Origin of the sequence: Acidovorax sp. SUPP2539, from assembly GCF_030158975.1 — a bacterium.
Lineage (GTDB): Bacteria > Pseudomonadota > Gammaproteobacteria > Burkholderiales > Burkholderiaceae_C > Paracidovorax.
Genome location: NZ_BQXJ01000012.1, coordinates 1 through 55,700 on the forward strand (window position 1 = coordinate 1; position 55,700 = coordinate 55,700).

The following is a 55,700-nucleotide window of genomic DNA, read 5'->3' on the forward strand; positions in this document are numbered from 1 at the left end:
CTGGGCGAGCCAGGTGCAGCAGAACCTGCACGACCCGGGCTTCGATCTGCTGCAGCCGCAGGGCGGTGCGCCAGGCCGCGCGGGCGGTCCGGTGCAGCAGTGGCCGGGCAACCGCATCGGCTGGAGCCACGGCGGGGCGGGCGCCGGTGCGGGAACCGGTGCGCAGGGGGGCACCCTGCAGTACCGCTACGACGCCTTCGGCAACCGGGTGCAGGCGCAGCACGCCGATGGGCGCACGCTGCGGCTGGAGTACGACGCGCTGCACCAGTTGACGGCGGTGTTCGAGCAGGCGCTGGGCGAGCCGGGCTGGACGCCGGTGGCGCGCTACCGCTACGACGCGTTCGGGCGGCGTCTGGGCAAGACCGTGGTCCGCGAAGGACATCAGGAGAGCACCCACTACGGCTGGGACGGCGACCGGCTGGTGCACACGCAGGATGGGCAAGGCATCCGGCACACGGTGTACGAGCCGGCCAGCTTCGTGCCGCTGCTGCAGCTGCAGCGCAGGCAGGGGGCCAAGGATGCGGTGCAGATGCTGATGGGCCTGGGTGCAGAGCCGGGCGAAGACACCACGGATGCGGCGAACAGCTTCGCGGCCATGCCGCGGGCGCAGCGGGAGATGGTGCAGGCGGCGCTGAACACCGTGCTGGACCCCGCCAGCGGCGCGCAGGCACTGGCCCTGGTGCAAAAGCACATGCCGCAGGATCTGGCGCAGGCCATGGCGGGCAGCGTGGGCCAGTTGCAGGCCGAGCGACAGGCCCAGGCAGCGGGCAACCCGCTCACCATCCGGCACTACCTGTGCGACCACCTGGGCACACCGATCGGGCTGGTGGACGGCAATGGCGAGAAGGCCGGCGAGATCACCTGGGCGGCCAGCTACGGTGCCTGGGGAGATGTGCAGGAGGAATACAACCCGAACCGGATCGAGCAGAGCATCCGGCTGCAGGGCCAGCAGATCGATGCCGAGACCGGGCTGCATTACAACCGCTTCAGGTACTACGACCCTCACCTGGGGCAGTACATCACGCAGGATCCCATTGGATTGTCTGGCGGCGTGCATCCCAGTACCTATCCGGTCAATCCCGTTCAGTACATTGATCCGCTGGGTCTGTTCGAGTGGACCAATATCGAGATGCCGTCCCTTCCATCGTTCGATGGCAAAGGGGATACGGCAGTTTGCAGCTACTACGATGACATGGCGAAGAGCAAGCCCCAATGCAGTTATTACCCGGCCGGGGCATTGATATGCCGGGGCGAAAATATGAGTGTGAACGCGGTGGTCAAAACGGCCCTCGTCGCAGAGTCTGCCATCCAGGGAAAGTCGCTCAAGCAGTCCGAGGTTTTGACGAGCATCCGGGGGAAACTGGTCGCCTCGGACAAGGCGGCGCAGGCCGCGGGCAAGGTCGATCAAAACGGCTGTACGCAAGGCAATGAAATCGATGCGTACCACGACAAGGCCTTCACCGAATCCGGAGTCAGCAAAAACTTCTATGGCGGTAATTTGTGGCCCCAGGGTACATGGCCGAATCCTGTGCCCCTGGACCCCTCGGCATGGAAATACGACCCCAGGAGAATTTGGAATTGATGAAGAACCCGCGTCCCGAAGCATTGCAAGCCCCTTCGAAATGGATGGCTTACGCGTGTTGGATTCCATTTGCCGTTCTGGGCTTGGGCATCCTCGTGTTCTTTCTGTCGATGGTCGCATCGGCCTTTCAGGAACTGCTGCCCAAATGGGTGGCCGCCCATGATTATTTGCCCAAGGCAATGGCCTATCTGCTGCTGGGCGCCCACGTCCTTCTGACTTCGGGCTTGGTTTTTCTCGTCTTCATCCTGTTTTTCATCAAAAACAAACAGCCGCGGCACGGGTTTTATGTGGGGATGTTTTTTCTCCTTTATTTTCCCTTGCGGGTGTTTTTCATCTTTATGGTGATGCCGCTTTTCCCGCTGTGGTTGGCCCTGGAGTGCGGAGAAATCTGGGTACTGAAAAAGATCTATCGCAAATTCCCGCAGCGGTCGGCACCCCCCTGACGAGAATCGGCCGTCGCAGCGACGCTTGCCGCTGTGATCGGCCGAGTCGGCGGCGCCCTCACTGCGGCAGGATGCCCGGCAGCAGCGGCCGGTCCAGCCGCTGGCGCCACCATTTGAGCGCCTCGCCCATGTGCTCGGGCTTCCAGGCGAGCCAGAAAGTCTCGTCGGGGCGGGGTTCCTCCACCGGCAGCTCCACCAGCACCCCCGTTTCCAGCTCCACCCGGATGCACGCGCGCGGCAGGAAGCCGTGGCCCAGGCCCGCCGCCTGGCAGGCGATCTTGGCCTGCATCGACGGCACGGTGATGCGGCGCTGGCCCGACTGCAGGCCCACGGTGCGGTCGGTGAGCGACCGCGCGCCGTCGCCCACCACCACGGCGGTGTGGTCCAGCAGGTCGCTGCGGGTGATCGGGCGCTGCAGCTGCGCCAGCGGGTGCGTGGCCGTCACGCAGAACACGAACGCCAGGCTGCCCACGGCCACCGCCTTGTAGCCGCCGCCGGCCGGGCCTTCGCCCGCCGCCACGACGATGTCGGCGCGGCCGTCGCGCAGCGCCTCCCAGGTGCCCGTGAGCGCCTCGCAGCCGATGCGCAGGCGCGTGCCGCAGTGCAGGTCCTCGAAGGCGCAGATGTCCTGGTTGAACGCGCTGGTGGGGATGAGCGAGTCGTGCACCAGCCGCAGCTCCGATTCGAACCCCGTGGCGATCTGCCGCATGCGCGATTCGAGCTGGTGCGCGGCCGTGAGCAGCCAGCGGCCTTCCTTGAGCATCTCGTGCCCGGCGGGCGTGAGCGCCACGCGCGGGCCGTTGCGGGTGAAGAGGGCGATGCCGAGCTGCTCCTCCAGCTTGCCGATGGCATAGGAGATGGTGGACGGCACCTTGTGCAGGCGCTCGGAGGCGCCGGCGAACGAGCCGTGGCGGGCGATGGCGTCCACCAGTTCGATGGCTTCGAGGGTGAGTTTCAGCATGGGGGCAGGCTGGGGGATTGAATCATCGAAATTATCGATGATGGATGGCAAAACCTTTCAACCTGCGCCCCATCACGGCGCGGGATACTTTCTTCACCGCAGCACTGAAGCCCAATGAAATCGAGGCGATTTCAGCGACAGGCCCCCAGTGTGAATTTCATCGAAGAAACCGAAAGGAAACGCACCATGCTCGACATCCGCAAAGCCCACCAGCGCGGCAACGCCAACCACGGCTGGCTGCATTCGCACCACACCTTCTCGTTTGGCCATTACCGCGATGCCAACCAGCAAGGCTTCTCGGACCTGCTGGTCATCAACGACGACCGCGTGGCGCCGGGCAAGGGCTTCGGCACGCATCCCCATCGCGACATGGAAATCTTTTCCTATGTGCTGGAAGGCGCGCTGGAGCACCAGGATTCGATGGGCACCGGCTCGGTCATCCGCCCCGGCGACGTGCAGATGATGAGCGCCGGCACCGGCGTGCGCCACAGCGAGTTCAACCACTCGGCCGACGAGCCCGTGCACTTCCTGCAGATCTGGATCGTGCCCGGCGTGACCGGCGCCACGCCCCGCTACCAGCAGGTGCACTTCAGCGAGGCCGAAAAGCGCGGCCGGCTGCGGCTGATCATCTCGCCCGAAGGGGCCGACGGCTCGCTGGCCGTGCACCAGGATGCCCGGGTGCATGCCGGCCTGTTCGATGGCGACGAGGCCGCCGAGCTGGACGTGGGCCCCGGCCGCAACGTGTATGTGCACGTGGCCCGCGGCAGCCTGGAGGTGAACGGCGAGCGCCTGTCCGAAGGCGACGGCGCCCGCATCCGTGACGCTGGTGCCCTGCGCTTTGCCAGGGGCGAAGGCGCCGAGGTGCTGGTGTTCGACCTGCGCCCCAACGAGCTGCCCGCCATGCCGCACTGACCGGTGAGGGGCGGCGGCACCGCCGCCCCGTCTGCCTTCTTTTTTTGTCTTTCGATTCCCCGTTTTTGTTTTCTCTCCTCCATTCACTCGATCCATCCAGGAGTTTTGCCATGACCGCCACCCGCATCAACGCCGCTGCCAAGCCCGTCGCCACCGCCACACCCGGCGCCACACTGCTGAACCCGCAGGACCACACGCTGGTGATGATCGACTTCCAGTCGCAGATGGCCTTCGCCACGCATTCGATCGATGCGATCACGCTGCGCTCCAACGCCGGCCTGGTGGCCAGCGCGGCGGCGGGCTTCGGCGTGTCCACGATCCTGACCACCGTGGCGGAAAAGAGCTTCAGCGGCCCGATGTTCGAGGAGGTGACCGCGCCGTTCCCCGGCCAGGCGCTGCTGGACCGCACGTCGATGAACACCTGGGAAGACGAGGCCGTGATCCGCCGCATCAACGAAATCGGCAAGCCGCGCATCGTGCTGGCGGGCCTGTGGACCAGCGTGTGCATCGTGGGCCCGGCGCTGTCGGCGCTCGACCAGGGCTTCGAGGTGTACGTGATCGCCGATGCAAGCGGCGACATCTCCACCGAGGCCCACCACCGCGCCATGGAGCGCATGGTGCAGGCGGGTGCGCGGCCCATCACGGCGCTGCAGTATCTGCTGGAGCTGCAACGCGACTGGGCGCGCACGGACACGTACGACATGACGACCGGCATCGCCAGAAAGTTCGGTGGCGGCTATGGGTTGGGCATCACCTATGCCAAGGCCATGTTCAACGCCCACGAGGGTTGAAAAGAGCGCACCCTTCGCATTGCCTATCCCCCAAGGAGCCTGCCCATGACCCCGCCCACCACCCCCGACCTGATCCTGCACAACGGCCGCTTCACCACGCTGGACCGCGCCAACCCCACGGCCAGTGCCGTGGCCATCGCGCAGGGGCGCTTCACCCACGTCGGCATGGACCGTGACGTGCTGGCGATGGCCGGGCCGGGCACGCGGCGGATCGACTTGAACGGCCGCAGCGCGCTGCCGGGCCTGATCGACAACCACCTGCACATCATCCGCGGCGGGCTCCACTTCAACATGGAGCTGCGCTGGGACGGCGTGAAGAGCCTGGCCGATGCCATGGGCATGCTGCGGCGCCAGGTGGCGGTCACGCCCGCGCCGCAGTGGGTGCGCGTGGTGGGCGGGTTCACCGAACACCAGTTCGCGGAGAAGCGACTGCCCACCATCGCCGAGCTGAACGCCGTGGCGCCGGACACGCCGGTGTTCATCCTGCACCTGTACGACCGCGCGCTGCTGAACGCCGCCGCGCTGCGCGCCGTGGGCTACACGCGCGACACGCCCGCGCCGCCCGGCGGTGAGATCGTGCGCGATGCGGCCGGCAACCCCACCGGGCTGCTGCTGGCCAAGCCCAATGCGGCCATCCTCTACGCCACGCTGGCCAAGGGCCCCAAGCTGCCGCACGCATACCAGGTGAACTCCACGCGCCACTTCATGCGCGAGCTGAACCGCCTGGGCGTGACGGGCGCCATCGATGCGGGCGGCGGCTTCCAAAGCTACCCCGACGACTACCAGGTGATCCAGGAACTGGCCGATGCCGATCAGCTCACCATCCGCCTGGCCTACAACCTGTTCACGCAAAAGCCGAAGCAGGAAAAGGAAGACTTCCTGAACTGGACGGCCACGTCGCAATACAAGCAGGGCACGGACTACTTTCGCCACAACGGCGCGGGCGAGATGCTGGTGTTCTCGGCGGCGGACTTCGAGGACTTCCGCCAGCCGCGCCCCGACATGGCGCCCGAGATGGAGGACGACCTCGAAGGCGTGGTGCGCATCCTGGCGCAGAACCGCTGGCCCTGGCGCATGCATGCCACCTACGACGAGACCATCGAGCGCGCGCTCGACGTGTTCGAGAAGGTCGATCGCGACACGCCGCTGGCCGGCCTGAACTGGTTCTTCGACCATGCCGAGACCATCTCGGAAAAGTCCATCGACCGCATCGCCGCTTTGGGCGGCGGCGTGGCCGTGCAGCACCGCATGGCCTACCAGGGCGAGTATTTCGTCGAGCGCTACGGCGCCGGCGCGGCCGAGGCCACGCCGCCCGTCAAGCGCATGCTGGACAAGGGCGTCAAGGTCTCGGCCGGCACAGACGCCACGCGCGTGGCCAGCTACAACCCGTGGGTGTCGCTGTCGTGGCTTATCACGGGCAAGACCGTGGGCGGCCTGCAGATCACGCCGCAGCGCAACTGCCTGGACCGCGAAGCGGCGCTGCGGCTGTGGACCGAGAACGTCACCTGGTTCAGCAACGAAGAAGGCAAGAAGGGCCGCATCCAGGCCGGCCAGCTGGCCGACCTGACCGTGCCCGACCGCGACTTCTTCGCCTGCCCCGAATCCGACATCGCCGACACCACGGCGCTGCTCACGGTGGTGGGCGGCAAGGTGGTGTACGGCGCCGGTGATTTCGCCCGATTCGACGACGCGGCACCGCCGCCCGCCATGCCCGACTGGTCGCCCGTGCGCACCTTCGGCGGCTATGCCGGCTGGGGCACGCAGGAGGGCGCGCCGCTGCAGGCCGTGGTGCGCCGCGCCGCCGCCGCGTGCGCCTGCGCCAACGATTGCAACGTGCACGGCCACCAGCACGCCACGGCCTGGAGCAGCCGGCTGCCGATTGCCGACCTGAAGGGCTTTTGGGGCGCCCTGGGCTGCGCCTGCTGGGCGGTGTGACCGTGGCGAACGGAATGGACGCGCTGCGCGGCGCCTTCACCGCGCCCTGGATGCAGTCGCTCGCGCTGCTGTGCCTGTGCGCGGCCTACCTGCAGGGCGGCATCGGCAAGGCGCGAGACTTCGCCGGCGCCGTGGCCGAGATGCGCCGTTTCGGCCTGGCGCCCGCCGCGCCCGTCGCGGTGGCCACCATCGCGCTGCAGCTGGGCGCCTCGCTGCTCATCGTCTCGGGCTGGCACCGCTGGCTGGGCGCGCTGGCGCTGGCCGGATTCACCGTGCTGGCGGCGTTCCTGGCCGACCGCTTCTGGCAGGTGGCACCGCCCGAGCGACAGCGCGCCGCCAACGCATTCTTCGAACATTGGGGCCTGGTGGGCGGCATGCTGCTCGTCGCCTGGCACGACCTGGGAGGCCTCCATGGCACATGACGATCACCCACACGATTCACCGTCCGCCGCAGCCACCGCCGCGTCCGCACCTTCGGGCAGCTTCGCGCCGCTGCGCCTGCCGCTGTTCGCGGTGCTGTGGTCCGCCACGGTGCTGGGCAACATCGGCAGCTTCATGCGCGACGTGGCCAGTTCGTGGATGGTGACCGAGCTGTCGTCCAGCCCCACCGCCGTGGCGCTGGTGCAGACGGCGGCCACGCTGCCGATCTTCCTGCTGGCGATTCCGGCCGGCGTGCTGTCGGACATCCTGGACCGCCGGCGCTTTCTGATCGCCGTGCAGGTGCTGCTGGCCTGCGTGAGCGGCACGCTGCTGGTGATGGCGCGCACGAACACGCTCAGCGTGGAATCGCTCATCGCGCTCACCTTCGTGGGCGGCATCGGCGCGGCGCTCATGGGGCCCACATGGCAGTCCATCGTGCCCGAACTGGTACCCCGCAGCGAGCTGAAAAGCGCCGTGGCGCTCAACTCGCTGGGCATCAACATCGCCCGCGCCATCGGCCCCGCGGCCGGCGGCCTGCTGCTTGCCAGCTTCGGCGCGGCCGCGGCCTATGGCCTGGATGTGGCGAGCTACGGCTTCGTGATCGCCGCGCTGCTGTGGTGGAAGCGCCCCAAGGCCGAGCCCACCGGGCTGAACGAGCAGTTCTTCGGCGCCTTCCGCGCCGGCTTGCGCTACGCGCGCGCCAGCCGCGAACTGCACGTGGTGCTGCTGCGCGCGGCGGTGTTCTTTCTGTTCGCCAGCTCCGTCTGGGCGCTGCTGCCACTGGTGGCGCGGCGCATGCTGGGCGGCACGGCGGGCTTCTACGGCGTGATGCTGGGCGCGGTCGGTGCCGGGGCCATCCTCGGCGCGGTGCTGCTGCCGCGCCTGCGCAAGCGCCTGGATGCCGACGGGCTGGTGCTGCTGGCCTCGCTGCTCACCGCGGGCGTGATGGCCGTGCTCACCCTGGCGCCGCCGCGCGAGGCCGCCGTGGCGCTCATGCTGGTGCTGGGCCTGGGCTGGATCATCGCGCTCACCACGCTCAACGGCGTGGCCCAGGCCGTGTTGCCCAACTGGGTGCGCGGCCGGGGCCTGGCGATCTACCTCATGGTGTTCAACGGCGCCATGGCCGCCGGCAGCCTGGGCTGGGGCCTGGTGGCGGGGCAGGCGGGCCTGCCGGCCACGCTGCTGGCCGGCGCGGGCGGCCTGGTGCTGGCGGCGTGGCTCTTTCACCGCGTGAAGCTGCCCACCGGCGAGGCCGACCTGCAGCCGTCCAACCACTGGCCCGAGCCGCTGCTGGCCGAGCCCGTGGCGCACGACCGCGGCCCGGTGATGGTGCAGATCGAGTACCGCGTGCGCACGCCCGACCTGCCCGCGTTCCTGCAGGCCATGCAGCACGTGGCGCGCGAGCGCCGCCGCGACGGCGCCTATGCCTGGGGCGTGGCGGAACACTCCGCCGAGCCCGGCCGCGTGATCGAGTGGTTCCTGGTCGAGTCGTGGGCCGAGCACCTGCGCCAGCACGGCCGCGTCTCCAAGGCCGACGCGGACCTGCAGGCCGAGGCGCTGCGCTACCACGTGGGGCCGGAGCGGCCGGCAGTGCACCACTATCTGGCGCTGGATGCGCAGAGCGTGGCGGCGGGTGCGGCGTGATGCCGGCGGGGCGGTGGCTGCCGGTACGGGCGTGGCGGGCCGGACGCCGCCACGCCGGATTTCAGGTCGAAAAGGGCTCCAGCACAATATCCACTAGGGGATTTTGCTATTAAATAAATAGCATTCTTTTGCCGGTGCTGCAGGGCCGATGGCGCCGGGCTGGAGCGGCGTCTGCGTCAGGCCACCCGCGCTTCGATGCGCGCGGCACGTGTCATGGTCAACGCTATTCGAGAACGGATGCAAATTTCGGGAAATGAAGAGTGGCTGACACGACCGCTCGACAAAGCAAGAGCAGAAGATTGCCGAACCCAGCAAACCAAGCGTGGGTTTCTCTCCACGACCCAGCAGTGGTTGCCCAGACCCGCAGCATTCCAATCCCTCAGCCGTCGCCGGCAGATCCGCTTTCGGCAGGTCGTGCCGGCCGGTCTCAGTGCGCAGGGAACGCCAGCAGGTACTCCCAGCTCATGCTGGTGGTGCGTGGGTCATTGGCCACCGGCACGCGGCGGATCGCCAGCAACTGATTGATGCCCGCCGTGGGCGTGACCGTCGCAGTGCCGTCTTCAGCCGTCGTGACGGGCGCCCCCTTCTCGCCCAGCGACAGCCGGATGCCGGCGATGGGTTTTCCATCGAACAGCACGCGCACACGCATGGGTTGGCCTGCATCGGGCGTGTCCGCCTCCAGGGCCACGATCTCGAACTGTTGCCCCAGTTCCTTCTTTGCGATCACGCCCCACTGGATGATGGTCTTGTGGTACTTGAGCGCATGCACACCACTGGTGGCGCCGGGGTTCTCGGTCATGGGCTTGTTCACCATCTGGCCACCCTCGACCTTGCTGAAGAAACCGTTGTCGAAGTGGGCCGCCAGCAACGCGGCCTGGCGCTCGGGCTTCACGCGCACCCCATCGGGCCGCAGTTCCACCGCCACGTCGATCTTGCGGCCTCGGCGATCGAAGGCCTGCAGGCTCTTCAGCTTGTGAGCGGGGTAGGTCTCCAGCTGGCCTTCGTGCCCGCCGAACTGCACGAGGTAGCCGCCGCTGGCATCAGGCTCCAGCCAGACGTTGTGGGCCTGCACGGAGCCCAGGCCCAGGGCCAGCGCTGTGATGGCCAGCAGGCGCAGGAGTGGTGTCGGGGTGGTGGTTTTCATGGCGTTCTCCTGGATTGCCTGAGCTTCCTGGATCGGGTGGTCACAGGTCAGAATTGCAGCTTGGTGCCGAGCTTGAAGGTCCGCGGCGCACCGGGTGCGAAGACCTGCGTGCCTCCGATGACCGAGGCCGAGGTGGCATAGGCCTTGTCGCTCACATTGGCGATGGCGGCGTAGATCTCATAGCGGTTGGCGACTCGGTACGCAGCGCTCAGGTCCACCGTGGCATAGCCGCCATAGCCCACGCTGTTGTCGGCGTTCACCGCATAGGCGCCCACCCGGCGCCAGGTGGCAGTGGTGGACCAGTCCGCGGCAGGCCGCCAGGTGGCGCTCACCGTGGCCATGTAGCGCGGCACGCCGGCCACTTGCTTGCCGATGAGGGCCGCATTGCCGTTCTCGGTGATGCGCGAATGTGCGCTGCCCCAGGTGAGGGCCAGGTCCACGTCGCGGTGTGCTGCCCACAGGGCGCTGGCCTCCACGCCGCTGCGCCGCGTGGCGCCATTGTTCTCGTACACGCCGGGGGCCACGGTGCGGATTTCGTCGGAGGAGGTGAGGCGGAAGGCCGCTACATCCAGCACCAGGCCCTGCACGGGCTTGAACTGCGCACCCACCTCGGTCTGGCGAAAGACGTTGGGGTCGAGCGTGGCGGCGCCCAGTGCGTACTTGGCGAAGGTGCTGGGCAAGGCAAAGCCCTCGGCCCAGCTGGCGCGCAGCTGCACGCCCGGCGCGACGTCGGAGCGCACGCCCAGCTTGGGGCTGGCATGGGACATCCTGGCCAGCGGGCCGCAGGGGTCGGTACCCGTCTCGGCACCGTTGCGCTCGCAATTGCCGGTGAAACGGTCCCAGCGCAGGCCGGCCGAGGGTTTGAACAGAGGGTGGATGGGCGCTTCGATCTCTCCGAAGGCCGAGACACTGTTCAGCTTCGAGGTGCGGTTGTTGATGGCAGGGGCCAGGCGCGCACGGTTGTCCAGCCCGTCGAAGTACAGGTAGTCGGTGGCTTCGCGGAAAGTCTCCAGCCCGGCCACCCAGTTCAGCGGGGTTCCTGCCACCGGGGTGCGGCCGTTCAGGCTGGTGCCTGCACCATGGACATTGCGGTCGTAAGTCTCCTCGCGCTGGCGCCAGGTGGTGGCATTGACCGGGCGGCTGAACCAGCGCGTGAAGTCCTGCTGCGTGGTGTAGGCAAACGTCAGCAGCTTCACGTCGGGCGAGAGTGCGTAGTTCACGTCCGCGCGCAGCGTGGCGAAGTGCTTGTTGGCGCCATCGTTCATGGCGCGCGGGTCCTTGCCATAGGGGTTCTGCGCGAACTGCGCGGCCGTGACGTAGCCGGGCGAATCGCCATCGGCCTCGTGCCAGCGGCCCGACAGCGCTACGTCCAGGTCGGCGCTGATGCGCTTGCTCCAGCGGCCTGCCAATGTGCTGCGGTGATCGTCCGACTGTGCCCGGAAGCCATCGGTGCGGTGGTGCTGCGCCGCCAGGTTCAGGTATTCCCCCTCACCCAGTTTGAGACCCCATGCGCCTTGCAGATCCACCGTGCTGTGGGAGCCGAGACTCGCATCCACCTCCCGGTACTCGCCACGCTTGCGCGTCTCTATCGCCATCAGCCCGGCGCGATTAAAGTTGCCGTACAGCGCCGATACGGGGCCCTTGTAGAGCGTGAAGCGCTCGATCTCCAGCGGCACGATGACATTGAGGTCCACATACCCATCGGCGTGCGACATGGCTTCGTTCAACGGAATACCGTCGAGCACGACGCCCACGTCGCCGCCATGCCCACCACCGCCAAAGCCGCGCATCACGATGGTGTCGGCCACGCCCGAGAGCTGGTAGTTCTGCACGTTCATTCCGGGCACATGGCGCAGCAGCTCTGTCGGCTGGCTCACATGCTTGTCGGCGATCTCTTCGCTGTCGAAGCTCGTGCTGGAATAGGCGGAGGCAGCCCCCTGAAGCGCCTGACCTTTGATCTCGATGGAGTCCAGGGTGGGCGAGGCTTGCTGAGCCGCGGCACACTGGGCTCCTAGGGCCAGCGCCATGGCGGCGTACAGGGGGCGACCATGCAGATTGCTGGCCTGGTGCAGGAAGGGACCTCGTGTCATGGGTTTTGCGGTATGAAATGAAGACGTAGGACCGGTGGGCCACGCAGGGTCCATCCCGATCATGGGTCTCGTGCAGTTGCGTCATATGCCCGCGCAGGATGTCGCGGATGGCGCCATGGCGTTGCAGCGCAGTTCCAAGGCTCGCCGAGTATGAAGAACTGCCGTTTGATCTTCAATACGCCGGATGGCGTATCGCAGCTCCCAGCCGAGGCCCGGGTTCATCCAGGCGCCCAGCGGTGGGGCGGCCGCAACGGCACCCGGCTGGCGCGGCGCGCGGGACGCCGATTGAGGACCTCCTTCGTGGAGGCGAAGGCATCGTGCCCGTTGTTGTGGTCGATGCAGCCGCGATGCGCAGCGACAAGGCCAGTTGCCGCTTACGCCTTCACATCAACCACCGGTTCGAAGCCCCCAAAGATCATGCGTTTGCCGTCAAAGGGTATGGGCAGGTTGCCGGGAACAGAGGGGTCCATGCGCGGGTCTTCCATCATCTTCTTCATCCCTGCGTCGCGCGTGGCCTTGTCTGGCCATTCAATCCAGGAAAAAGCCACCGTCTCCTCTGCCGTGGCCTGCACCGCTCTGCGGAAATCGGTGACCTTGCCGTCCGGGACATCGTCGCCCCAGCACTCGATCACACGGATCGCCCCCAACTCGATGAATATGGGGTCGAGCGTACGGGCATGCTCGATGAACTTTTGCTTGTTGGCGGTAGGGACTGCGATCACGAAACCATCGATGTACGACATGTCATCACTCCTGTTGGATTGATCGTTGGCGCGCTCGTTGGGGCATGCCCCGTATTCCATCCGCTGGCGGCAGGAGAACCAATTCGATCGTCAGGACGGACCGGGGGCAACGGGTCATGAGAGGCGCATGAACCGCGCAAAAGCCTATCGCTTCCGACAGCGCGGCCCTCTCAGGATAGACCCTCGGGGCGCGGACCGCTGCCGCTGCAAGATTCTTCAATCATGCCGTGGGCTGGCCGGCCTGCACACGGACCATGAATGAAGGTGCGCCGTGGTCCGGGCGAGTGGCGCCGTGCGCATCAAGCCTCGGACACCGCCGCCACTTCCACCACGCAGTCGTAGAACGTGGGCGCCGCACCGATGTCGGACAGGGCCTGGCTGGTCAGCTCGTTCACGTTGGTGCCGTTCACGCCGAACTTGCGCCACCAGATGCCCAGGCCGTTGACCACGCCGGGGCGGGCGCGGCCGTTCACGGCGGCGTGGCATTCGTAGCTGCCGCGGTCGTTGAACACGCGCACCCGCGTACCGTCGGCGATGCCGCGCGGGGCGGCATCGTCGGGGTGGATCTCCAGCACCGGCTGCGTCTCGATGTTGCGCAGGCTCTGCACGTTCACGAAGGTGGAGTTGAGGAAGTTGCGCGCGGGCGGCGAGATCATGGCCAGCGGGTAGCGGCCGCCGGGCTGCGGCAGCTCGTGGTTGGGCACGTGCACCGGCACGGGCGGCAGGCCCTGGGCCGCCAGCCGCTCGCTGTAGAACTCGCACTTGCCCGACGGCGTGTGAAAGCCGCCTTCGACGAACGGCGCATCGGGCAGGGGCAGGGGCGCGAAGCCCACTTCCAGCAGTTGCCCGAAGTCGATGCGATCGCCGTAGGCCTGGCGGCACAGGGCCTCGTCGCTGTCGGCAAAGCAGGGCTCGGTGTAGCCCATGCGCTCGGCCAGGTCGCGGAAGATGCGGGCGTTGGAGCGCGACTCGCCCAGCGGCGCGATGGCCGGGCGGTTGAGCAGCACGTCGGTGTGGCCGTAGGAGACGTGCACGTCCCAGTGCTCCAGCTGCGTGGTGGCGGGCAGCAGGTAGTCGGCGTAGTCGGCCGTGTCGGTGCGAAAGTGCTCCAGCACCACGGTGAACAGGTCGTCGCGGGCGAAGCCCCGGGCCACCTGCGCGGAGTCGGGCGCCACGGCCACGGGGTTGCTGTTGTAGACCACGACGGCCTCGATCTTCGGGCCGAACTCCGGCGAGGCTTCGCGCAGCAGGTCGTCGCCGATGGTCACCATGTTGATGGTGCGCGGCACCGGGCCCGTGTGTAGGTCGGGGCGCTGCAACTGGGCGCGCTGCACGGGAAAGTGGCCGGAGCTCGACAGCAGCAGGCCGCCAGCGCGGTGGCGCCAGGCGCCGGTGAGCGCAGGCAGGCAGGCCACGGCGCGCGTGGCGTTGCCGCCGCCGCGCACGCGCTGCATGCCGTAGTTCAGGCGGATGGCGGCGGGCCGCGTGGTGCCGTAGTCGCGCGCCAGCTGGCGGATCTGTTCCACCGGCAGGCCGCAGACCTCGGCCGCGCGCTCGGGCGGCCACTGCAGCGCGTTCTCGCGCAGCGCGTCCCAGCCCACGGTGTACTGCGCGATGTAGTCGTGGTCGAGCCAGTCGTTGGCGATCAGTTCGTGCATGAGCGACAGGGCCAGGGCCGCATCGGTGCCGGGGCGCAGCTGCAGGTGTTCGTGGCACTTCTCGGCGGTCTCGCTCTTGCGCGGGTCGATGCACACCAGCCGGGCGCCGTCGCGCTTGGCCTGCTGCGCGTAGCGCCAGAAGTGCAGGTTGCTGCCGATGGAGTTGCTGCCCCAGATGACGATGAGGCGCGATTCGGCGAAGAACTCCACCTTCATGCCCAGCTTGCCGCCCAGCGTGTAGTTCAGGCCCTCGCCGCCGGCGGTGGAGCAGATGGTGCGGCCCAGCTGCGATGCGCCCAGCCGGTTGAAAAAGCGCCGGTCCATGCTTTCGCCCTGCACCAGGCCCATGGTGCCGGCATAGCTGTAGGGCAGGACGGCCTGCGGGGCGTGGGCGGCGATGCGCGTCAAACGCGCGGCGATATCGGTGAGCGCCTCGTCCCATGTCACCGCCTCGAACTGCGCCCCCGGGCCCTTGGGGCCGACGCGCCGCAGCGGCTGCAGCAGGCGGTCGGGGTGGTTCGTGCGCTCGGCATAGCGCGACACCTTGGCGCACAGCACGCCGCCGGTGTGGCCGTGCGCCGGGTTGCCCTGCACGCGGGTGGCCACGCCGTTGTCCACGGTGGTGAGCAGGGCGCAGGCGTCGGGGCAGTCGTGGGGGCAGGCCCCGCGCACTTGCCGGACCGGCTCGGAAAGGGGGGAGATTTCAGTCGTGGACATAGGGGTTTTCCTGTCGATACACTCACCGACCAGCAGCGATGGCGGGGTGGCGACCCTGCGGAACGTCGACGTTTTTGATCGAAGAGGGGATTTCACCATGAAGCATATTGCGTTGGGGCGCAGACGGTTTTCCATCGGCCTGGGGGCCGCCGCGCTCGGCGGTTTCGGGCTGGCACGGGCGCAATCGGAGGCGCCCATCGTGCTGGGACAGTCCGCCCCGTTCAGCGGGCCCGCCGCGCAACTGGGGGTGCAACTGCACCAGGGGGCCCAGCTTTACTTCGAGCAGTGGAATGCCCAGGCGGGCTCCGGCCGGCGCACGGTGGAGCTGCGCACGCTGGATGACGGCTACGAGCCCGACCGCTGCGCCGCCAACACGCGCAAGTTCATTACCGACGATGTGTTCGCGCTGTTCGGCTACGTGGGCACGCCCACCAGCCTGGCGGCGATGCCGCTGCTCACGCAGGCCAAGCTGCCGTTCTTCGCGCCGTTCACCGGGGCCGAGGCCTTGCGCCAGCCCTTGAACAAATTGGTGTTCCACGTGCGGGCCTCCTACAACGACGAGACCGCCGCCATCGTGAACAAGCTCACCCACCTGGGCCTGAGCAAGATCGGCGTTTTCTACCAAAACGATGCCTATGGCAAGGCGGGCCTGGATGGTATGGTGCTGGCACTGGGCGCCCACAAACTCGCCCCGGTGGCGCAGGCCACGGTCGAGCGCAATTCGGTGGACGTGGCCGCGGCGGTACGCACCCTGGTGGCGGCCCGGCCCGAGGCGGTCGTGCAGGTCAGCACCTATGCCGCCAGCGCTGCCTTCGTGCGCGCCGCGCGCAAGGCGGGCTACGGCGGCACGTTCTACAACCTGTCGTTCGTGGGCACGCAGGCGCTGATGGACGAACTCAAGGCCGATGGCGCGGGCGTGGTGGTCTCGCAGGTGATGCCCTCGCCCTACCAGTCCGCCCGGCAGCTCACGCGGGAGTTCCAGGACGCGATCAAGAAGGGCGGCAACAAGGTCCAGGCCAATTACTCCAGCCTGGAGGGCTACCTGGCCGCGCGCGTGTTCACCGAGGGGTTGCGCCAGGCCGGCGGCCGGCCCACGCGCGAATCGCTGATCTCGGCGCTGGAAGGGTTCGGCACGCAGCAGATCGCGGGCTTCCAGGTGGCGTTCGGCCCCGGCAACCACATGGGGTCGCACTTCGTGGAGATGTCGATGCTCACGGGCGACGGCCGCGTGCGCGTCTGACCCGGCGGGTAGCTTTCCTTTCCTACAGCTGGCGCGTCGCCGCCAGCCCCTGCATGAAGGCCTCGCAGCGGGCGAGCTGGTCCAGCGAGACGTATTCGTCGGGCTGGTGCGCCTGCTGGATGCTGCCCGGCCCGCACACCACGGTGGGAATCCCGGCGTTCTTGAACAGCCCCGCCTCGGTGCCGAAGGCCACCAGCGTGGTGCCCTGTTCCCCGGCCAGGCGCTGCGCGAGCCGCGTGACGGCATCGTCCCGGTTGCCCAGGAAGCTCGGGATCTCGCAGATCGTCTCGAAGGTGATGCCGGTGCTGGGCGCCACTTTCTGCATCGCGGGTTCCAGCGACCGGGCATAGGCGATCACCTCGGCCTGCATGCCGGCGGCGTCCGCCGTGGGCAGGTCGCGGAATTCATAGCGGAACTCGGCATCGCGCGGCACCACGTTGTCGGCGATGCCACCATGGAACTGGCCCACGCTGGCGGTGGAGAAGGGCACGTCGAAGCCTTCGAAGCGCGGTTCGTGCTGCTCGAAGCCCTCGGCCATGTCGCGCACGCGACCCACCACGCGCGCGGCCATCTCGATGGCATTCACCGAATGCGGCGTGAGCGAGGAGTGCGCCTCCTTGCCGCGCACGCAGCACTTGTAGCGGTACACGCCCTTGTGCGCGATGGCCGGCACCATGCTGGTGGGCTCGCCCACGATGCAGGCCAGCGGGCGGATGCCGGCGTCCTTCATGTCGGCGATGAGCTCCTTCACGCCGAAGCAGCCCACCTCCTCGTCGTAGCTGAAGGCGTAGTGGATGGCGAAAGGGGCATCGCTGTTCAGGAACGCTTCGGCCTGCGCGAGCGCGATGGCGATGAAAGCTTTCATGTCGGCGCTGCCCCGGCCGTACAGGCGCCCGTCCTGCACGGTGGCGCCCAGCGGGTCGAAGGTCCAGTCCTGGCCGTCCCACGGCACGGTGTCGGTGTGCCCGGACAGGATGATGCCGGCGGGCTTGCCCTCGCCCAGCGTGGCGAACAGATTGGCCTTGGTCTTGCTTGCGTTGTGGGTCACCCGGCACTTCACCCCCAGGCGGGCCAGCGCCTGCTGCACGAAGTCGATGAGCGCCAGGTTCGGGTTCTGGCTGACCGTGTTCATGCGGACCAGGGTCTGGGCGAGGGAAAGGGCGTGGTCGGAGATCATGGGTGGAGTTTCCAATCCCCGGTTGTCGGGCTGCATGCACCGGGGCTAGACTGTGAGATCGCAAGGCAAGGAACAGACAGACATTATGAAACTCATCGATTCCATCGTGACCGAGGCGGCTTCGATCGCCTCCGTGCGCCGCGACATCCACGCGCATCCCGAACTGTGCTTCGAAGAAGTCCGCACCGCCGACGTGGTGGCCGGCAAGCTCACCGAATGGGGCATTCCCATCCACCGCGGCCTGGGCAAGACGGGCGTGGTCGGCATCGTGCACGGGCGCGACGGCGGCGCCTCGGGCCGGGCCATCGGCCTGCGCGCCGACATCGACGCGCTGCCCATCACCGAATTCAACACCTTCGCCCACGCCAGCACCCACCCCGGCAAGATGCACGCCTGCGGCCACGACGGCCACACGGCCATGCTGCTGGCCGCGGCGCAGCACTTCGCCAAGCACCGCGATTTCGACGGCACGGTTTACCTGATCTTCCAGCCGGCCGAGGAAGGCGGCGGCGGTGCCCGCGTGATGATCGAGGACGGGCTGTTCGAGCAATTTCCCATGCAGGCCGTGTTCGGCATGCACAACTGGCCCGGCATGAAGGCCGGCCAGTTCGCCGTGAGCCCCGGCCCGGTGATGGCCTCCAGCAACGAGTTCAAGATCGTCATCCGCGGCAAGGGCAGCCACGCGGCCATGCCGCACATGGGCACCGATCCCGTGCCGATCGCCTGCCTGATGGTGCAGGCCTTCCAGAACATCATCAGCCGCAACAAGAAGCCGGTGGATGCGGGCGTGATCTCGGTCACCATGATCCACACCGGCGAGGCCACCAACGTGGTGCCCGACAGCTGCGAACTGCAGGGCACGGTGCGCACCTTCAGCGTCGAAGTGCTGGACATGATCGAGCGCCGCATGAAGCAGGTGGCCGAACACACCTGCGCCGCGCACGAGGCCACGTGCGAGTTCGAGTTCGTGCGCAACTACCCGCCCACCATCAACTCGCCGGCCGAAGCGGATTTCGCGCGCCAGGTCATGGCCGGCATCGTGGGCGAGGCCAACGTGGTGCGGCAGGAACCCACCATGGGCGCGGAAGACTTCGCCTTCATGCTGCAGGCCAAGCCCGGCGCCTACTGCTTCATCGCCAACGGCGACGGCGACCACCGCGCCATGGGCCATGGCGGCGGCCCCTGCACGCTGCACAACCCGAGCTACGACTTCAATGACGACCTGATCCCGCTCGGCGCCACCTACTGGGTACAACTGGCACAAGGCTGGCTGGCCCGGCCGGCCGGCTGATCCGCTGGGCCTCCCGCCCCCTTCGGCGCCATGGGCGCCGGGGTGGCGTCCCCCCTTCCACTTCTGCGCACCTGTGCCCGGCGCACCTGGGCCCTGCCGCTTGCGGCGGGGCGTTCGCGCTGCTTTTTCAGCCCCCTCGGCCCTTGAACGGAGATCTTCATGATCGGTATCGTCCCGGCGTTTTCCCCCAGCTACGCGCGCGCCCGCACCCAGTTCCTGGAGGCCGCGGCGGCCGCCGGATTGCTGGTGGAGTCGCACACGCACCCGCTCAAGGGGCGCGACGGCGAGACGCTGGCGATGGACGTGGTGCGCGACGGCCCGCACCACGCGCAGCACCTGCTCATCGTGAGCAGCGCCTGCCATGGGGTCGAAGGCTACTGCGGCAGCGGCGTGCAGGTGTTCGCGCTGCACGACGAGGCCTGGCGCGCCAAGGCCCGCGAGCAAGGCGTGGCCGTGCTCTACGTGCACGGGCTCAATCCGTATGGCTTCTCGCACATCCGCCGGGCCACGCACGAGAACGTGGACCTGAACCGCAATTTCCACGACTTCACTCAGCCGTTGCCTGTGAACGCGGCCTACCGCGAGATCCAGCCGCTGCTGCTGCCCGACCAGTGGCCGCCCACGGCCGAGAACCGCGAGGCGGTGTTCCGCTTCATCGCCGAGCGCGGCGAGGCCGCGTGGCAGGCTGCCATCAGCCGCGGCCAGCATGAGTTTCCGGGTGGGCTGTTCTTCGGCGGCACGGCCCCGACCTGGAGCAACCGCACCTTGCGCCAGGTGCTGCGCGAGCAGGGCGAGCACGCCCGTCGCATCGCCTGGATCGATCTGCACACGGGCCTGGGGCCGAGCGGCCACGGCGAGCGCATCTATGCCGGCCGGGACGACGCCGCCTCGGTGCAGCGCGCGCGCGACTGGTGGGCCGGCGGCGGCGCCACGCCGGTCACCTCGATCTACGACGGTTCGTCCACTTCGGCCTTTCTCACGGGCTTGATGTGGAACAGCGTGTATGAAGAATGTCCACAGGCCGAAATTACCGGCATCGCGATGGAATACGGCACCGTGCCGGTGCTGGAGGTCATGCAGGCCCTGCGCGCCGAGCACTGGCTGAACCTGCATCCGGAGGCTCCGGCTGAGCTGGCAACCCAGATCAGGGCTCAAATGCTGGCCGCCTTCTACACCGACACCGATGCCTGGAAAGGCCAGGTGGTGAGCCAGGCGCGGCAGTCGATGTTCCAGGCCGTGGACGGGCTTTGCGGCCCGGCATAGCGCCGCAGCGACAGATTCTTGGCATCCATGGCGACACGGGGGGGCTGGCATTTCCCGTGAATAACGCGAACAATGGCCTTCGCGCGCAATCCGCAGCGCCGCGTGGGCCCGCCCTGCTGCAGGCCCGTTAGAACAATCAAATGCAGAGGGGATCGCCATGGAGGTTCGACAAGGACGGAACACGCTCGCACGCCGCCTGATGCTCATCAACGGGGCCATCCTGTTGCTGCTCGGTGCGGTGGCGGTCGCGATCTGGATCATGATGGGGCAGATCAGCGAGGATGCGGAGGTGGTGCGTTCCAGGAACGTGCCGCAGCTGCAGCGGATCGCGGCGCTGGAGCTGAACGTGACGCGCGTGTCGCTGCAACTGCGGCACTCGATCCTGGCGCGCACGCCGGAGGAGCGCAACGCCACCTTGGCCGACATCGCCGAAAAGCGCCAGCTGCTGCAAAAGACGCTCGACGAGTTCGGCGCCAACATGGTCAACGACGAAGGACGGCGCGCCTATGAGCCCCTGCCTGCGCTCATGCGTGCGTTCTGGGCCACCGGCGAGCAGAACCTCGCGCTCATCCAGGCCGATCGCAAGGAAGACGCCTTCGCCTTTCTGGTGGACCAGACCATCCCCGCCCGCAACCGCCTGCTGGCGCCCTTGGGCCTGGAAAAGGACCGCCAGGGCGAGCGCCTGTCTTCCCGCATCAACGACGTGAAGGAATACGCTGCCACGGGCCGTGCGGTGGCGACGGCCGCGGTGCTGGCCGTGGTGGCCTGCCTGGCCGGCCTGAGCATCTACCTGCGCACGGTGGTGCGGCAACTCGGCGCCGACCCGTCGGAGCTCAAGCGTGTCGCGGACGCGGTGGCGGCGGGCGATCTGGCCTCGCGCATTCCCGTGCGGCCAGGGGACACGAACAGCATCATGGCGGCCATGGCCAGCATGAGTGCGCAGCTGGGCACGGTCGTGCGGACCGTGCGGACCAGCGCCGAAAGCGTGTCCGGCGCCAGCAGCGAGATCGACGCCGGCAACCACGACCTGTCCTCGCGCACGGAGCGGCAGGCCTCGGCCCTGGAGCAGACCGCGGCGTCGGCGGAGCAACTGGGCAGCACGGTGCGGCAGAACGCTGACAGCGCGCGCCGGGCCAACGAGCTGGCACAGACCGCCTCCTCGGTGGCCGAGCAGGGTGGCGCGGTGGTGGCCGAGGTGGTGGACACCATGCGCGGCATCCAGGACAGCAGCGGCAAGATCGGCGAGATCATCGGCGTGATCGATGGCATTGCCTTCCAGACCAACATCCTCGCCCTCAACGCCGCGGTGGAAGCGGCCCGCGCGGGCGAGCAGGGCCGGGGCTTCGCGGTCGTCGCATCGGAGGTGCGCAGCCTCGCGCAGCGCAGCGCCGAGGCCGCCAAGGAGATCAAGGGCCTCATCACCGCCAGCGTGGACCGGGTGGAGCGCGGCAGCGCGCTGGTGGACAAGGCGGGCCACACCATGGCCGAGGTGGTGGCCGCGATCCGCCGTGCCACGGACCTCATGGGCGAGATCAGCGCGGCCAGCGCCGAGCAAAGCAGCGGCGTGGACCAGATCAGCGAAGCCATCACGCACGTGGACCAAGCCACGCAGCAGAATGCGGCCCTGGTCGAGGAGATGGCCGCGGCGGCCAGCAGCCTGAACGCCCAGGCCAGCGAACTGGTGCGCGCGACCGCGGTGTTCCACCTGGGCGGCGAGGGCGCACTGCCCGCCGCGGCGCCACCACCGGTACCCCGGGCTGCGCCGGTGTCTGCACCACGGTTTGCGGCTTCCACTGCGGCCAAGCCGGCGGTCAAGCGCTTGTCGCCGGCCGTGGGCCCAAAGGGCGGGCCGCAGGCGCCGGACTCTCCGCCTGCATCGCCAACCGATGCCCCACCAGCCACTTCGCCAGCGCCCAAGCCCGCGCAAACCACCTCGGCATCGGCGGCGGCGAACCGCGCCGCGCCGCCGGCCTCCCGGTCCGGCTCCGAGAGCGACTGGGAAACCTTTTGACGGGATGCGGCGCTGATGCGATGGGGGTCACGGCACTCCGGGCGTTCCAGGGCGCAGGTGGAACAGAGGCCCTAAGATGGCAGTTCGACCACCAACGGAGACCCTTTCCATGTCCGATCTGAACGCGGCGTTCGAAGCCGCCGTCGCCCAGTCCAAGAACCTCAGCGAGCGCCCCGACAACCCGACGCTGCTCAAGATCTATGCGCTCTACAAGCAGGCCACGGCCGGCGACAACGCCGAGAAGAAGCCGAGCTTTTCCGATGTGGTCGGCCGCGCCAAATGGGACGCCTGGGAAAAGCTCAAGGGCACCGAGGGCGATGCCGCCCGCCAGCAGTACATCGACCTCATCGAATCGCTGAGCTGACGCCGCGCTGGGCGCCAGTGTTTCCATGCGGGGCCGTGCAGTGCGCGGCCCCGCATTTTTGTTGCGGTGGCCGATGCGGCTCAGGCCGCACTGGGCGACGGCCGGCCCAGCAGCTTGTCGAACTGCGCATCGATCTCGGCGGCGATGCGGTCCTTGAAGGCGCTGAACAGGAAACCCAGTTCCGCCTGCAGTTCGAAGCGGTCGGCATGCACCTGCAGCGTGCCTTCGATGCCCGGGCGCTGAAAGCGCAGCGTGTCCTGCGCCGCGCCTTCTTCGTAGGCGCATTCCATGTCGAACTTGGCCTGGGCTTTCTGGGCCCACAGGCCGGCGATCTTGCGGGCCTCGGGCAGGCCGAGCCGGTGGGGGCGTTGGATGTGGATGTCAGGCAAGGGGCTTCTCCGGGGATGGCGTGGGCAGCAGGGCGCGCATGGCGGCCTGGCGTTGTTCGTGCGGCAGGGCCGCGAGGCGTTTCACCGCATCATAAAAGCGCGGCCAGTCGCGGCCTTCGCGCTCGAACAGCGCCTCGAAGGCCGGCACCCATTCGTCGTAGGCGGCCTGCGCGCCGAACGTGGCGTTGTTGGCCTCTGCCACCCATCGGTCGTAGCCCGCCAGCTGCGCGGGGGTGGCGCCGCCCTCGGCGATCCAGCGGGCGCGCAGCGCGGCGTAATCGGCGCGAAACGCCTGCATGGCCTTCTGTTTCAAGGTTGCCATCTCCGCGCTGGCAGCGGCGTTTTCGGCCGCAGCGACCGCCGCAGCGGCGGAGGCCGGGGCCGGGGCTTCCGAAGCACGGGGCGCATGGGCCGCGTAGACGGCGGCCAACCGCTCGCGGGCGTTCCGTGTGAGCGCGCGGAACGCGTTGCGGCGGCCATCGCCGCGCGCGTAGTCGGCCCGCGCCTGCGGCGTGGCGCGCTCGGCCAGCCAGCGCGCCACGCCCAGGCGCTCCACGGCGGTGGCGAACGATTCATTGAACAGCGTGTCGCCATGGGCGTACACGACCTGGTGCGCCAGCTCGTGAAAGAGCAGCCGCACGAACTCGCCCTCGGGCCAGCCGATGAAGGTGTTGAGCAGCGGGTCGCCGCCCGCCCAGTTCATGTAGCCCAGGGTGGAATACGCCGGCACGCCGTACACGCCCACCTCCAGGCCCTCGGTGGCCAGCCGAGCCGCCTCGGCGCGCGCATCGGCCTCGTTGAAATAGCCGCGGTAGCCGATGCACCCCGTGATCGGAAAGCACCAGCGGTGCAGCGTGAGCGAATCGGGCGGCGCGGCCACCACGTTCCACACGGCCGCGCGGCGGCCCAGGTCGGCATAGCGGCGGTAGCTGGCGTTGTCGGGCAGCGCCAGCTCGGTCACGGCGAAGCGCCGGGCCTCCTGTGCCAGCTGCAGGCGATCGCGCAGCGGCTGCGAGGTGTCGCCCCGCGCGAGCCACGTGTCGATGGGTTCGGCCGCGTGCATGAGCTGCAGGTGCCCGCGCACCGACTGCCAGTAGTACGCCAGCGACTGCCCCGTGCTGGCGCAGCCGGAGAGCAGGAGCGAGGCGGCCAGCAGCAGCAGGGGGCGGGGCGACCGCAGGGGTGACGGGGGAGCGGGGGGCAGTGGCATTCGGCGATGGGTCGACAGTCGGTGGGCCAAGGATAGCGAAAGCCATTGTTCGCCGCCGGGTGCCCCCGCGTTCGGGGCGCGGGCAGAATCCCGGCATGCCCGCCCCTCTTTCCGCTCCCGTTTCCGCCCACCCGTCTCCCAGCCCGGACAGTGGCCTGTTCACCGACGAGGCCGGATGCGCCCGCTGCCAATGGTGCAGCGCCACGCCGCTGTACCGCCACTACCACGACCATGAATGGGGCTTTCCGGTCGCGGACGACCGGCGCCTGTATGAAAAGCTGTGCCTGGAAGGCTTTCAGGCGGGCCTGAGCTGGCTCACCATCCTGAACAAGCGCGAAGCCTTCCGCGCCGGGTTTGCCCATTTCGACGCCGAGCAGGTGGCGCGCTTCGGTGCGGCCGACGTGCAGCGGCTGCTGGGCGATGCCGGCATCGTGCGCCACCGCGGCAAGATCGAGTCGGCCATCCAGAACGCGCAGCGCGTGCTGGAACTGCGCCGCGAGTTCGGCTCGCTGGCGCACTACGTGTGGCGTTTCGCCCCGGCCGCCGCCGAGGGGCGCCCCGGCCGCATCACGCTGGAGTCGGTGCGCGCCATGCCCACCACGCCGGCTTCGGTGGCGATGTCCAAGGACTTGAAAAAACGGGGTTTCAGCTTCGTCGGCCCCACCACGGTCTATGCCTTCATGCAGGCCATGGGGCTGGTCAACGACCACTTCGAAGGCTGCAGCGTGCGCGCGGCGGCCCAGGCGGCGCGTGCGGCGTTCGTGGTGCCCGGTCCGGGCTGATCGCCGGGCCGCGGGCTACACCACCGTGTCGGAGCGGATCACGATGCGGTCGAAGCCCAGGTGCTGCATGCATTCGCGCAGGATGAGCAGCGTGGCGGCGAAGGCGGAGCCCTCGGGCAGGCCCTCCTGGGCGGGCGGGCGGCCCAGGGCCACCGAGACCAGGCGGTTGAAGGTGCGCTCCACGGCATCGAGCGGCAGGGTCATCTCGGGCTGGGCTTCGATGCCGGCCGCCAGCGCCACCTGGCGGATGCCGGCATCGGCCGTGTAGAGCGTGGTGTCCGGCGGCAGCACCGCGTGCACGGGCATCACGGCCTCTTCCACCACCTGGATGGCGTGCTCCAGTTCGCCCTCGGCCGGGGGATCGTGGCGAAAGCAGGCGGCGGCCGTGGCGTAGTAGCCCACTTCCAGGGTGCGCAGCAGCCGGGCCTGGGCCTGGGTGCCGCTGGCGATGGACGAGTGGCCCGCTCCGATGCGCAGCGCCGTGATGGGGCTTCCGGCCAGCGGGCCCGCCTGCAACGCCTGGTACAGGGCGCCGGCGTCGTTCGGTGAAAGGTGGGTGGACATGGTGCGGTCCCGGCAGGTGGAAAGGGTGGATCGATTGTGCCCTTTGCCGCAGGCCATGGGGCCCTGGCGGGTCAGTGGCCTGGATCGGCGGGCCGCCTGGGATGGCCGATGGCAGCCCCCGCCCCGGCGGCTCGCAGGAGGCGCCGGAAGGTGGGGCATTCCATGTGGCTGGGGGCCTTGCAGCGCGCGGCGTGCTGCAGCCCGTCGCGCATGGCGGTGAGCTGGCGGATGGTGGTGTCCAGGTCGTCGGCCTGGGCCAGGAGCCGGTCGCGGTCGATGCGCGGCTGGCCGTCGGGGCCGAACATCTGCCCGATGGCGTCGAGCGAGAAGCCGGCCGCCCGCCCGAGCGCGACGAGCGCGAGCCGCTCCACCACGCCCGCATCGAACAGCCGCCGCAGGCCGTGGCGCCCGACGGAGGCGATCAGGCCTTTTTCTTCGTAGAAGCGCAGCGTCGATGCCGGCAGGCCCGAACGGCGTGCCACCTCGGCGATGTCCAGGATCTCCATGGGCTTGACCTCAAGTCGGCTTGAAGTCGCACAGTCTAGCTTTCACTCCCTTTCCAGGCACCCAGGAGGCCGCCATGAACCCACCCCTTTCGATCGATTCCCCGCAAGCCGCGCTCTGGAACGGCGCCGCCGGCCACGCCTGGGTCCAGGCGCAGCCCCTGCTCGACCGCATGTTCGCGCCCTTCGAGGCCCTGCTCGCCGAGGCGGCCGACGCCCCTGGCGCGGGGCCCGGCATGCAGGTGCTCGACATCGGCTGCGGCACCGGGGCCACCACGCTGGCCATCGCGCGCCGGCTGGGCGACCAAGGGCGCTGCACCGGGATCGACCTTTCCGCGCCCATGGTCGCTGCGGCGCGCCAGCGCGGCCTGCGCGAGGGGCTGACGGCGCCCCGCGCGGACTTCGTCTGTGCCGATGCGCAGACCCATGCGTTCGCGCCGGCTTCCGTGGATCGGCTGGTGTCGCGCTTCGGGGTCATGTTCTTCGGCGACCCGGTGGCGGCGTTCGCGAACCTGCGCCGCGCGGCGCGCCCCGGCGCCAGCCTGTGCGCCGTCGCGTGGCGCAGCGCGGCGGAGAACCCCTTCATGACGGCCGCCGAGCGCGCCACCGCCCCGCTGCTGCCGGGCCTGCCCGTGCGCCAGCCGGATGCGCCGGGCCAGTTCGCGTTCGCGGACCGCGAGCGGGTGGCGGGCATCCTGCGGGCCAGTGGCTGGGCCGGCATCGAGATCGAGCCCCTGGATGTCGTCTGCACGCTGCGGCGCGACGAACTGGTGCCTTATTTCACCGGCCTCGGCCCGGTCGGCCTGGCCCTGCGCAGCGCCGACGGGCCGACCCGCACCCGGGTCGTCGCGGCCGCGCGAGCGGCTTTCGAGCCCTTTGTGCAGGGCGAGGCGGTACGCTTCGGCGCGGCCTGCTGGCGGATCGCCGCGCAGGCCACGGCGGGTGGTTCCCGGGGCTGAGCATCCCGGGCCGAAGAGGCGGGGTGCGATGATAAAATGAGATTCATTCGTATTTTCGAGCGGTGGCTTCCAGCCGCTTCCACCCCCCATGCCTGCCGCTGCCTGCCAGGACGTCGAAACCCTCTACCGCGACCACCGGGCGTGGCTGCACGCGTGGCTGGCGCGCCAGCTGGGCAATGCCTTCGAGGCGTCGGACCTGACCCAGGACACCTTTGTCAACCTGATGGCGAGCCGGCAGGCGGAGCGATTGCAGGAACCCCGCGCGTACCTCACCACGCTGGCCAAGCGCCTGCTCTACAACCGCTGGCGCCGGCGCGACCTGGAGCGGGCCTGGCTGGAGGCGCTGGCCGCACTGCCCCCCGAGGTGTCGCCCTCGCCGGAAGACTATGCGCTGGTGCGCGAGGCCATCGAGGCCGTCGACCAATGGCTGTCCGGCCTCGCGCCCAAGGTGCGCCAGGCCTTTTTGCTGCGGCGGCTCGACGGCATGAAGCACACGGAGATCGCGCAGGAGATGAACGTCTCTCTGGCCACGGTGGAGCGCTACCTCAAGCAGGCCCTGCTGCACCTGTGCAACCTGCCAACCGGCCCGGGCCACCGATGAAAACCGGGCTGCACGCACCGGCCCTGGAGCAGGCCGCCGACTGGCATGTGCGCCTGGACTCGGACCAGGCCAGCGACGAGACCCGGCGCGCCTTCGCCCACTGGTTGCAGCAGGCGCCCGACCACCGCCAGGCCTGGTCGGCCCTGCAGTCCCGCCTGCAAGGGCTGGATGCGGAGCTGCTGCAGATCCGCCAGGCCGATGCCCCCGCCGGCGGCGCCAGCCGGCGCGCGCTGCTGGCGCCGGTACCGCGCGCCGCACAGCGCCGCCGCCTGCTGGCCGGCGGCACTGGCGGGGCGCTGGCCGTGGCGCTGGCCGCCTGGCTGCTCGACCGCCAGGCGCCCCTGGCCACCCTGGCCGCCGACCTGCGCACGGGCACCGGCCAGCGGCGAGTCCACCGCCTGCCCGACGGGAGCGAACTCACCCTGGATGCGCGCTCCGCCGTGGACATCGCCTATGGAGACCGCGAGCGCCTCGTGGTGCTGCGCGAGGGCGCGGTGTCGGTGCGTGTGGCGGCGGCTGGCACCGACCGGCCCTTCGTGGTGCGCAGCGCGCAGGGCACGGCCCGCGCTCTGGGCACCCGCTTCATGGTGCGGCAGGGCGACGGCAGCAGCCTGGTCCACGTGATCGAGCACAGCGTGCGGCTGGCGCTGCCTTCGGGTCCCGAAATGACGCTGCGCGCGGGCGACAGCGCCCGGCTGGTGGGCAGTGCCATCGAGCCCGTGGTGGCACCGCCCCTGGCGCCGGCGGCCTGGGCCGATGGCGTGATCCAGGTGAAGAACGCGCCCCTGGGCGAGGTGCTGGCCGCGTTGCGGCCCTACAGCGCGGCGGTGATGCGCGTCAGTCCGGCGGCGGCGCAACTGCGGATCTTCGGCGTGTTCGCGCTGGACCGGCCGGAGGCGACCCTGCAGACCCTGGTGGACACCCATCCCATCGCGGTGCGGCGCTGGGGCCCCTGGCTGGTCCAGGTGGACCTTCGGCCCCAGGTCTGAGGGGGCTGCAGCGGGGGGGCAGCCCATGCCGGAATGGGGGATGGATGGGATTGATGAGGGGTTTTGGCGCGCTCGCGTGTCAATGGGAATGCAGCGCTGCCCAACCCTCCGCATCCACCTCCCCCTCATCGAGCAATCCATGGCCTTCCTCTCCCGCGCCGCCGTCTGGCGCCATCTCCCCCGCCCGCCGGGCGCCCTGCTGCCCATCGCCCTCGCGCTTTCGTTGGGCCATGCCCTGCCTGCCCAGGCGCAAGCCCAGGCGGCGCCCCCTGCGGCCGGCGCGGCCGTCCAGGCGTGGGACCTGGCCCCGGGCGCCCTGGACGACACCCTCACCCTGATCGCGCGCCAGGGCGGACGCAGCATCAGTGCCGACCCGGCGCTGCTGGCCGGCAAGCGGGCACCAGCCATCCGGGGCCGCTTCACCGCCGAGCAGGCCGCGCAGCAGGCCCTGGCCGGCAGCGCCCTGGTGCTGGGCCGCACCGCCGGCGGCGCCCTCACGGTGCTGCCAGGCAGCGCGCCTGCCGCATCGGCCATCCCCGCCCGGGGCGCGGCCGCCGGAGCCACGCTGGCCGAGGTGCGCGTGGTGGCCGACGCCGAAACCGACGGGCCGTCGGAGGGCACTGGCAGCTATGTGCCGCGCGGCCCCAGCAGCGCCGCCACCGGCCTGGCCCTGAGCGTGCGCGAGACCCCGCAGTCGGTCAGCGTCATCACCCGGCAGCGCATGGACGACGAGCACCTCACGACCATCAACGACGTGCTGGCGCGCACCCCCGGCATTGCCACCGCGGCGCTGGGCACGGAACGCTCCAACGCCAACGCGCGCGGCTACCCCATCACGAACTACCAGCTCGACGGCATCAGCACCCACACGGAATTCCTGGGGCTGGACGCCTTGCCCGCCCAGGGCATCGCCGACATGGCGCTGTACGACCGGATCGAGGTGCTGCGCGGCGCCTCGGGGCTGACCACCGGCGCGGGCGACCCTTCGGGCATCGTGAACATGGTGCGCAAGAAGCCCACGGCCGAGTTCCAGGGCCTGGCCGAACTCGGTGGCGGATCGTGGGGCCAGCGGCGCGGCGTCATCGACCTGTCGTCGCCGCTCAATGCCGAGGGCAGCGTGCGCGCGCGCATGGTGGCGGTGCACCAGGAGGGCGACAGCTACATCGACTTCTACAGCCGCAAGAAGGACGTGTTGTACGGCGTGGTCGAAGCCGACCTGACCCGCACCCTGAAGCTCACCGCCGGCATCGACCACCAGGAAAGCGCCTCGCGCGGATCGACGGCCTATCTGGGCTTTCCGCTCATCAATGCCGCGGGGCAGCAGAACGATTTTCCCGTGTCGTTCAGCAGCGCCAGCCGCAGCAACCGCTTCGACACGAACTCCGACAACGCCTTCGCCTCGCTGGAACAGGTGTTCGGCAACGGCTGGAAGCTCAAGCTCTCGGTGGACAAGCTGCGCTCGCGCCAGCGCGAGGACGCCACCTACCTGGCCGTGAGCAGCAGCCTGTTCGATCCGGTCACCGGCGATGGCCTGAGGCTGGCCAGCGAGCGGCGCGACTACCGGCTGGACAACGAGACCGTCGACCTCAAGCTCAGCGGCCCGTTCGAGCTGTTCGGCCGCCAGCACGAAGCGCTGGTGGGCATCGACCACACCGACTTCCGCAGCCTGACCACCGGCAGTTTCGACACCACCGGGCTGCGCGACCTGCCGATCAACATACATCGCTGGAACAACAGCGGCAGCCCCGTCTTCGGGCCCGACTTCGTCACCTTCGACAGCACCCGCCGGCAGAAAAGCCTGTATGCCGCCGGCCGCTTCGAACTGGCCCCGCAATGGAAGCTCATCGTGGGCGGCAAGCTGATGAATTTCGGCAGCGACTACATCACCGACACCACCGAGGGCTACCACACGACCTCGCCGGTCTCCGAGCGCCGCGTCTTCACGCCCTACGGCGGCATCGTGTTCGACCTGAGCCCGGCGCACACGCTGTACGCCAGCTTCGCGACCATCTACGCGCCGCAGAACGCCCAGGACCGCAACGGCACGCAGCTGGACCCGACCCAGGGCGACACCTACGAGGCGGGCGTGAAGAGCGCCTGGCTCGGCGGCCGGGTGACCACCAGCGCCTCGGCCTACTGGATCCGCCAGGACAACGTCGCCGAGGCCGACAGCGGCTACTTCGTGCCCGGCACCACCAACACCGCCTCCCGCGCGATGAAGGGCGTGAAGACGCAGGGCATGGACCTGGAGGTCAACGGCACCCTGGCGCCTGGCTGGAACCTCTCGGCCTCGTACAACTTCAGCCAGTCCAGGAACGCAGCCGGCACCCGCGTGAACACCACCTTCCCACGGCAAATGGCGCGGGTCTGGACCACGTGGCGCGCGCCGGGCGACTGGAGCCGCCTGACCCTGGGCGGCGGCGTGGACTGGAACAGCGGCATCCACTACGACATCGACGCCTGGCAGATCGACCGCACGGTGACCGCGCGCCAGAAGGCCTACGCCGTGGCCAGCCTCATGGCCCGCTACGAGGTGAACGATCGCCTGTCGGTCGCGCTGAACGTGCAGAACGTGTTCGACCGCAAGTACATCGCCGCGATGTCGGGCTGGTGGTACTCGGGCATGTACGGCGCGCCGCGCAGTGCGCAGGTGACGGCGCGCTACCGGTTCTGAGCCGGCGGGCCGAGCGCGGCGCCGCCGCGTCGGGGCGCCACCATCGCACCATGAAAAAAGCCCTCCGGAGAGGGCTTTGGCGTTGCGCTGGGCGCGAAGGGGGCTTTTCAGCCGCCCTTCTTGGAGCGCTTGCCGGGGTTCTTCTTGCTGCGGGTGGCGACGCCACGCTCCAGGCTCACGCGCTGGCCGCGGCCGGGGGTGGCCAGGGTCACGCCGGGCAGTGGCTGGGGACGGGGGGTGCGCTTGCGGTCGGCTTCGGTAACGATCTTGTTGCCCATTTGGGAGGCTCCTGGAGAGAAAAGTGAAAAACACGCTATTAGGCCACATCGTGCAGCCGTGCCCGGTGCGGGCCGTTTCCGCCCCTGCCGGGGCGCTGGGAAGTGCAGGGGGCCGCGCTCAGTCCGGCAGCACGGCGGTGGCCTCGATCTCGATGCGCGCGCGCGCTTCCATGAGGCCGGCGACCTGCACGCAGGCCATGGCCGGAAAGTGCCGGCCCAGCACCTCGCGGTAGGCCGTGCCCAGCTCTTTCAGGCGCGCGTTGTATTCCTCGCGGTCCACCACGTACCAGGTCATGCGCACCAGGTGCTCGGGGCCGGCGCCGCCGGCCTCCAGCACGGCGCGCACGTTCAGGAAGGTCTGGCGGGCCTGGACGATGAAGTCGTCGCTCTCGAACTCCTGGCGGGCGTTCCAGCCGATCTGGCCGCCCACGAAGAGCAGCGTGCCGCGGGCGGCCACGCCGTTGGCGTAGCCCTTGGGGGGCGCCCAGTCGGGCGGTTGCAGTCGGGTGTGAAGGGTCATGTCTTGGGGGCGGGAATGGGTGCGGATGCGGCCGCAGCGGCCGCGCTGTCGCGGGCCAGCGCGGCGGCCTGGCGCAGCTTGAAGCGCTGCAGCTTGCCGGTCTCGGTGCGCGGCAGGGTGGTGGCGAACTCCACGATGCGCGGGTATTTGAAGGGGGCGATGCTGGCCTTCACGTGGTCCTGCAGCGCCTTGGCCAGGGCGTCGTCGCCGGCATGGCCGGGGCGCAGCACGCAGATGGCCTTGACGACCATGCCGCGCTCGTCGTCGGGCACCCCGATCACGGCGCACTCGGCCACGGCGGGGTGGCGCAGCAGCGCATCTTCGACCTCCGGGCCGCCCACGTTGTAGCCGGCCGTAATGATCATGTCGTCGTCGCGCGCCTGGTAGAAGAAGTAGCCGTCGGCGTCCTGCACGAAGGCGTCGCCCGGGTGGTTCCAGCCGTTCTTCACGTAGTTGGCCTGGCGCGCATCGTCCAGGTAGCGGCAGCCCGTGGGGCCGATCACGGCGAGCTTGCCGACCGTGCCGCGGGGCAGCTCGCGCCCGCGCCCGTCCACCACCTTGGCCTGGTAGCCCGGCACCACGCGGCCGATGGCGCCGCGGCGCACCTCGCTGCCGGCCGACGAGATGAAGATGTGGAACATCTCGGTGGCGCCGATGCCGTCGGTCATCTCGATGCCGGTGGCGTCCTTCCACAGCTGGCGCGTGGCGTCCGGCAGGGCCTCGCCCGCACTCACGCAGGTGCGCAGCGCGGGCAGGCCCAGGGCCTTGGCGAAGGGCGCCATCTGCCGGTAGAAGGTGGGCGCGGTGTAGCAGACGGTGGCGCCCACCTCGCGCATCAGCCGCACCATCACCTCGGGGGTGTAGGGCACGTCGGGAAAGTACACGCTCGCGCAGGCGGCCATGGGAAAGAGCAGCAGCCCGCCCAGCCCGAAGGTGAAGGCCAGCGGCGGCGAGCCGACCACGATGTCCTCGGGCGTGGAGCGCAGCACGTGGTGCGGCCACGCGCCGCAGGCGGCCAGCACGTCGCGGTGGCTGTGCACGGGCGCTTTCGGGTGCCCCGTAGTGCCGGAGGTGAAGGCCATGAGCGCGATGTCGTCCGCCGCGGTGGGGCAGGCGGGCAGCGGCGCGCAGCCGTCCGCGCGCACCAGCAGGTCGTCGGCCGCCGGCGCGGTGTGGAAGGGCACGATGGCGCGCAGCACCGGGTGCTGTGCCTGCGCGGCCTGCAGCTCGTCCAGCAGCCGGCCGTCGCACAGCGCGGCGGCGGGCTGGGCGCGCTCGATCACGTCGGACAGCTCCCGCGCGCGCAGCAGCGGCATGGTGGCCACCGCCACCAGCCCGGCATGCACCACGGCCAGCCAGGCGAGCGCCATCTCGGGCGTGTTGCCGCCGCGCAGCAGCACGCGGTTGCCGGGCACCAGGCCCAGGCCGTCCACCAGCACGCGGGCGATGCGTGCGACCTCGTCCTGCGCCTGCGCGTAGGTCCAGGTGCGCGTGGGCGAGCGCAGCAGCGGCCGCCCGCCGTGGCCTGCCTGCGCGGCGCGATCGAACAGCACCTGCACGAGGTTGGCCTGCGCCGGCACCTGCAGCGAGGGCAGGTCGTAGTGCAGCGCGGGCCACTGCTCGCGCGGCGGCAGGCGGTCGTGGACGAAGGTGTCGGGCTGTGCGCTGGGGGTCATGCCTGCTGCTCCTGCAAGACGGCTTTGCCGATGATGAGTTGCTGTACCTCGGTGGCGCCTTCGTAGATGCGCAGCGCGCGGATGTCGCGGTACAGCGATTCGATCTTGGCGCCCACCTCGACGCCGCGCCCGCCGTGCATCTGCAGGGCCATGTCGATCACGCGCTGGGCGTTCTCGGTGGCGGTCATCTTGGCCATCGCAGCGGCGACGCTGCGATGGCGAGCCTCGGTGGCGTTGCCCGCCCGCCCAGATAGCAAGCTCTCGTCGCGCATCCAGGCCGCCCGGTACGTGAGCAACGCCGCGCCGTCGACCAGCGCCGCCATCTCGCCCAGCTTGGCCTGCGTGAGCTGGAAGTCGCCCAGCGTCTGGCCGAACATGCGGCGCGTGCGCGCATGGTGCACCGCCTCGGCGAGTGCGCGCCGCGCCAGCCCCAACGCGGCGCCCGCCACCGAGGCGCGAAAGATGTCCAGCGTGCGCATGGCCAGCTTGAAGCCGCCGTGCAGCTCGCCCAGCAGCGCATCGGCCGGCACGGTGCAGCCGTCGAACGCCAGCGTGGCCAGCGGGTGCGGCGCCATCACATGGATGGGGCGCGAATCGTCCAGGCCCGGCGTGGGCGCATCGACGATGAAGGCGCTGATGCCGCGCGTGCCGCCGGCCGGGTCGGTCTTGGCGAAGACGCAGTAGAAGTCGGCGATGCCGCCGTTGCTGATCCACGTCTTGGTGCCGTTCAGCGCATAGGCACCTATGGACTCGCCCGCGGTATCGGAGCCGTTCGGGCCCGATGCCGGCGGATTGTTTGTCTGTATTGCTATTGTTTTCATAGCGCCGACGTCGGAGCCGGCCTCGGGCTCGCTGAGCGCGAAGGCGGCGATCTTCTCGCCGCGTGCCACGGCGGGCAGGTAGCGCGCCTGCTGCGCGGCGCTGCCGGCCAGCGTGATCGCGCCGCTGCCCAGGCCCTGCATGGCGAAGGCGAAGTCGGCCAGGGGCGAGTGGTAGGCCAGGGTCTCGCGCAGCAGCACCAGCGCGCGGGAATCGAGTTCGGCCAGCGCGCCGCCGTGCGCGGCGGGCACGCAGTAGCGCAGCCAGCCGCCGTCGCCCAGGCGGCGCACCCACTCGCGGCAGGCGGCGCGGTCGTCGGATTCGTCCACCGCCTGCGCGGCGGCCCAGGGCACGAGGCCATCCATCAATGCCCGGTGGGCTTCGCCGAAGAACGGCAGGGCGAGGTGCGCCGTGGGCGGGGCGGTGGGCGCGGGGGGCGTGGCGGCGTGCATGGCCTCAATCCCCCGCGAACACGGGTTTCTGCCTGGCCGCGAACGCCTCGTAGGCGCGGCGGAAGTCCTGCGTCTGCATGCAGATGGCCTGCGCCTGGGCCTCGGCCTCGATGGCCTGGTCGATGGTCATGCTCCACTCCTGGCCCAGCATGGTCTTGGTCATGCCGTGCGCGAAGGTGGGGCCCTCGGCCAGCGAGCGGGCCGCGGCCTGCACGTGGGCGAGCAGGTCGGCCGATTCGTGCAGGCCGTTGAAGAAGCCCCAGGCCAGCCCTTCCTGCGCCGTCATCGCGCGGCCGGTGAACAGCAGCTCGGAGGCGCGGCCCTGCCCGATCATGCGCGGCAGCAGCGCGCAGGCGCCCATGTCGGCGCCGGCCAGGCCCACGCGGGTGAACAGGAACGCGGTGCGTGCGGCGGGCGTGCCGTAGCGCAGGTCGCAGGCCAGCGCCACCATGGCGCCGGCGCCGGCACAGATGCCGTCGATGGCGCCCAGCACCGGCTGCGGGCAGGCGCGGATGGCCTTCACCAGGTCGCCCGTCATGCGCGTGAACTCCAGCAGTTCGGGCATGGTCATGCCGGTGAGCGGGCCGATGATTTCGTGCACGTCGCCGCCCGAACAGAAGTTGCCGCCCGCGCCGGTCACCACCACGGCCTTCACGTCGGTCGCCGTGCGCAGCGCGCCGAAGAAGTCGCGCAGTTCGGCATAGCTCTGGAATGTCAGCGGGTTCTTGCGCTCGGGCCGGTCCAGCGTGATGGTGCCCACGCCGCGGTCGAACTGCCAGGCGAAGTGCCGTGCCGCGTAGGGGGCCCGGGGCTCGAACTGCGGGCGCATGGGGTTGCCCGCGGAGATGTAGTGCTTCATGCGTTGGTTTCCTGGAGGGTGGGGGTGGCTGCCTGGGCGTGGGCCTTCACCTTGCCGAGCAGCCGGTGCAGGCTGGCGATGTCGCGCTCGCCGAGCGGGCCGAAGGCCTCGACGATCCACTGCGCGTGCGCGTGGGCCATCGCGTCGAACTGTTCGCGCCCGCGCGGCGTGAGCCGCACGAGGAACACGCGGCGGTCGCCCGCCACGTCCACGCGTTCCACCAGCCCTTCGGCGACGAGCTGGTCGGTGATGCCGGTCACGTTGCCGCTGGTGACCATCATGCGGCGCGAGAGGTCCTTCATCTTCAGGCCCTCCGGCGCGCGTTCGAGCTGCGCCATCAGGTCAAAGCGCGGCAGCGTGGTGCCGAACTGGTCGCGCAGGCGGGTGCGCACCTGCTTTTCCACCAGTTGCGTGCAGGTGAGCAGGCGCAGCCACAGGCGCAGGGCCTCGGGGTGCTCGCTGGGGGCGGCGCCGTGCAGGCGGGCTTCGAGGTCCATGGTTTCAGTCCAGGGCATCGTTTGCTATTGTTTTAATAGCGGTATGCCCTAGTATCGATTGCGCTGGGGCCTGTTTTTGCTTGGAGGCCTCGCGCAGCAGCTGGTCGCGGCCCGGGCCGTAGGGGCGCGGCCAGTGCACGTGGCGGCTGGCCGTCTCGCCCAGTTGCGCGGCGGCGTGCAGCGTCCAGGCCGGGTCGGCCAGGTGCGGGCGGGCGAGGGCGCAGAGGTCGGCGCGGCCGGCGGCGATGATGCTGTTGGCATGGTCCGCCTCGCTGATGGCGCCCACGGCCATGGTGGCGATCTCCACCTCGTTGCGGATGCGGTCGGCGAACGGCGTCTGGTACATGCGCCCGTACACCGGCCGGGCGGCGCGCGTGGTCTGGCCGGAAGAGACGTCGATCAGGTCGCAGCCCGCGGCCTTGAACCACCGCGCCATCGCCACGGCGTCGTCCGGCGTGGTGCCGCCGGGCGCCCAGTCGTGGGCCGAGATGCGCACGCTCATCGGGCGCTCGGCGGGCCACACGGCGCGCACCGCCGCGAATACTTCGAGCGGGTAGCGGCAGCGGTTTTCCAGGCGGCCGCCGTATTCGTCGGTGCGCTGGTTGGTGAGCGGGCTGATGAAGCTGGCCAGCAGGTAGCCGTGCGCGCAGTGCAGCTCCAGCCAGTCGAAGCCGCAGGCCGCGGCACGCCGGGCGCTGGCCACGAAGGCGGCGGTGAGCGCGTCCATGTCGGCGCGCGTCAGCGCGGCGGGCGTCTGGTTCTGCGGGCCGTAGGGCAGGGCGCTGGCGGCGCGCAGCGGCCAATTGCCGTGCGGATCGCCCTCGGGCAGGGGCTCGTCCGTGCCCTCCCAGCCCACGCGCGTGGAGCCCTTGGGGCCGCTGTGGCCCAGTTGCAGGCCGATCTTCGCGCGGCTGCTGCCGTGCACGAAATCGACGATGCGCGTGAAGGCGGCCTGCTGCGCATCGTTCCACAGCCCGGTGCAGGCGGGGGTGATGCGGCCGTCGGGCGTGGGGGCGGTCATCTCCACCATCACCAGCGCCGCGCCGCCGAGGGCGCGGGCGCCCAGGTGCACCAGGTGGAAGTCCTGCGGCACGCCCTCGACCGCGCTGTAGGTGGCCATGGGCGAGACGACGATGCGGTTATCGAGCGTGAGGCCGCGCAGCGTGAAGGGCGTGAGCATGGGCGGCACCGCGGCGCCGCTGTCGCCGGGCACGCCGGCGGGTGCCGGGGCCGGCGCCGCGCCGACCGTGGGACGCGCCTGGGCCAGCCAGGCCTCGTAGCCCTCCAGCCAGCGCGCGTCGCGCAGGCGCAGGTTCTCGTGGCTGATGCGCTGGCTGCGCGTGAGCAGCGAATAGGCGAACTGCTCCACCGGCAGCCGGCTGTAGCGCGCCACGTTCTCGAACCACTCGGTGGAGTTGCGCGCGGCGTTCTGGATCTTGAGCACCTCGACGCTGCGGCGCGCCTGGTAGTCGTGCAGCGCCTGCTCCAGGGTCGCGCCGGTGGCCAGCGTCTGGGCCAGGTCGATGGCGTCTTCCAGCGCGAGCTTGGTGCCGCTGCCGATCGAGAAATGCGCCGTGTGCGCGGCATCGCCCATCAGCACGATGGGCACGGCCTTGCCGCCGATGGTTTCCCGATGCACCCAGGTGCGGCAGATCACGCGCGGAAAGCGGATCCAGTTGGCCGAGCCGCGCAGGTGCGTGGCGTTGCTGATGAGCGCGTGCCCGCCCAGGTAGGGCGCGAAAAGCCGTTCGCAGAAGGCGATGGCCTCGGGCTGCTCCATGCGGTCCAGCCCGTGGGCCTGCCACACGGCCTCGGGCGTCTCGACGATGAAGGTGGAGGTGTCGGCATCGAACTGGTAGGCATGCGCCTGGAACCAGCCGTGCTCGGTCTCTTCGAACGCGAAGGTGAAGGCCTCGAACTTCTGGTGCGTGCCCAGCCACACGAAGCGGCACTGGCGCAGGTCGATGTCGGGCTGGAAGACCTCGGCATAGCGCGTGCGGATGCGGCTGTTCAGGCCGTCGCTGGCGATCACCAGGTCGGCTCGGTAGCGCGCGGCGAGCGCCTGGTCGTCGGCCACGTCGGTCTCGAACACCAGCTCCACGCCCAGCGCCAGGCAGCGCTCCTGCAGGATGTTGAGCAGCCGCTTGCGCCCGATGCCGCAAAAGCCGTGGCCGCTGGAGCGCACGCTGCGCCCGCGCAGGAACACCGCCACGTCGTCCCAGTGGTTGAACGCATCGCCGATCTGCGCGGCGGTTTCGGGATCGGCCGCCTGCAGGTTGGCCAGCGTCTGGTCCGACAGCACCACGCCCCAGCCGAAGGTGTCGAACGGCCGGTTGCGCTCCACCACCACGACGCGGTGCGCCGGGTCCTGCCGCTTCATCAGCAGGGCGAAATAAAGGCCGGCGGGACCACCGCCGATGCACAGGATGTTCATGTGAAAACAGTTTAGGCTTAAACGAATTACTGTCAATGGGGCCTGTGCCGATCGGTCGCGCCCGTGTCGGACAACGGCCATTGACGAGGCGTTGGGGCGGTTCAAGAATCGACGGCCATGAAACCGCTGCTGCACGCCCTGCAAGCCCGGCTGGAATCCCTGCCGGTGGACCTCTCGCTCGAACTGCCCGGCGGGCAGCGGCTGGGCCGTGCGCAGGCCCCGGTGGCGCTGCAGTTCCGCGACCGCCGCTCGCTGGCGGCGCTGCTCTCGGGCGAGGTGGGCGACCTGGGCGCGGCCATCGTCGAGGGGCGCGTGCGCTTCGAAGGCCGCATGCGCGACCTGGTGGCGGCCGCCGCCGCCCTGCTGCACGGCGACCCGGCGCGCGAACAGGCCGGGTGGTGGACGCGCATGATGGCCCGCGCCCGCTCGCGCGCGGTGCACACCATCACGCGCGATGCGCAGCAGGTGCGGTTTCACTACGACCTGTCCGACGACTTCTACGCCCTGTGGCTGGACCCGCGCCGTGTGTATTCGTGCGCCTACTACCGCGACGGCGCCATGGACCTGGCCCAGGCGCAGGAGGCCAAGCTCGACCACATCTGCCGCAAGCTGCGGCTCGCGCCGGGCCAGCGCTTCCTGGACATCGGCGCGGGCTGGGGCGGGCTGCTGCTGTGGGCGGCCGAGCACTATGGCGTGGACGCCACCGGCATCACCCTGTCGCGCAACCAGCACGCGCACGTGTCGCGCCTCATCGCCGAGCGGGGCCTGTCGGGCCGCGTGCGCATGGAACTGCGCGACTACCGCGAACTGCAGCACCCCGAGCCCGCGCCGTTCGACCGCATCGCCTCGGTGGGCATGTTCGAGCACGTGGGCCGCGCGCACATGCCCGATTACTTCGCCACCGTGCGCCGGCTTTTGCGGCCCGGCGGGCTGCTGCTCAACCACGGCATCACCTCGGGCGGCGTGGACAACGCGCAGCTGGGCGCCGGCCTGGGCGACTTCATCGAAAAGTACATCTTCCCGGGCGGCGAGTTGCTGCATGTGAGCGCCGTGCTGCACGATCTGGCGGCCAGCGGCCTGGAGATGGTGGACACCGAGAACCTGCGCCCGCACTACGCGCGCACGCTCTGGGCCTGGTCCGACACGCTGGAGGCGCGGCTGCAGGAAGCGCTGCGCGTGCTCTCGGCCGGGGTCGGCGCGCCGCAGGGCGAGCGTGCCCTGCGCGCCTACCGCCTCTACCTGGCCGGCAGCGCCATGGGATTCGAGCGCGGCTGGATGGCCCTGCACCAGATGCTGGCCGCGCGGCCCGACGGCGACCTGGCCACCGGCGCCCTGCGCGGGGCCCAGTCGGACTATCCTTTCACCCGCGACTACATGCATTCACGCACCGGCCCGGCCGGGCATTGACGGCTGCAAGCCACCCCATCACCCCTACCTACCCACCCTTACCAAGGACCCTCGCCACCCATGCTGTACAAGTTCAAATCCCGCGCCACCGCCGACGTCATCATGCTGGAGGCCAACGGCCGCCAGCTGCTGCAGATCATGGGCAAGGGCACCGACCCGCACGGCATCGTCACTGCCGCGCAGATCCCCGCCGCGCTCCAGGCACTGGAAGCCGCCGTCGCAGCCGACGACGCCAAGGGTCGGTCCGATGCCGGCGAGGCGCCGGGCAGTGAGGACGACGATGCGGGCGAGCGCCCCGACACCGTGCGCCTGCGCCAGCGCGCGGCGCCGATCATCGACATGCTCCAACGCAGCGCCGCGGAAGGGCACGACGTGGTCTGGTGAACCAGGCCGGACCGGCGCTGCGGCAGGCCGCCATGAGGCCGGGCACGCGGGCGTCGGCCGCGGCACGCAAGTCCCTCCTGGCGGAGGAAGTGAAGGCCAGGATCGGGGCCGGCATGCCGGATTTTTCAGGCGAGAACGTTTCGAATTTCCGCAGCGCGGCACCCGTGGTGCCGATCGGGCCGGCCCGACCTTAAAAGTTCTGAATCCTGCTTCAGCGCGGCGTGGAAAGCGTGAATTTCAGGACCCGGGCACCTACAGTTCGAGTCCGAAGCCAGGGGTCGAGCGACCGTGACGCGAGACCCGGGCCCAGCGCCCCACCGTGGGCACCATATCCTGCGTTCTCACCGCTTTTCATGTTGACTCTCGTTCCGCGCGGCATCCGCAACCACAATCCCGGCAACATCGTGCGCAACCACATTGGCTGGCGCGGCATGGCCGAGGACCAGTCGGCCGACGCCCGGTTCGTGGTGTTCTGCGAGCCGTACTGGGGCCTGCGCGCCATGGCCCTGCTGCTGCGCAACTACCAGGCCAAGTACCAGCTGTGCACCATCGACGGCATCATCCGCCGCTGGGCAGCCTGCGGCGAGTGCGACCCCTGCGACTACGTGCGGCAGGTCGCCGGCAGCCTGGACATCAGCCCGCACGCCTTCATCTGCCTGAACGCCGCGACCCTGCCGCCGGTCATGCGCACCATCGTGCAGCTGGAAAACGGCATGCAGCCCTATCCGGATGGGTTGATCGCCCGGGCGGTCAGCGCGTACTGAACGCCCAACGGGAGGCGTGCGGCCGCGCCACCGCGGCTCAATCCACCTTTGCGCCCGACGCCTTCACCACCTGCGCCCACTTGCGGTGTTCGCTGTCGATGTGTTTGGCGAAGTCGGCCGGCGAGTTGCCGCCGGGGATCGCGCCCTGCGCCAGCAGGCGCTCCTTGACGGCCGGGGTGGCCAGGGCCTTGGCGGTTTCCTGCTGGATGCGGGCCACGATCTCGGGCGGGGTCCCGGCGGGGGCGAGCAGGCCGAACCACGAGCTGGCCTCGTAGCCCTTGAGATCCGGGCCGCCGACCTCTTCGACCGTGGGTACATCGGGCAGGGCGGGCGAGCGGTGGGCGCTGGTCACGGCCAGGGCCTTGAGCTTGCCGGCCTTGATCTGCGCCATGGAAGACGGCAGGTTGTCGAACATCACGTCCATGTTGCCGCCCACCAGGTCCAGCAGCGCGGGGCCGGAGCCGCGGTAGGGCATGTGCAGCATGTAGGTGCCGGTCATGCTCTTGAAGAGTTCTCCGGCCAGGTGGATCGAGGTGCCATTGCCGCTCGATGCCATGTTCAGCTGGCCGGGGTGGGCCTTGGCGTAGCGGATGAAGTCGGGCACCGACTGGATGCCCAGCGTGCGCGCCTTGTCGGCGTTGATCTCCATCACGTTGGGCACGGCCGCCACCAGGGTGATGGGCACGAAGTCCTTGATGGGGTCGTACGGCAGCTTGCTGTACAGCGCGCGGTTGATGCCGTGCGTGCCGACCGTGCCCATCAGCAGCGTGTAGCCGTCGGCCGGCGACTTGGCGACCACTTCGGCGCCGATGTTGCCGCCAGCGCCCCCGCGGTTGTCCACGATGAACTGCTGGCCGAAGGCGCGGCCCAGCTCGGGCGCCACGGCGCGCGCCAGGATGTCGGTGGTGCCGCCGGGGGCGAACGGCACGACGATGCGCACCGGCTTGGTGGGCCACGCGCCGGACTGGGCATGGGCGCCGGGCATGGCATTCCAAAGGCCGGCGGCCAGCAGCAGGGAGGCGAGCGCCAGCGCACGGCGGCGCGGCGTGGCAAAGGGCTGGCGAAGGGTCTTGGACGGGGTGGCGGAAAAGCGCATGGGGATCGGTCCTTGGGGCTGGCTGGTCAATCCCTCGTTGTAGGCCCCGCTGCGCGGGCCGGGCAGAGGGATGACCCGTAGGCCGGAGCGCGTTCCACGCCTCGCAAATGAGCGCCCCAAGAAAAAACCGCCCGGGGCGCAAGGCCAGGGGCGGTCGGAGGCGATGCGCGGGCGCTGCGTGTGGCGCAGTACCCGGTCGGTCAGCCGGTCCGTTGGATCAGTCGGCGTAGGTGCCGGCGGCCTTGATGATGGGGCCCCACTTGTCGATCTCGGCCTGCACGAACTTCTTGTGCTCGGCGGGTTCGACGCGCTGGTCGGCCGCCACCACGGCGCCCAGGCCTTCCTGCTTCTTGATGAAGTCGGGGTCTTTCAGCGCGGCCTTCAGGGCGTCGTTGAGCTTCTTGAGCACGTCGGCGGGCGTGCCCTTGGGCGCGTACAGGCCGTGCCAGATCGTGACCTGGAAGTCCTTGACGCCGGATTCGGCCAGCGTGGGCAGGTCCTTGAGGGATGGCGTGGTGAGGCGCTTGGGCGTGGTGACCGCGTAGGCCTTGACCTTCTTGGCCTCGATCTGCGAGGTGGTGTTGGTGGTCTGGTCGCACAGCAGGTCGATCTGGCCACCGATCAGGTCGGTGATGGCGGGTGCCGTGCCCTTGTAGGGCACGGGGGTCATCTCGACCTTGATCGCGCTCTGGTACAGCAGGCCGCACAGGTGGGACGCGGCGCCCAGGCCCGCATGGCCCAGGTTGATCTTGCCCTTGTTCTGCTCGATCCAGGTGGCCAGTTCCTTGTAGTTGTTGGCGGGCAGCGTGGGGCGGGCGATGAGCGTCATGGGCACGTCGTTCACGACGCCCAGGTATTCAAAGTCGTTGGGCACGCTGAACGGCAGCTTGCGGTACAGCGCCGGCATGGTGGCCATGGCGATGTGGTTGAGCAGCAGGGTATAGCCGTCGGCACTGGCGCGCGCCACCTTGGCGGTGCCGATGCTGCTGCCTGCGCCCGCGGCGTTGTCGATCACCACGCTCACCCCACCCAGCGGCTTGCGCATGGCCTCCGCCAGATCGCGTGCCACGCGGTCGGTCGGGCCGCCGGCGGCGAAAGGAACGACGATCGTGACCGTCTTGTCCTTGGAGGGAAAACCCTGCGCCTGCGCGCCGAAAGCGGCGGCCACGGCAACGGCCACCAGTGCGGTCTTGAATGTAGTTTTCATGAGGTTCCTTTGAAAAGACGCGCCATGATAGCCACCGGTTTTTACACCGCCATCAAGGTAATTACTTAGCAGTAACGTGTAGGGGTTTAAAGATTTATAGGCCTGCAGCGCTTGTCTGTATTGGTTTTTAAGCTATTAATATGGGAGCGGCGGGTGCGGCGATGCAGTGGGCGGCTGCCGGGCTCATCGATAGCTGCGTGCGTCCTCGATCACACGGCCGTCGTTGGGCAGCGTGCCGGGGGCCACCATCTCGACCTCGCCGCGCAGCTTGGTCTGCTCGCGCATCGCCTCGGCCAATTGCACGGCCAGGCCGGCGGCGGTCTCGGTGGTTTCCACGCGCAGCAGCATCTGGTCGCTGGCCATCTCGCCGCTCACCACCAGGCGCGCGCGCAGCACCTGCGGAAAGCGCCGCACGATGTCGGCCACCTGGCCGGGGTGTACGAACATGCCGCGCACCTTGGTGGTCTGATCGGCCCGGCCCATCCAGCCCTGGATGCGGGTGTTGGTGCGGCCGGTGGGGCAGGTGCCGGGCAGCACGGCCGAGAGGTCACCCGTGCCGAAGCGGATCAGCGGGTAGTCGGGGTTGAGCGTGGTCACCACCAGTTCGCCCACCTCGCCTTCGGGCACCGGGTCGCCGGTGCCGGGCCGCACGATCTCCACGATCACGCCCTCGTCCAGCACCAGGCCTTCGCGCGCGGTGGTTTCGTAAGCGATCAGGCCCAGGTCGGCCGTGGCATAGCACTGGTAGCCGGCCACGCCGCGCCCGGCCAGCCAGTCGCGCAGCGAGGGCGGAAACGCCTCGCCCGAGACCAGGGCCTTGCCCACGCTGGGCAGCGGCGTGCCCAGCTCGGCCGCCTTGTCCAGCAGGATCTTGAGAAAGCTCGGCGTGCCGATGTAGCCCGCGGGTTTCAGTTCGGCCATGGCCTGCACCTGCTGCTCGGTCTGGCCCGTGCCGCCCGGGAACACGGAGCAGCCCAGCGCATGGGCGCCGGTCTCCATCATCGAGCCGGCGGGCACGAAGTGGTAGCTGAAGCTGTTGTGGATCAGCTCGCCGGGCCGAAAGCCGGCGGCGTGGATGGCGCGCGCCATGCGCCAGTAGTCGCGCCGCGTGCCCTCCGGTTCGTACAGCGTGCCGGGGCTGGCGAACACGCGCGGCATGGCGGCGCCGAACGACAGCGCGCTGAATCCGCCGAACACGTTGGTGGCACGGCCGGCCTGCTGGCGCGCGAGCAGCTCGTGCTTGCGCGTGACCGGCAAGGTGGCCAGCGCCTGGCGCGTGGCGATGCCCGCCGGGTCGATGCCCTGCAGGATGCCGGCGAACGCGGGCGAGGCCCGCTGCGCATGCGCCACCTGCGCGGGCAGCGCGGCCATCAATGCGCTTTCGCGGGCTTCGGGCGGGCGGGTTTCGAGGTCGTCGTAGAAAACGCTCATGGATATACCTCCGGGGTGCACGTTCTGGGCGTGCTGGGGATGGGAGACAGGCAAATGGTGGGCTGGACTGCGCCGCGCGGTCGCGGCGCGCCGGATTCGCGGTGGACCTAGGCCAGCCAGCGCTTGCGGCGCTTGTAGCTCTTGACGTCCTTGAAGCTCTTGCGCTCGCCGCCGCCGACACCCAGGTAGAACTCCTTCACGTCCTCGTTGTTGGCCAGGTCGCTCGCCGCGCCGTCCATCACCACGCGGCCGCTTTCCATGATGTAGCCGTAGTCCGAGTATTTGAGCGCCATGTTGGTGTTCTGCTCGGCCAGCAGGAAGGTCACCTTTTCCTTGGTGTTGAGGTCCTTCACGATGTTGAAGACCTCCTCCACGATCTGCGGCGCCAGGCCCATCGAGGGCTCATCGAGCAGCACCATGCTGGGGTTGGCCATGAGCGCGCGGCCGATGGCGCACATCTGCTGCTCGCCGCCCGAGGTGTAGGCGGCCTGCGAGGTGCGGCGGGTCTTCAGGCGCGGGAAGTACGCGTACACCTTCTCCAGGTTGGCCGCGATCTCGGCGCGGCTGGTGCGGGTGTACGAGCCCGTCATCAGGTTCTCTTCGATGGTGAGGTGGGCGAAGCAGTGGCGCCCCTCCATCACCTGCACCACGCCGCGCTGCACGAGGTCGGCGGGCGAGAGGTTCTCGATGCGCTCGCCCCGCAGCTCGATGCTGCCCTTGGTGACCGCGCCGCGCTCGCCCTGCAGCAGGTTGGAGATGGCGCGCAGCGTGGTGGTCTTGCCCGCGCCGTTGCCACCCAGGATGGCGACGATGCCGCCTTCGGGCACCTGCAGCGAGACGCCCTTGAGCACGAGGATCACGTGGTTGTAGATGACCTCGATGCCGTTGACGTTCAGGACGATGTTTCTGGGTTCCATGGTGTTGCCTTCGCTGTGCCAATCGAAAGCGCTGCGGTGCAACGCTTTCGATTGGCGGCTGTGAACACAGCCTCAAAAAACCGGCGCGCCCCACGCCAGCAGACGCCGCGCAAGGGCCGCCCGCGGCGCTGGCGTCGTCCCCCTTCCGCTTCGCACAGCGAAGCCAGAGAAGGGGGAAGCCGCGCAGCGGCTCAGGGGGTTGTCCTTAGCTCTGGCAGTCGGCCGCATCCCGCCGCGTCATCTTCTTGTCGGCCAGGTACTTGTCGGAGCCGGCCTTGATCATGGGCTTCAGGATCTGCTCGTCGGCCTGGTACCAGTCGGAGGAGAAGTCCCACTTCTTGCCGTCCCAGGTGTGCACGCGCGACCAGGTGGAGCCCATGTGGTCGGAGCAGCTCGTGGACAGCGGCCGCATGATCCCGTTGAAGCCCAGCGCGTCGAGCTTCTTCTGATCGAGCGCGAGGTTCTCCATGCCCCAGCGCACCTGCTCGCCGGTCATGACCTTGCCCTTGCCGAAGCGTTCCTGCGCGCGGCGCACGGCCTCGACGGCCAGCATCTGGATGATCACGCCGCGCGTGTACAGCACCGATCCCACCTCGTCCTTCGGCCCCGTGCCCTGGCCCTTGTCGTGCACGTTCTTCAGGATGTCCTGGATCACCTTGGACTGCGTGCCATAGCCGTTCAGCGCCAGCGCGTGGTAGCCCTTGGCGCCTTCGCCCACGTCGCGCACATCCGGCTCGGCGCCGGCCCACCACACGCCATAGAGCTTGTCGCGCGGGAAGCCCGTGGCCTGCGCTTCCTTCAGGGCGGTGGAGTTCATCACGCCCCAGCCCCACAGCAGCACGTAGTCGGGGCGGCTCTGGCGCACCTGCAGCCAGGTGGCCTTCTGCTCCACGCCGGGGGCGGTCACCGGCAGCATCTGCAGCTCGAAGCCGTGCATCCTGGCGCGCTCCTGCAGCACGGGAATGGGCTCCTTGCCGAACGGGCTGTCGTGGTAGACCAGCGCGATCTTCTTGCCCTTGAGCTTGTCCAGCCCGCCGGCCTGCTTGCCGATGTGCTGGATCAGGATGTCGGCGCCCGTCCAGTAGCTGCCCATGAAGGGGAAGTTCCACTTGAAGGCCATGCCGTCCTGCGCGACCGACAGGCCGTAGCCCAGCGTCATCAGCGGGATCTTGTCCACCGGGGCTTTTTCGGTCAGCGCGAAGGTGATGCCGGTGGCCTGCGGATCGAACAGCGCCACGCCGGGGCGGCCCTTCAGGCGCTCGTAGCACTCCACGCCGCGGTCGGTGGCGTAGCCGGTCTCGCATTCCTCGAACGTGAGCTTGACGCCGTTCACGCCGCCGTCGCGCGCGTTGATCATCTTGATGTAGTCCTGCTTGCCGTTGGCCCACGGCACGCCGTTGGGCGCATACGGCCCCGTGCGGTACGACAGCAGCGGAAAGAACTGCTCCTTGGCCTGCGCGACGGCGCTGGTCTCCACGGAAACACTGCCTGCCGCCACGAGGGCGGCGATCACGAGTTTCGAAAGCTTCATTTGTCTCTCCTTGGAAATTGAATGGATTGAAGCGCGGGGGGGAACCGGGTGGATCAGTGTGGGAAGGGCCACAGGCGCAGCTTTTGCTTGGCCGTGGACCACAGCTTGGCCAGGCCGTGCGGCTCGACGATGAGGAACCACACGATGAGCGCGCCGAAGATCATCAGCTCGGCGTGCGACACGCCGGCCGTGGAGATGTGGATGCCGAACAGGCCCATCAGCGCGGGCAGGAACTGGTTGAGCACGATGGGCAGCACCACGATGAAGGCCGCGCCGAAGAAGCCGCCCATGATCGAGCCCAGCCCGCCGATGATCACCATGAACAGCAGCCGGAACGACACCTCCACCGAGAACGCCGCAGGCTCCCACGCGCCCAGGTGCACGAAGGCCCACAGCGCGCCGGCCATGCCCACGATGAACGAGCTGACGGCGAAGGCGCTGAGCTTGGCGTACATGGGGCGGATGCCGATCACCGCGGCGGCCACGTCCATGTCGCGGATGGCCATCCACTCGCGGCCCACCGCGCCGCGCACCAGGTTCTTGGCCAGCAGCGCCACCACCACGAGCAGGGCGAGGCAAAAGAGGTACTTGGACTGCGCGCTCTCGATGGGCATACCGAACACCTGCAGTCCGTTGACCGACACCGAGCCCGAGTCGGAGTTGTTGGTGAACCACTTGATGCGCAGGAACATCCAGTCGCTGAAGAACTGCGCCGCCAGCGTGGCCACCGCCAGGTACAGGCCCTTCACGCGCAGGCTGGGCAGGCCGAAGAGGATGCCGAAGAACGTGGCGCACAGCCCGCCCAGCACGATGGCCGGAATGAGCGGCAGGCCCGGCACGCGCACGAAGAAGTTGTAGGCCCCGTAAGCGCCCACGGCCATGAAGGCCCCCGAGCCCAGCGAGATCTGCCCGCAGTAGCCCACGAGGATGTTCACGCCCAGCGCGGCCATGGACATGATGACCAGCGGGATCAGGATGGCGCGGAAGAAATAGTCGCTCGCCAGCATCGGCACGGCGATGAAGGCCACGGCCAGCAGCACCACCATGGCGATGCGGTCCTGCGCGATGGGAAAGATCTGCTGGTCGGCGCGGTAGCTGGTCTTGAACTGGCCGTTTTCGCGGTAGAGCATGGCGTGTCTCCTGTGTTCTTGTGATGGGTCAGGCGCGATCGATGATCTTTTGCACGGGGGCGCACCTGCGGTGCCACGCGGCGCCTTCGGCCCCGCTGACAACGTGCGGTGCGCGTTGTGCCTCCTTCGAAAAATTATTGGTCGCGTACTTCATACGCGATCAATAATTTTTTCTCCGAACAAGCCCTGGGGCCTGAAGAGGAGAAAGACCAGCGCCAGCACGTACGCGAACCAGATCTCGATGCCGCCGCCCACGAACGGGCCCAGGTACACCTCGGAGAGCTTCTCGCCCACGCCGATGATCAGCCCGCCGATGATGGCGCCCGGCACCGAGGTGAGGCCGCCCAGGATCACCACCGGCAGCGCGCGCAGCGCCACCGTGGTGAGCGAGAACTGCACGCCCAGCTTGCTGCCCCAGATCATTCCGGCCACCAGCGCCACCACGCCCGCCACACACCACACGATCACCCAGATGCGGTTGAGCGGGATGCCGATGGACTGCGCCGCCTGGTGGTCGTCGGCCACGGCGCGCAGCGCGCGGCCGGTGGAGGTCTTCTGAAAGAAGATGCTCAGCAGGATCACCAGCCCCGCGGCGATGGCGGCGGCGATCACGTCTTCCTTGTTGATGAGCACGCCGCCCTCGAACATCGACTCGAGGGCGAAGATCGGCTCCTTGGGCATGCCGATGTCGATCTTGTAGATGTCGCTGCCGAACATCGTCTGGCCCAGGCCTTCGAGGAAGTAGGTGATGCCCAGCGTGGCCATGAGCAGCGTGGCGCCTTCCTGGTTGACCAGGTGGCGCAGCACCAGCCGCTCGATGCACCAGGCCACCACGAACATGAGCGCGCCGGCCAGGACGAAGGCCGCGATGCCGGCCAGCAGCCGGCTGTCGATGCCGGTCCATTGGGGAATCCATTCGGACAGCCGGGCCATCGCGAGCGCCGCGAACAGCACCATCGCGCCCTGCGCGAAGTTGAAGACGCCCGAGGCCTTGTAGATCAGCACGAAGCCCAGGGCCACCAGCGAATACAGCATGCCCGCCATCAGGCCGCCGATCAGGGTTTCGAGAAAGAAAGCCATGGTGTGTGTTCTCCGGTCAGTGCGAGGTGCCGAGATAGGCGCTGATCACGTCGTCGTTGCTGCGCACTTCGTCGGGCGTGCCATCGCCGATCTTCTTGCCGTAGTCGAGCACGACCACGCGGTCGGAGATGTCCATCACCACGCCCATGTCGTGCTCGATGAGCACGATGGTGGTGCCGAACTCGTCGTTCACATCGAGGATGAAGCGGCACATGTCCTGCTTTTCCTCCACGTTCATGCCGGCCATGGGTTCGTCCAGCAGCAGCACCTGCGGCTCCATCGCCAGGGCCCGGCCCAGGTCCACGCGCTTTTGCAGGCCGTAGGGCAGCTGGCCCACGGGCGTCTTGCGCCAGGCCTGGATCTCCAGGAAATCGATGATGCGTTCGACGAACGCGCGGTGGCGCATCTCCTCGCGCTCGGCCGGGCCGATGCGCAGCGCCTGCAGGAAGAGGTTGCTCTTGATCTTGAGGTTGCGCCCCGACATGATGTTGTCGATCACGCTCATGCCCTTGAACAGCGCCAGGTTCTGGAAGGTGCGCGCCACGCCCATCTCGGCCACCTGGCGCGAGTTCATGTGCGAGAACGTCTTGCCCCGGAAGGTGATGGAGCCGTCCTGCGGCGCGTAGACGCCGTTGATGCAGTTGAGCATCGAGCTCTTGCCCGCGCCGTTGGGGCCGATGATGGCGCGGATCTCGTGCTCGCGCACGTTGAACGAGATGTCGGTGAGCGCTTTCACGCCCCCGAACCGCAGGCTGATGTTCTGGACGTCGAGGATGACGTCGCCGATCTTCTTGGTGGTCATGGTGGGGTCTTGCGGCGTTGCGGTCAGGCGGCCTGCTTCGTCGGGGCGAAGGTCCGGGCGTCGTCGAGCTTGAGCGTGGCGCTCACGCTGCCCGTGCGGCCGTCCTCGAACTTGACCTGCGTCTCGATGAACTGTTCGGTGCGGCCGGCGTACAGCGCCTCCACCAGCGTGCCGTACTTGTCGGCGATGAAGCCGCGGCGGACCTTGTTGGTGCGCGTGAGCTCGCCGTCGTCCGCATCCAGTTCCTTGTGCAGCACGAGAAAGCGGCTGATCTGGCTGCCCGCCAGCAGCGCATCGCCCGCGAGGTCGGCGTTCACCTTCTCCACGCAGTCGCGGATCAGCTCGTACACCTCGGGCTTTTGCGCCAGGTCGGTGTAGCCCGCGTAGGGCAGGTTGCGGCGCTCGGCCCAGTTGCCCACGGCGTCGAAGTCGATGTTGACCATGGCGCACACCTTCTCGCGCCGGTCGCCCAGGGCCACGGCCTCCTTGATGTACGGAAAGAACTTGAGCTTGTTCTCCACGTACTTGGGCGCGAACATGGCGCCGTCGTTGGCGCCGCCCTGGATGCGGCCCACGTCCTTCACGCGGTCGATGATCTTGAGGTGGCCGTGCGCATCGAGAAAGCCCGCATCGCTCGTGCGATACCAGCCATCGGCCGTGAGCACCTCGGCCGTGGCGGTGGGGTTCTTGTAGTACTCCTTGAGCAGGCCGGCGGACTTGACGAGGATCTCGCCGTTGTCGGCCACCTGGATCTGCACGCCGCGGATCGGCACGCCCACGGTGTCGGCGCGCGCCTGATTGTCGGGCTGCAGGCACACGAACACCGCCGTCTCGGTGGAGCCGTACAGCTGCTTCAAGTTGATGCCGATCGAGCGGTAGAAGGTGAACAGGTCCGGCCCGATGGCCTCGCCGGCCGTGTAGGCCACCCGCACGCGCGAAAAGCCCAGGTTGTTGCGCAGCGGCCCATAGACCAGCAGGTCGCCCAGCGCGTACTTGATGCGGTCCAGCAGGCCCACGGGCTGGCCGTCCATGCGCGCCGGGCCCACGCGGCGGGCCACCGCCATGCAGGCGTGGAACATCTTGCGCTTGAGCGCGCCCGCGTCTTCCATGCGGATCATCACGCTGGTGAGCAGGCCCTCGAAGATGCGCGGCGGGGCGAAGTAGTAGGTGGGGCCGACCTCCTTCAGGTCGATGGAGACGGTGCCGGCCGACTCGGGGCAGTTCACCACGTAGCCGCAGGCCAGCCACTGCGAGTAGCTGAAGATGTTCTGCCCGATCCACGCGGGCGGCAGGTAGGCCAGCACCTCCTCGGCCGACGTCAGGCGGTCGAACTCGGCGCCGGCCTGCGCGCGGTCGAGCAAGGTGGCGTGCGTGTGCACCACGCCCTTGGGGTTGCCCGTGGTGCCCGAGGTGAAGAACATGGCCGCCACGTCGCCGGGCTGCACCCGGTCGACCTGCGCGCGGAACCAGCCGGGGTTCTGCGCCACGAAGGCGGTGCCGGCCTCGACCAGGGCATCGAGCGACGCCAGGCCCGGCTCGCTGTAGTTGCGCAGGCCGCGCGGATCGTCGAAATACAGGTGCGACAGGGCGGGGCACTGCGCGCGGATCTCCAGCAGCTTGTCCACCTGCTCCTGGTCTTCCACCACGCAAAAGCGCACCTCGGCGTTGTTCAGGGGGTAGATGCATTCGGCGGCCACCGCATCCTGGTACAGCGGCACGGGAATGGCACCCAGCGACTGCGCCGCGAGCATGGTGGCATACAGGCGCGGGCGGTTGGCGCCCACCACCACCAGGTGCTCGCCCGCGTGCAGCCCGGCCTGGTGCAGGCCGGCGCACAGCGTCTCCACCATGGCGGCCAGGCCCGACCAGGTGTGGGTCTGCCAGATGCCGTATTCCTTTTCGCGCAGCGCCGCGTCGGTGGGCCGTTCGGCGGCGTGCCGCAGCAGCAGTTGGGGGAAGGTGGTCGTCATGCCTGTTCCTACCGGTGGTGTCCGCCGAGGCTGCTGGCGGGGTGCGCAGCCATGCAAGGGAGATGCAACGGATGGTAGGAACCGCTTTGACGTCTTCTTGTCTTGCCGACGACAATTTGCGGGAAACTCCTGACGGGTGTAACCCTGCCCGTGGCGGGTCCAGGGGGAAAGGGCGCCGCTGCAGGACCGCCACGGCAGGGCGGTATCCTTGCCGCCATGTACGCCCCGTTTTTCGGCCTGGAGCACGCGCCGTTTTCCATCGCCCCCGACCCGCGCTATCTGTTCATGAGCGACCGCCACCGCGAGGCGCTGGCGCACCTGCTCTACGGCCTGGACGCCGGTGGCGGCTTCGTGCTGCTGACGGGCGAGATCGGCACCGGCAAGACCACGGTGTGCCGGTGCTTCCTGGAGCAGATCCCGGCGCACTGCAACGTGGCCTACATCTTCAATCCGCGGCTCACGGTGGGCGAGCTGCTGCGCTCCATCTGCGACGAGTTCGGCGTGGCGCACACCCCGGCGGTGCCGGGCTCCGAGACGGTCAAGGACTGCATCGACCCGTTGAATGCCTTCCTGCTGCAGGCCCATGCGGCGGGCCGCAACAACGTGCTCATCATCGACGAGGCGCAGAACCTCTCGGCCGATGTGCTGGAGCAGTTGCGCCTGCTCACCAACCTGGAAACCAGCGAGCGCAAGCTGTTGCAGATCATCCTGATCGGCCAGCCCGAGCTGCGCGGCATGATCGCCGGCCCGTCGCTGGAGCAACTGGCCCAGCGCGTGATCGCGCGCTTTCACCTCGATGCCCTGAGCGCCGAGGAAACCCGCCAGTACATCGCCCACCGCATGGCCGTGGCGGGCCTGCAGGGCGCGTTGCCTTTCACGGCGCGCGCCCTGCAGCGCGTGCATGCCCTGGCGCGCGGCGTGCCCCGGCGCATCAACCTGCTGTGCGACCGGGCGCTGCTCGGCGCCTATGCCGGCGGCGTGCGCGAGGTGAACGAGGCCATCGTGGACCAGGCCGCGCGCGAGGTGTTCGATGCCGCGCCTGCCGCCCGCACGGGCGCCGCGCGGGCGCCGCGCTGGGCGGTGGCGGGGGCCGGCGCCCTCGCCGGTGCGGCGGCCGTCGCGTGCGCGGGCTGGGCGCTGGGCTGGTGGCCGCCCACGGGCGCTGCGGTGGCGGGCCCGGGCCCGGGGCCGGTGGTGGCGGCCGGGCCGGCGTCCTCCGTGGTGCCACCGGTGGCCTCCCACGCGGCCTCCCTGCCCGCCGCCTCGGCCGCGGCCACCGTGCCCTCTTCGGCGCTGCAAGGCTTCCTGGCCCTGCAGCCCGAGGGCGAGCACGACGCCTGGCGCGCGCTGGCCGCGGCCTGGGGCGCCCCGTCCGCGCCCGGAGCCGATGCCTGCGCGGGCCTGGCTTCCCAGGGCCTGCGCTGCTTTCGCCAGCGCCGCACGGCGCTGGGCCTCGTGCGCCAGCTCGACCGGCCGGGCGTGATCACGCTGTTCACGGCGGACGAGCGCCCGGTGGCCGTCGTGATGTCCCGGCTGGACGGCGCCGTGGCCACGCTGTCGGGCGCGGGGCGCACGCTGCAGGTGCCCCTGGCCGATCTGGCGCAGGCCTGGCGCGGCGAGTTCGCCACGCTGTGGCGTGCGCCGCCGGGCCTGCAGGACGGCAGCGATCTGGCCGACCAGCCCGCCACGCTGGCGTGGCTGGACGCCCAGTTGCCGCCCGCGGCCGATGCCGCCGCCGCGCGCAGCGCCCCGCGGGCGGAAGCCGCGCAGCGCCGCGCCCGCATCCAGCGCTTCCAGGTCGCGCAGGGCCTGGTGCCCGATGGCCGCGCCGGACCGCTGACCCTGATGCTGCTCAACCGCGCCGCGGGCGTGGCCGAGCCGCGGCTGAGCACTGCAAATTAGCCCATGCCAGGCCTTCTCCGCACTTTGATGTCCCCGCCCGGCGGGCACCGCCCCACGCACTTTTTTCCATCCTATGTCCTACATCCTTGACGCCCTGCGGCGCGCCGAAGCCGAACGCGGCCGCGGCGCCGTGCCAGGCCTGCACACGCCGGCCGTGCCGGCGCCGGGCGCCCCGTCTGTGGCCGAACCGGCGCGCACTGGCGCCCTGCCGTGGTTGCCGGTGCTGGCGGCCGGCGTGGCCGTCGCCGGTGCGGCGGCGGGTGCGTCCTGGTGGTTCGCGCACCGCACGGCGGTGCCGTCCGAGCCGGTGCGGCTGGCGGCCGCGCCCGCGTCCAGCCCTGCAGGCCCGGTGGCCGCCCCAGCCGCTGCGGTGACGGCGCCCTTGCCTGCGCCGGCCCCCGCACCCGCCGAAGCACCCGCCCGCACCCGCGTGGCCCCGTTGCCGGCGCCAGCCCCTGCTCCGGCGCTGCGGCCGGAGCGTGTGGCCCCGGTCGCCGTGCCTTCGGCGGCAGTGGCACCTGCACCGGCGGTGCCGGCAGCCCCTGCGCCCGAACGCGCCGCCGAGCGCGCAGCGTCCGCCCCCCTGTCGCGCGCTTCGGCCGCGGCAGCGGCCACCGCGCGCCTGCTGCCGCCGGCCCAGGCTCCGGCTGCACCCGCCGTGGCGCCGCCCGCCCAGGCCTCGGCCCAGCCCGTCGTGGCGCAGCGCGATCTGCCGCCGTCCGTGCGCGAGCAATTGCCGGCCATGCAGTTCAGCGGCGCCACCTATTCGGCCAACCCGGCCTACCGCATGGCCATCGTCAATGGGCAGGTGCTGCACGAGGGCGACCAGGCCGCGCCGGGCGTGGTGCTGGAGAAGATCGAGCCGTCCGGCACGGTGTGGGCATTCCGGGGCTACCGCTACGCCGTGCCGTCGCAGTGAAGGCGAAGCCAAGGGCGAAGTCGAGGGCGCAGCGGATGCGCTGGTACAGGCCAAAACAGGCCCATGCCGGCGGATTGCATGCCTGTATTGCTATATATTTAATAGCAAATGATTCGTCCACCGCGTTCTGATGATCGCGGGCCGGCGACCGCTGTGCGGCTCAGCGGATGAACCGGCCGTCCCGCCCCACGAGGGTCAGCTCGACGAAGCGCGAGGCGCTGCGTTCCGGGCCGGTGGCGTTCACTTCGAAGCCGCCCAGGTCCCAGTTCTTGAGGCTCCAGGTGGCGTCCACGAAGGCGGCGCGCGACGGGTTGCGGCCCGCGCGCTGCAGGGCCTGGGCGAACACGCGGGCGTTGATGTAGCCCTCCAGCGCCAGGTGCGAGGGCTCGGCCGTGGCGCCCACGGCTTTCCAGGCGGCCTGGAATTCGCGCACCACCGGCACCACCACATTGGTGGGCAGCGGCACGACCTGCGAGATGGTGAGCCCGACGGCATCCGGTCCCAGGGCCTTGACGGCGGCCGAGGTGCCCATCACGGACGTGGCATACAGCGCGGTGCCGCGCCGAAG

General features: G+C 69.5%; 49 protein-coding genes (1 of these 49 running past the window's edge). 22 read left to right on the top strand and 27 right to left on the bottom strand.

Annotated elements, in window-relative coordinates; all coding sequences use genetic code 11:
* Both AVTE2539_RS25720 and AVTE2539_RS25725 read left to right on the top strand, forming a co-directional pair.
* Positions 1–1,582 (top strand): RHS repeat-associated core domain-containing protein (locus AVTE2539_RS25720; RefSeq protein ID WP_284415103.1); only part of this gene is annotated, 1,582 nt, incomplete at its 5' end.
* Positions 1,582–2,025: a hypothetical protein gene (locus tag AVTE2539_RS25725; RefSeq protein ID WP_284415105.1), complete on the top strand. Its 444-nt coding sequence runs from the start codon at positions 1,582–1,584 to the stop codon at positions 2,023–2,025. The genes AVTE2539_RS25720 and AVTE2539_RS25725, both read left to right, overlap by 1 nt.
* Positions 2,026–2,083: 58 nt before the next feature.
* Here the strand turns inward: AVTE2539_RS25725 and AVTE2539_RS25730 are convergent, their stop codons facing one another.
* Positions 2,084–2,986, bottom strand: a complete 903-nt coding sequence (locus tag AVTE2539_RS25730; RefSeq protein WP_284415107.1) for a LysR family transcriptional regulator — start codon at positions 2,984–2,986, stop codon at positions 2,084–2,086.
* A 186-nt stretch (positions 2,987–3,172) separates the two neighbouring features.
* On the opposite strand from AVTE2539_RS25730, the gene AVTE2539_RS25735 reads away from it, so the two are divergent.
* The 5 genes from AVTE2539_RS25735 to AVTE2539_RS25755 all read left to right on the top strand — a co-directional run bounded on the left by AVTE2539_RS25735 (position 3,173) and on the right by AVTE2539_RS25755 (position 8,688).
* Entirely contained in the window at positions 3,173–3,898 is a 726-nt protein-coding gene (locus AVTE2539_RS25735; RefSeq protein ID WP_272566989.1) for a pirin family protein, read from the top strand.
* Between the two features lie 110 nt (positions 3,899–4,008).
* Positions 4,009–4,689, top strand: coding sequence for a hydrolase (locus AVTE2539_RS25740; protein ID WP_284415109.1), 681 nt, complete (start codon positions 4,009–4,011; stop codon positions 4,687–4,689).
* 45 nt (positions 4,690–4,734) lie between these two features.
* Positions 4,735–6,624 carry an amidohydrolase gene (locus AVTE2539_RS25745; RefSeq protein ID WP_284415111.1) on the top strand — a complete coding sequence of 630 codons (1,890 nt, stop codon included), beginning with the start codon at positions 4,735–4,737 and terminating at the stop codon, positions 6,622–6,624.
* A gap of 14 nt (positions 6,625–6,638) precedes the next feature.
* Complete coding sequence (locus AVTE2539_RS25750; protein WP_284415122.1) at positions 6,639–7,046, top strand: DoxX family protein; 408 nt, start codon at positions 6,639–6,641, stop codon at positions 7,044–7,046.
* A complete protein-coding gene (locus AVTE2539_RS25755; protein ID WP_284415123.1) occupies positions 7,036–8,688 on the top strand; it encodes an MFS transporter in 1,653 nt (550 codons plus the stop codon). The genes AVTE2539_RS25750 and AVTE2539_RS25755 overlap by 11 nt, the downstream gene beginning before the upstream one ends.
* A gap of 427 nt (positions 8,689–9,115) precedes the next feature.
* Here the strand turns inward: AVTE2539_RS25755 and AVTE2539_RS25760 are convergent, their stop codons facing one another.
* The 4 genes from AVTE2539_RS25760 to AVTE2539_RS25775 form a co-directional block, all read right to left on the bottom strand.
* Entirely contained in the window at positions 9,116–9,832 is a 717-nt protein-coding gene (locus tag AVTE2539_RS25760) for a DUF4198 domain-containing protein (protein ID WP_284415124.1), read from the bottom strand.
* Positions 9,833–9,879: 47 nt separating this feature from the next.
* Positions 9,880–11,922, bottom strand: coding sequence for a TonB-dependent receptor (locus AVTE2539_RS25765; protein WP_284415125.1), 2,043 nt, complete (start codon positions 11,920–11,922; stop codon positions 9,880–9,882).
* Between the two features lie 374 nt (positions 11,923–12,296).
* Positions 12,297–12,665 (bottom strand): DUF1428 domain-containing protein, encoded by a 369-nt coding sequence (locus AVTE2539_RS25770; RefSeq protein WP_284415126.1) that lies wholly within the window; start codon positions 12,663–12,665, stop codon positions 12,297–12,299.
* Between the two features lie 299 nt (positions 12,666–12,964).
* On the bottom strand, positions 12,965–15,040 hold the full coding sequence (locus AVTE2539_RS25775) for a molybdopterin-containing oxidoreductase family protein (RefSeq protein WP_284415128.1): 2,076 nt from the start codon (positions 15,038–15,040) through the stop codon (positions 12,965–12,967).
* Between the two features lie 97 nt (positions 15,041–15,137).
* On the opposite strand from AVTE2539_RS25775, the gene AVTE2539_RS25780 reads away from it, so the two are divergent.
* Positions 15,138–16,280, top strand: a complete 1,143-nt coding sequence (locus AVTE2539_RS25780) for an ABC transporter substrate-binding protein (protein ID WP_284407388.1) — start codon at positions 15,138–15,140, stop codon at positions 16,278–16,280.
* 22 nt (positions 16,281–16,302) lie between these two features.
* On the opposite strand, the gene argE is transcribed toward AVTE2539_RS25780, so the two are convergent.
* A complete protein-coding gene (argE, locus tag AVTE2539_RS25785; protein WP_284415129.1) occupies positions 16,303–17,457 on the bottom strand; it encodes an acetylornithine deacetylase in 1,155 nt (384 codons plus the stop codon).
* 85 nt (positions 17,458–17,542) lie between these two features.
* On the opposite strand from argE, the gene AVTE2539_RS25790 reads away from it, so the two are divergent.
* The 4 genes from AVTE2539_RS25790 (at position 17,543) to AVTE2539_RS25805 (ending at position 22,386) form a co-directional block, all read left to right on the top strand.
* Entirely contained in the window at positions 17,543–18,748 is a 1,206-nt protein-coding gene (locus AVTE2539_RS25790; protein ID WP_284407390.1) for a M20 aminoacylase family protein, read from the top strand.
* A 159-nt stretch (positions 18,749–18,907) separates the two neighbouring features.
* Positions 18,908–20,011 carry a M14 family metallopeptidase gene (locus AVTE2539_RS25795; protein ID WP_284415131.1) on the top strand — a complete coding sequence of 368 codons (1,104 nt, stop codon included), beginning with the start codon at positions 18,908–18,910 and terminating at the stop codon, positions 20,009–20,011.
* Positions 20,012–20,168: 157 nt separating this feature from the next.
* Positions 20,169–22,022 carry a methyl-accepting chemotaxis protein gene (locus AVTE2539_RS25800; RefSeq protein WP_284415133.1) on the top strand — a complete coding sequence of 618 codons (1,854 nt, stop codon included), beginning with the start codon at positions 20,169–20,171 and terminating at the stop codon, positions 22,020–22,022.
* A gap of 109 nt (positions 22,023–22,131) precedes the next feature.
* Entirely contained in the window at positions 22,132–22,386 is a 255-nt protein-coding gene (locus AVTE2539_RS25805; RefSeq protein ID WP_284415135.1) for an acyl-CoA-binding protein, read from the top strand.
* A gap of 80 nt (positions 22,387–22,466) precedes the next feature.
* Here the strand turns inward: AVTE2539_RS25805 and AVTE2539_RS25810 are convergent, their stop codons facing one another.
* Positions 22,467–22,775: a polyhydroxyalkanoic acid system family protein gene (locus AVTE2539_RS25810; protein WP_284401443.1), complete on the bottom strand. Its 309-nt coding sequence runs from the start codon at positions 22,773–22,775 to the stop codon at positions 22,467–22,469.
* Complete coding sequence (locus AVTE2539_RS25815) at positions 22,768–23,985, bottom strand: aminopeptidase (RefSeq protein ID WP_284415137.1); 1,218 nt, start codon at positions 23,983–23,985, stop codon at positions 22,768–22,770. The genes AVTE2539_RS25810 and AVTE2539_RS25815 overlap by 8 nt, the downstream gene beginning before the upstream one ends.
* A gap of 95 nt (positions 23,986–24,080) precedes the next feature.
* Between AVTE2539_RS25815 and AVTE2539_RS25820 the strand changes: the two genes are divergently transcribed.
* Positions 24,081–24,767, top strand: coding sequence for a DNA-3-methyladenine glycosylase I (locus AVTE2539_RS25820; RefSeq protein WP_284415139.1), 687 nt, complete (start codon positions 24,081–24,083; stop codon positions 24,765–24,767).
* A 15-nt stretch (positions 24,768–24,782) separates the two neighbouring features.
* On the opposite strand, the gene AVTE2539_RS25825 is transcribed toward AVTE2539_RS25820, so the two are convergent.
* Both AVTE2539_RS25825 and AVTE2539_RS25830 read right to left on the bottom strand, forming a co-directional pair.
* Positions 24,783–25,331, bottom strand: coding sequence for a hypothetical protein (locus AVTE2539_RS25825; RefSeq protein ID WP_284415141.1), 549 nt, complete (start codon positions 25,329–25,331; stop codon positions 24,783–24,785).
* 71 nt (positions 25,332–25,402) lie between these two features.
* A complete protein-coding gene (locus AVTE2539_RS25830) occupies positions 25,403–25,837 on the bottom strand; it encodes a helix-turn-helix domain-containing protein (protein WP_284415143.1) in 435 nt (144 codons plus the stop codon).
* Between the two features lie 74 nt (positions 25,838–25,911).
* Between AVTE2539_RS25830 and AVTE2539_RS25835 the strand changes: the two genes are divergently transcribed.
* From AVTE2539_RS25835 to AVTE2539_RS25850, 4 genes are all read left to right on the top strand, one after another.
* A complete protein-coding gene (locus AVTE2539_RS25835; protein WP_284415145.1) occupies positions 25,912–26,793 on the top strand; it encodes a class I SAM-dependent methyltransferase in 882 nt (293 codons plus the stop codon).
* 88 nt (positions 26,794–26,881) lie between these two features.
* Complete coding sequence (locus tag AVTE2539_RS25840; RefSeq protein ID WP_284415147.1) at positions 26,882–27,394, top strand: sigma-70 family RNA polymerase sigma factor; 513 nt, start codon at positions 26,882–26,884, stop codon at positions 27,392–27,394.
* Positions 27,391–28,383, top strand: a complete 993-nt coding sequence (locus AVTE2539_RS25845) for a FecR family protein (protein WP_284415149.1) — start codon at positions 27,391–27,393, stop codon at positions 28,381–28,383. Before AVTE2539_RS25840 ends, AVTE2539_RS25845 begins: the two co-directional genes overlap by 4 nt.
* A 139-nt stretch (positions 28,384–28,522) precedes the next feature.
* A complete protein-coding gene (locus AVTE2539_RS25850; RefSeq protein WP_284415151.1) occupies positions 28,523–31,057 on the top strand; it encodes a TonB-dependent siderophore receptor in 2,535 nt (844 codons plus the stop codon).
* A 107-nt stretch (positions 31,058–31,164) separates the two neighbouring features.
* On the opposite strand, the gene AVTE2539_RS25855 is transcribed toward AVTE2539_RS25850, so the two are convergent.
* The 7 genes from AVTE2539_RS25855 to AVTE2539_RS25885 form a co-directional block, all read right to left on the bottom strand.
* Positions 31,165–31,335, bottom strand: coding sequence for a hypothetical protein (locus AVTE2539_RS25855; RefSeq protein ID WP_272567028.1), 171 nt, complete (start codon positions 31,333–31,335; stop codon positions 31,165–31,167).
* Between the two features lie 118 nt (positions 31,336–31,453).
* Positions 31,454–31,855 carry a RidA family protein gene (locus AVTE2539_RS25860; protein WP_272567030.1) on the bottom strand — a complete coding sequence of 134 codons (402 nt, stop codon included), beginning with the start codon at positions 31,853–31,855 and terminating at the stop codon, positions 31,454–31,456.
* Entirely contained in the window at positions 31,852–33,531 is a 1,680-nt protein-coding gene (locus AVTE2539_RS25865) for an AMP-binding protein (RefSeq protein ID WP_284415153.1), read from the bottom strand. The genes AVTE2539_RS25860 and AVTE2539_RS25865 overlap by 4 nt, the downstream gene beginning before the upstream one ends.
* A complete protein-coding gene (locus AVTE2539_RS25870) occupies positions 33,528–34,802 on the bottom strand; it encodes an acyl-CoA dehydrogenase family protein (protein WP_284415156.1) in 1,275 nt (424 codons plus the stop codon). Before AVTE2539_RS25870 ends, AVTE2539_RS25865 begins: the two co-directional genes overlap by 4 nt.
* Positions 34,803–34,806: 4 nt before the next feature.
* Complete coding sequence (locus AVTE2539_RS25875) at positions 34,807–35,661, bottom strand: enoyl-CoA hydratase family protein (RefSeq protein ID WP_284415158.1); 855 nt, start codon at positions 35,659–35,661, stop codon at positions 34,807–34,809.
* On the bottom strand, positions 35,658–36,158 hold the full coding sequence (locus AVTE2539_RS25880) for a MarR family winged helix-turn-helix transcriptional regulator (RefSeq protein ID WP_272567036.1): 501 nt from the start codon (positions 36,156–36,158) through the stop codon (positions 35,658–35,660). The genes AVTE2539_RS25875 and AVTE2539_RS25880 overlap by 4 nt, the downstream gene beginning before the upstream one ends.
* Before the next feature lie 4 nt (positions 36,159–36,162).
* On the bottom strand, positions 36,163–38,592 hold the full coding sequence (locus AVTE2539_RS25885) for a bifunctional salicylyl-CoA 5-hydroxylase/oxidoreductase (RefSeq protein ID WP_284415160.1): 2,430 nt from the start codon (positions 38,590–38,592) through the stop codon (positions 36,163–36,165).
* Positions 38,593–38,709: 117 nt separating this feature from the next.
* Here AVTE2539_RS25885 and AVTE2539_RS25890 point away from each other — a divergent pair, with 117 nt between their 5' ends.
* From AVTE2539_RS25890 to AVTE2539_RS25900, 3 genes are all read left to right on the top strand, one after another.
* Positions 38,710–39,999 (top strand): class I SAM-dependent methyltransferase, encoded by a 1,290-nt coding sequence (locus tag AVTE2539_RS25890; RefSeq protein WP_284415162.1) that lies wholly within the window; start codon positions 38,710–38,712, stop codon positions 39,997–39,999.
* 60 nt (positions 40,000–40,059) lie between these two features.
* A complete protein-coding gene (locus AVTE2539_RS25895; protein WP_284415164.1) occupies positions 40,060–40,383 on the top strand; it encodes a DUF1840 domain-containing protein in 324 nt (107 codons plus the stop codon).
* Positions 40,384–40,736: 353 nt separating this feature from the next.
* Positions 40,737–41,147, top strand: a complete 411-nt coding sequence (locus AVTE2539_RS25900; RefSeq protein ID WP_284415166.1) for a structural protein P5 — start codon at positions 40,737–40,739, stop codon at positions 41,145–41,147.
* Between the two features lie 37 nt (positions 41,148–41,184).
* Here the strand turns inward: AVTE2539_RS25900 and AVTE2539_RS25905 are convergent, their stop codons facing one another.
* From AVTE2539_RS25905 to AVTE2539_RS25945, 9 genes are all read right to left on the bottom strand, one after another.
* On the bottom strand, positions 41,185–42,243 hold the full coding sequence (locus AVTE2539_RS25905; protein ID WP_502868988.1) for a Bug family tripartite tricarboxylate transporter substrate binding protein: 1,059 nt from the start codon (positions 42,241–42,243) through the stop codon (positions 41,185–41,187).
* A 217-nt stretch (positions 42,244–42,460) separates the two neighbouring features.
* Positions 42,461–43,450 carry a tripartite tricarboxylate transporter substrate-binding protein gene (locus AVTE2539_RS25910; protein WP_284401408.1) on the bottom strand — a complete coding sequence of 330 codons (990 nt, stop codon included), beginning with the start codon at positions 43,448–43,450 and terminating at the stop codon, positions 42,461–42,463.
* 183 nt (positions 43,451–43,633) lie between these two features.
* Positions 43,634–44,881, bottom strand: coding sequence for a phenylacetate--CoA ligase family protein (locus AVTE2539_RS25915; RefSeq protein ID WP_272567046.1), 1,248 nt, complete (start codon positions 44,879–44,881; stop codon positions 43,634–43,636).
* A 107-nt stretch (positions 44,882–44,988) separates the two neighbouring features.
* Positions 44,989–45,798 (bottom strand): ABC transporter ATP-binding protein, encoded by an 810-nt coding sequence (locus AVTE2539_RS25920; RefSeq protein WP_272567047.1) that lies wholly within the window; start codon positions 45,796–45,798, stop codon positions 44,989–44,991.
* Between the two features lie 205 nt (positions 45,799–46,003).
* Positions 46,004–47,329, bottom strand: a complete 1,326-nt coding sequence (locus AVTE2539_RS25925; RefSeq protein ID WP_284415169.1) for an ABC transporter substrate-binding protein — start codon at positions 47,327–47,329, stop codon at positions 46,004–46,006.
* 53 nt (positions 47,330–47,382) lie between these two features.
* Positions 47,383–48,459, bottom strand: coding sequence for a branched-chain amino acid ABC transporter permease (locus tag AVTE2539_RS25930; protein ID WP_272567051.1), 1,077 nt, complete (start codon positions 48,457–48,459; stop codon positions 47,383–47,385).
* A 150-nt stretch (positions 48,460–48,609) separates the two neighbouring features.
* Positions 48,610–49,539 (bottom strand): branched-chain amino acid ABC transporter permease, encoded by a 930-nt coding sequence (locus AVTE2539_RS25935; RefSeq protein ID WP_272567053.1) that lies wholly within the window; start codon positions 49,537–49,539, stop codon positions 48,610–48,612.
* A 16-nt stretch (positions 49,540–49,555) separates the two neighbouring features.
* Complete coding sequence (locus tag AVTE2539_RS25940) at positions 49,556–50,341, bottom strand: ABC transporter ATP-binding protein (protein WP_284401399.1); 786 nt, start codon at positions 50,339–50,341, stop codon at positions 49,556–49,558.
* A gap of 23 nt (positions 50,342–50,364) precedes the next feature.
* Positions 50,365–52,311 carry an AMP-dependent synthetase/ligase gene (locus AVTE2539_RS25945; RefSeq protein ID WP_284415171.1) on the bottom strand — a complete coding sequence of 649 codons (1,947 nt, stop codon included), beginning with the start codon at positions 52,309–52,311 and terminating at the stop codon, positions 50,365–50,367.
* Positions 52,312–52,527: 216 nt separating this feature from the next.
* On the opposite strand from AVTE2539_RS25945, the gene AVTE2539_RS25950 reads away from it, so the two are divergent.
* A complete protein-coding gene (locus AVTE2539_RS25950) occupies positions 52,528–54,213 on the top strand; it encodes an ExeA family protein (RefSeq protein WP_284415174.1) in 1,686 nt (561 codons plus the stop codon).
* A 73-nt stretch (positions 54,214–54,286) separates the two neighbouring features.
* Positions 54,287–55,132, top strand: a complete 846-nt coding sequence (locus tag AVTE2539_RS25955) for a general secretion pathway protein GspB (RefSeq protein WP_284415176.1) — start codon at positions 54,287–54,289, stop codon at positions 55,130–55,132.
* Positions 55,133–55,292: 160 nt separating this feature from the next.
* Here the strand turns inward: AVTE2539_RS25955 and AVTE2539_RS25960 are convergent, their stop codons facing one another.
* A protein-coding gene (locus tag AVTE2539_RS25960; RefSeq protein ID WP_284415179.1) for an ABC transporter substrate-binding protein crosses the window boundary here: on the bottom strand, positions 55,293–55,700 show its end. Its footprint extends 786 nt past the window's final position; 408 of the gene's 1,194 nt are visible here — the last part of the coding sequence; its start codon lies beyond the right edge, outside the window; it ends in the stop codon at positions 55,293–55,295.

Excerpts from the sequence above, each read along its gene's own strand:
- AVTE2539_RS25725 (WP_284415105.1), top strand. The coding sequence starts at position 1,582 with ATGAAGAACCCGCGTCCCGAAGCATTGCAAGCCCCTTCGAAATGGATG.
- AVTE2539_RS25730 (WP_284415107.1), bottom strand. The coding sequence starts at position 2,986 with ATGCTGAAACTCACCCTCGAAGCCATCGAACTGGTGGACGCCATCGCC.
- AVTE2539_RS25735 (WP_272566989.1), top strand. The coding sequence starts at position 3,173 with ATGCTCGACATCCGCAAAGCCCACCAGCGCGGCAACGCCAACCACGGC.
- AVTE2539_RS25740 (WP_284415109.1), top strand. The coding sequence starts at position 4,009 with ATGACCGCCACCCGCATCAACGCCGCTGCCAAGCCCGTCGCCACCGCC.
- AVTE2539_RS25745 (WP_284415111.1), top strand. The coding sequence starts at position 4,735 with ATGACCCCGCCCACCACCCCCGACCTGATCCTGCACAACGGCCGCTTC.
- AVTE2539_RS25750 (WP_284415122.1), top strand. The coding sequence starts at position 6,639 with ATGGACGCGCTGCGCGGCGCCTTCACCGCGCCCTGGATGCAGTCGCTC.
- AVTE2539_RS25755 (WP_284415123.1), top strand. The coding sequence starts at position 7,036 with ATGGCACATGACGATCACCCACACGATTCACCGTCCGCCGCAGCCACC.
- AVTE2539_RS25760 (WP_284415124.1), bottom strand. The coding sequence starts at position 9,832 with ATGAAAACCACCACCCCGACACCACTCCTGCGCCTGCTGGCCATCACA.
- AVTE2539_RS25765 (WP_284415125.1), bottom strand. The coding sequence starts at position 11,922 with ATGACACGAGGTCCCTTCCTGCACCAGGCCAGCAATCTGCATGGTCGC.
- AVTE2539_RS25770 (WP_284415126.1), bottom strand. The coding sequence starts at position 12,665 with ATGTCGTACATCGATGGTTTCGTGATCGCAGTCCCTACCGCCAACAAG.
- AVTE2539_RS25775 (WP_284415128.1), bottom strand. The coding sequence starts at position 15,040 with ATGTCCACGACTGAAATCTCCCCCCTTTCCGAGCCGGTCCGGCAAGTG.
- AVTE2539_RS25780 (WP_284407388.1), top strand. The coding sequence starts at position 15,138 with ATGAAGCATATTGCGTTGGGGCGCAGACGGTTTTCCATCGGCCTGGGG.
- argE (WP_284415129.1), bottom strand. The coding sequence starts at position 17,457 with ATGATCTCCGACCACGCCCTTTCCCTCGCCCAGACCCTGGTCCGCATG.
- AVTE2539_RS25790 (WP_284407390.1), top strand. The coding sequence starts at position 17,543 with ATGAAACTCATCGATTCCATCGTGACCGAGGCGGCTTCGATCGCCTCC.
- AVTE2539_RS25795 (WP_284415131.1), top strand. The coding sequence starts at position 18,908 with ATGATCGGTATCGTCCCGGCGTTTTCCCCCAGCTACGCGCGCGCCCGC.
- AVTE2539_RS25800 (WP_284415133.1), top strand. The coding sequence starts at position 20,169 with ATGGAGGTTCGACAAGGACGGAACACGCTCGCACGCCGCCTGATGCTC.
- AVTE2539_RS25805 (WP_284415135.1), top strand. The coding sequence starts at position 22,132 with ATGTCCGATCTGAACGCGGCGTTCGAAGCCGCCGTCGCCCAGTCCAAG.
- AVTE2539_RS25815 (WP_284415137.1), bottom strand. The coding sequence starts at position 23,985 with ATGCCACTGCCCCCCGCTCCCCCGTCACCCCTGCGGTCGCCCCGCCCC.
- AVTE2539_RS25820 (WP_284415139.1), top strand. The coding sequence starts at position 24,081 with ATGCCCGCCCCTCTTTCCGCTCCCGTTTCCGCCCACCCGTCTCCCAGC.
- AVTE2539_RS25825 (WP_284415141.1), bottom strand. The coding sequence starts at position 25,331 with ATGTCCACCCACCTTTCACCGAACGACGCCGGCGCCCTGTACCAGGCG.
- AVTE2539_RS25830 (WP_284415143.1), bottom strand. The coding sequence starts at position 25,837 with ATGGAGATCCTGGACATCGCCGAGGTGGCACGCCGTTCGGGCCTGCCG.
- AVTE2539_RS25835 (WP_284415145.1), top strand. The coding sequence starts at position 25,912 with ATGAACCCACCCCTTTCGATCGATTCCCCGCAAGCCGCGCTCTGGAAC.
- AVTE2539_RS25840 (WP_284415147.1), top strand. The coding sequence starts at position 26,882 with ATGCCTGCCGCTGCCTGCCAGGACGTCGAAACCCTCTACCGCGACCAC.
- AVTE2539_RS25845 (WP_284415149.1), top strand. The coding sequence starts at position 27,391 with ATGAAAACCGGGCTGCACGCACCGGCCCTGGAGCAGGCCGCCGACTGG.
- AVTE2539_RS25850 (WP_284415151.1), top strand. The coding sequence starts at position 28,523 with ATGGCCTTCCTCTCCCGCGCCGCCGTCTGGCGCCATCTCCCCCGCCCG.
- AVTE2539_RS25855 (WP_272567028.1), bottom strand. The coding sequence starts at position 31,335 with ATGGGCAACAAGATCGTTACCGAAGCCGACCGCAAGCGCACCCCCCGT.
- AVTE2539_RS25860 (WP_272567030.1), bottom strand. The coding sequence starts at position 31,855 with ATGACCCTTCACACCCGACTGCAACCGCCCGACTGGGCGCCCCCCAAG.
- AVTE2539_RS25865 (WP_284415153.1), bottom strand. The coding sequence starts at position 33,531 with ATGACCCCCAGCGCACAGCCCGACACCTTCGTCCACGACCGCCTGCCG.
- AVTE2539_RS25870 (WP_284415156.1), bottom strand. The coding sequence starts at position 34,802 with ATGCACGCCGCCACGCCCCCCGCGCCCACCGCCCCGCCCACGGCGCAC.
- AVTE2539_RS25875 (WP_284415158.1), bottom strand. The coding sequence starts at position 35,661 with ATGAAGCACTACATCTCCGCGGGCAACCCCATGCGCCCGCAGTTCGAG.
- AVTE2539_RS25880 (WP_272567036.1), bottom strand. The coding sequence starts at position 36,158 with ATGGACCTCGAAGCCCGCCTGCACGGCGCCGCCCCCAGCGAGCACCCC.
- AVTE2539_RS25885 (WP_284415160.1), bottom strand. The coding sequence starts at position 38,592 with ATGAACATCCTGTGCATCGGCGGTGGTCCCGCCGGCCTTTATTTCGCC.
- AVTE2539_RS25890 (WP_284415162.1), top strand. The coding sequence starts at position 38,710 with ATGAAACCGCTGCTGCACGCCCTGCAAGCCCGGCTGGAATCCCTGCCG.
- AVTE2539_RS25895 (WP_284415164.1), top strand. The coding sequence starts at position 40,060 with ATGCTGTACAAGTTCAAATCCCGCGCCACCGCCGACGTCATCATGCTG.
- AVTE2539_RS25900 (WP_284415166.1), top strand. The coding sequence starts at position 40,737 with ATGTTGACTCTCGTTCCGCGCGGCATCCGCAACCACAATCCCGGCAAC.
- AVTE2539_RS25905 (WP_502868988.1), bottom strand. The coding sequence starts at position 42,243 with ATGCGCTTTTCCGCCACCCCGTCCAAGACCCTTCGCCAGCCCTTTGCC.
- AVTE2539_RS25910 (WP_284401408.1), bottom strand. The coding sequence starts at position 43,450 with ATGAAAACTACATTCAAGACCGCACTGGTGGCCGTTGCCGTGGCCGCC.
- AVTE2539_RS25915 (WP_272567046.1), bottom strand. The coding sequence starts at position 44,881 with ATGAGCGTTTTCTACGACGACCTCGAAACCCGCCCGCCCGAAGCCCGC.
- AVTE2539_RS25920 (WP_272567047.1), bottom strand. The coding sequence starts at position 45,798 with ATGGAACCCAGAAACATCGTCCTGAACGTCAACGGCATCGAGGTCATC.
- AVTE2539_RS25925 (WP_284415169.1), bottom strand. The coding sequence starts at position 47,329 with ATGAAGCTTTCGAAACTCGTGATCGCCGCCCTCGTGGCGGCAGGCAGT.
- AVTE2539_RS25930 (WP_272567051.1), bottom strand. The coding sequence starts at position 48,459 with ATGCTCTACCGCGAAAACGGCCAGTTCAAGACCAGCTACCGCGCCGAC.
- AVTE2539_RS25935 (WP_272567053.1), bottom strand. The coding sequence starts at position 49,539 with ATGGCTTTCTTTCTCGAAACCCTGATCGGCGGCCTGATGGCGGGCATG.
- AVTE2539_RS25940 (WP_284401399.1), bottom strand. The coding sequence starts at position 50,341 with ATGACCACCAAGAAGATCGGCGACGTCATCCTCGACGTCCAGAACATC.
- AVTE2539_RS25945 (WP_284415171.1), bottom strand. The coding sequence starts at position 52,311 with ATGACGACCACCTTCCCCCAACTGCTGCTGCGGCACGCCGCCGAACGG.
- AVTE2539_RS25950 (WP_284415174.1), top strand. The coding sequence starts at position 52,528 with ATGTACGCCCCGTTTTTCGGCCTGGAGCACGCGCCGTTTTCCATCGCC.
- AVTE2539_RS25955 (WP_284415176.1), top strand. The coding sequence starts at position 54,287 with ATGTCCTACATCCTTGACGCCCTGCGGCGCGCCGAAGCCGAACGCGGC.